Source organism: Campylobacter sp. CNRCH_2015_0814 (genome assembly GCF_025772765.1).
Taxonomy (GTDB): domain Bacteria; phylum Campylobacterota; class Campylobacteria; order Campylobacterales; family Campylobacteraceae; genus Campylobacter_D.
This window is the reverse complement of the sequence record NZ_JAKMSR010000011.1, coordinates 1-44,786: the sequence shown is the minus strand read 5'-3', so window position 1 is coordinate 44,786 and position 44,786 is coordinate 1. Positions and strand designations below refer to the sequence as shown.

Below are 44,786 nucleotides of genomic sequence, written 5' to 3'. Positions count from 1 at the left end.
TGAGCTAACGAGACAATCAAAAAACGAAATTATGCCAAAAGAATATTCTTTTGTCAAGATATAATATAAAATTTTGAGCATATTTTTTTATATACTCAAAATTTAGGCTAAGTCTAAAGATACTTTTCCGTTTTTGATTTCTGCAACTTTAACTTTAATTTCATTACCTACTTCTAACTTTTCTTTAATCTTAGAATTATGCAATAAACCATCCACGCCTTCTTTAAGTTCTACAAAAACTCCAAATTCTACAACCTTTTGAACTCGTCCTAGAAATTCTTCACCGATATCAAATTTAGGCATTTCCTTTTTGTCACGCTTTTTGTTAGAACCTTTAGAGTGAAGTAAATTTAATATATACTCTTTACTTTGAGAAATCAAATCATGATCAATTCCTGCTATTTTAACCTCACCTTTATCTCTATCTAAATCAATATTAACTTCAAATTTTTCAATAATTTCTTTAATGGTTTTACCACCTTGACCTATAATATCAGGAATTTTATTTGGATCTACATTAAAAATTTCAATCTTTGGCAAAATAGCTTCATTAACAACTATGTTTTGATTAGCCTCTTCCATTAATTGCAAAATATGCTCCCTAGCTTCTTTTGCTTGATATAAAGCCTCTTTTAAAACCTGTTGCTCTATACCACCAAGTTTTATATCCATCTGCAAAGCAGTGATTCCATCATAGCTTCCTGCTACTTTAAAATCCATATCTCCATCATGATCTTCAAGCCCCATGATATCGGTTAAAATAGCATATTTTTCATCTTCAAAAACAAGCCCCATCGCCACACCTGCTACTAGTTTTTCACTTTTTACCCCTGCAGCTCTTAAAGCCAATGCACCACCACAAACAGTAGCCATAGAACTAGAACCATTGCTTTCTAAAATTTCAGAAACCAAACGAATTGTATGAACATAATCTGTATCAACACTAGGATACAAAGCTCTTTTTGCTAAATTTCCATGGCCTAGCTCTCTTCTGCCAGGAGCTTTTATAGGGCTAGCTTCGCCCACCGAAAAACCTGGAAAATTATAATTAACCATAAATTTTTCACAAATTGGGTTTTTTTCTGTAAGCATATCTGACATTTGCGCATCATTATCATTTCCCAAGGTGGCCACAACTAAGGCTTGGGTTTGCCCTCTAGTAAAAAGACAAGATCCATGTGCACTTGGTAAAATATTTGTTTCTATGTCTATTTTTCTAACATCCTTTAAACCTCTACCATCTGCTCTTTTATTTTCATTAATAATTTGGTTTCTAATAAGTTCTCTTTTGCATGCATGTAAAGCTTTTTCAATATCTTCAAATTTCCATTCGTTTTCAATAGCTATAGATTCACTTTCAATCTCTTTTGCTATTTGTAAAATTTCACTTGCCCTTTCACTTTTTGCCATTTGATTAATAGCAATTTTGAGTTTTGTTATATAAGTATTTTTTATATAGTCAATAATTTGAATATTATCTGACTCTATTTTAAACTCAAGTTTAGAATTTTTTCTATAAGCAGCAAATGCTTTTTCATATTCATTGGAACCACGCAAGATTGCACTACTTGCAAAATCTAAAGCCTTTAAAGTATCATCTTCGCTAAGTTCATTCATACGGTGTTTATCATCTTGCTTGTTTGCCAAAGCTCTCATTTCTATCATTAAAAGCTCATCTTTAACGCCTGCTACATAAAGATCTAAAGTGCTATTTTTTAACTCACTATTGCTTGGATTTAAAACAAATTCATTATTTATACGACCTATTCTTACGCCACAAACAGGTGCTTTAATAGGGATATCACTTAAATACAAAGCAACGCTTGCAGCGTTTAAACTCATCACTTGTAAATCTACTTCAGGATCAGCAGAAAGAACCATTACAACAATTTGGGTTGGATATGCATATCCTTTTGGAAAAAGAGGTCTTAAACTTCTATCTATAATCCTAGCGCTTAATGTTTCATTGTCGCCTGGCTTAGTTTCTCTTTTTACATAACCTCCTGGAATTTTACCTGCTGCGTAAGCTTTTTCTATATATTGAACTGTAAGAGGCAAAAAATCTTCTTCTACCATTTTTTCTTCTCTTGCCACAGTTGCTAAAACTACTGCATTTTTTTCTTGCATTAAAACTGCACCTGCTGCTTGTTTTGCCACTTTATCGGTATCAAATATTTCAAGATGATTATTGATATTTATTTCATGTCGCATGATTTTCCTTTAAATTTTTATCATAGGCAAAACCAAATAAGCTTTTTAAATTTTAAAAACTAAAACTTAAAAAGCCTGTTTTTATTTTGCCTATAAATTTATATCTAAACAACTTATTGCTCAGATATAAATTTATTTTTTTAAAGGTAAATAATACCTACTTTCTTCTAAAATATCTAAAATTTCGTGAGCTTGCAAAATCGTTTTATTTTTAAAATAAAACTCAATATCTACAAAATGATCAATTTTTTGCACGCAATAAACCTCATCTGCAAAAACACTAATATAATCATATACATCACTTGGCATCAAAGCGGTGGCATAAATAATACTACTAACCTCTTCTTTTAACAAACTTTTTATACATGAAGAAGCAGTAATCCCACTCTCACACCCCTCATGCAACATTAAAATATTTTTTCCTTTTAAATCTTTTAAAAGATTACCTTTTCTATAACGATATACATTCTTTAAAATTTTTTCTTCATAAGTTCTATTTGCCTCACCATAAATATAATCTAAGCTTATATCAAAAGCCTTAACTAAGGCTTCATTGTAAACTAATTCTTTTGTTTCGCTAATCATAGCTATTTGACATTCATCATTATTAGGAGCTTTGATTTGCTCTGTAAATAAAAAATCATAGGGTATTTCTAATTTTTTTGCCAATGCATCAACAAAAACTATAGATTTTAAAGAAGGAGTAATAATGATATAATCTTTTAATTTATTTAATGGAAGTAAATCATATAATCTTTCAAGCGCATCTTTTTCATCTTCAAAAAACATTATATAGACCTTTCATTTTCTTCCAGAGAAAAATCATAAGATACACCACCCAAAGGATAAAAATTAAACATAAAATATACACCACTTTGATCTTTAGCGCTAATCCCACCACTAGTAAGTTTAGGTGAAATATCCTTACGATACATCAAAGAATAATTCCAACACTTTCTTTGATAAGTATAACCTATCTCCCATTTTTCAGGATCTTTATTCAAATCAAACCACAAACCCCCAAATATTTGATAGTTGGTATTTATATCATACTGAGCTTTAGTTCCTAAAAAATTATATTTTTCTTTTTCATATATTCTATAGGCATGATTTAAACTAACTTTCCACTCACCATAATCAAATAAGACCTCACTAAATACTTTATCAAAGCGATTATCTACCCCTGAATATTCTGCCTCATTTCTTAAACTTATATAATCATTATAAAAATATTCCACAACATTATCAAAACCACCAAAACTACCTTCTTTGGTAAAATACTTAGTCTTTAAACTATGATATAGCTTTTTTTTGCCTAAAGCACTATAAAAATACTGATACATCGAAAAATTAAACTGCTCAGGATCATCTTTTAATTCTATAAAATCTTCGGTAATTTTACCTGATTTGGCTCCAGGTATAAAATAATTAGCACCTAAATACAAGGTATGATAAAAATTTTCATAAGGTTTAGAAAGATCTGTATATAAAGAAAAATTATGTGAATTTCTAAACAAATGCTCTTGATTTTTAATATCTGTATTAGAATAATCTACAAAATTTGCATAAACTCTTTCTGTAAAGGCAAAATTTAAAAAATCATCCAAAAAACTTGTATGATAAATTAAAGGTAAATCAAAATCTAAAGTTTTAGCATAAATACCCGTATGTCTATAATATCTATGAAAAGAAGCATCTAAGCTATACTGTATATAGTTATCAAAAAAACCATTTAAATATCTATGATATTGAAAAGAAGGGTATTCTTGCATGGTATCTTTGTTGCTAATTTTAGAAGTGTCTATATAATACTTTGCATAAGCACCATAATAATTATCATCATCAGATAAGAAATAATTTATTTTTGAGGTAACCAAAGAAGCTTCAGTTTTTGCACTAGAGCTTAAGTTCATATAATCTACATCATTTAAATAAGTAGCATCAATCCATAAACCTTCTTGAAATTCATCGCTCAAAAGGCTCTTGAGTAAAGCTTCACTTGAATATTTAATCTCTAAACCATAATGTTCTTTGTTTTTTAAATTTTCTTCTTTTTTATAGCTTGATTTTTCTCCAAAAATACCACCACTAATTTCACCTTGAGAATAAGGACTATCAATAAATCTTAAAGTTGAGTATAATCCATAGCCTCTTTTTGTCCTAATTTGAGGTTCAAATTGAATATCTGCATTATCATCAATAACATAATAGATTGGTTGGTTATAATATAACCCCTCGCTTTGTTTTAAAACCACCTGAGGAATTAACAAACCACTTTTCCTTTTAGTGTCTACACTAAAGCCAAAATACGGCAAATACATCACAGGAGTATTTTTTACATACAATCTTGCATTATAAAGATGTAAAAAATTACTCTCTTTATTTAATTTTCCTTCATCAAAACGAATTTCCCAATCAGGATTTTCAACATTACAACTAGAAACAACCGACTTTTTAGTTACAACAAACTTATCATTTAAATCTGCTTGATGACATTGCAACCAAACCTCTAAATCGTTATTTGAAAAAAATAAATTTTTAAAAGCTGTTGTGTTATCTTTAAGATTAATTTTAGTATAAGTAGAATTGGTTCTTTCTTTTTGTCCTCGTAAGATATTCACATCACCAAACAATTCTAAATCTTTAGTTGTTTCATTAAATTTAGCCTCGCTTGCGGTTATTAAATATAAATCAGAAACTACAACCACATTGTTTTTTGCTTCTATGATATCATTTATTTTTACAACATCTAAAGCATAAATGTCTACCTTAGAAGCATACAAACTCCCTACACAAGCTAAAGAAAGCAATATTTTACGCAAGATCTATCACCACTGTTTTGGCTGCATAATCATGCCAAGTTTTCAAAACAATATTACTCAAAGCCCAAGCAAATCCTAAACCATACAACATATCACTAATTTGTCTTACACCTGCTCTTAGAGCGCTTTGAGTAAAATTTGGTTTATCTAGCAATTCTTGATCAATCACCATGATCTTCAAAAGCATTTTTCCTAAAGTTGCGCCATATAAATAAGTAAATAAACTATGGTATGCAAACTGTAAAATCAAAATCCCACCAGCAAAACGCATTAAAAGATTATGAATTTCTTCATAAGTTTGCATAGAATTAATTTTATCGAGCAAAATAATACTTACGATGCCCAAAATTACAAAACTATCGACAACATAAGCTAAAAATCTTTTTTTAAAACTTGCTATTTTTATTTCTTCTTTTTCTAGCTTATCAAATAATTCTTGATTGGTGCTCATTTAAGAACCTGAAAGGCAATATCTTTTCTGTATTGTTTTCCTTTAAAATGGACATTTTCACAAAGTATATAAGCGTTTTTTTGAGCTTCTTCAATGCTTTTGCCAGTTCCCACACAAACCAACACGCGACCACCGCTGGCATATAATTTATCATCTTCTAAACTCACACCAGCATAAGAAATATGAGAATTTTGTGGAATATCGCCTATCTCAATCAAAGCTTTTGGTGAGTCCTTGTAAGGATAATTTTTACTTGCACAAACCACACCCACAGCAAATTCATTTTTAATTTTTATATGAGTATTGGCAAGATTTTTATTCACACATGCTAAAAATAAATCCAAAGGATTTTCTATTAAAGGCATCAAAACCTCACATTCAGGATCACCAAAACGCACATTATACTCTAAAACATAAGGTTTATTATTTACAACCATCAAGCCTATAAACAACACTCCAACAAATTCAGCACCTTCTTCTTTCATGCCTTTAAGAGTTGGCGCCACTATATCTTTCTTCACTTGCTCTAACAAATTTTCACTTGCTAAAGTACTTGGAGCATAAGCCCCCATGCCACCCGTATTAGGCCCTTTATCATTATCTAATAATCTTTTATGATCTTGCGCTGCAGGCAACAATATAAAATCATTTCCATCGCAAACTGCAAATACGCTTAATTCAAAACCATCAAGATATTCTTCAATCACAACAATTTTTCCAGCTTCCCCAAAGCTTTCTCCACTTAGCATATTTTTAGTAGCTTCTAAAGCTTCTTCATGGCTTTGCGCAATAATCACCCCTTTACCTGCACATAAGCCATCTGCTTTTACAACAATAGGAGGTGTTAAAGACGTGATAAATTTCTTAGCTTTTTCATAATCGGTTGTGTTTAAAAATTTAGCTGTTTTGATTTTATATTTTTTTAAAAAACTCTTCATAAAAGATTTTGAAGCTTCCAACATAGCAGCAGCTTTAGTAGGCCCAAAAATAGCAATATTGTTTTCTTTAAAAAGATCTACTATACCCTCTGCTAAAAAATTCTCACTCCCAACTATGCAAAGATCAATCTCAGATGCTTTTGCATAAGCTGTTATAACTTTAGGATCTTTCATATTAAGATTTGTTCCTATTTTAGCAGTAGCACCATTTCCTGGAGCAAAATAAAATTCTAAATTATCATTTGTTTTTTGAAGAGCCAAAGCGATAGAATACTCCCTAGCACCGCTTCCTAGTATTAAAATTTTCATTATTTTCCTTAAAAATATTACAAAAACCCAAATGGCCGGAGTATAAGTGTCTGACCCTCAAAAAGTCAAAGTATGCCATTAGGTGATTTTTAAAGGCTGCAGCTTCTCGCTTTTTTCAAAACTCAAACGAAGTCACAGAACACGGTAAATCACACATCACAGCTTATAATTAATGTGTTGGATCCTCTTTAATACCATATCGAACCATTTAGGCAGTATAATTATAGCTAACAAAACTTAAAAATAGCGTTTAAAAGGTTTTTATAAAATCTTAAATTTTGTCTTAGAATCTTTCTTTAAAAAATATTTTCCTTCCAAAATAACATCAGCAACAGGCGCCCATATAGTCTTTTCATCGACATAAACTATATCAAATTCAGTATTTTTCATTAACCCTTGGTAATTTACTTTCTTAGGTGCATGCTTAACTACATAATAAGGATTCATTGCAAAAATTTGAATCTTCATATTAACATATAAATCAGGGTTAGAAGTTACAACTAGGAAATTCTTTTCACATTCTTTTTTTACTTTCTTTACATATGAAAATAACAATTGATCATTTGGGTTTAAAGCATGTTTGTTTAGTCTGTTTAAATAAAGCTCAGCAAAAGAAAGCGTACAAAAAGAAATTTCACTTGCTGTTTTAAAATAAGAGTTTTTAATGCTTGTTGATTTTAAAGATTTTTTCCAAATTTCTATATCTAGTTTTGTTGCACATATATTTAAACCCTGCTTAATCTTTTCAAAAAGCTTTTCTCTTGCCATATTAAAACTATTACTAAAAATTGTAAAATTTTTTTCATAAAAAGATTTTTTTATCAACTCTAGTCTTTCTACGCTTTTAGTAAAATAATCAGCTTCGTTTTTTAATTCTATTAGTTTTTGTTTTTTACCTTGTATCATTTCTTCTAGTTCATGGTGTTTTTTTCCACCTTCTGCTTCTAATCTTGCTTGTTTTGATTTTATATCTGTTATTAAAGTGCTCATTTGACGATCAAGCGCTAATTTTCTATTTTTTCTATTATCAATTGAAGCCAAAAGTGCTTGATAATGACACTGATGAGATAAAAAAACCTCTTCATATAAGCGTTCCATATTGATATGCTTTTGCTTGTCTTTCATATCTTTATATGACATTTCAAGGTGCACTATGATATTTTTCATTGCAGAAAAATCAGCTTGATTGATAGTATTATCCGAAAATAATAAAGTATCTAAAGCCTTATATAAAAAACGCTTCATAGCAAAAAAATCAATAATATATGGCACCTCATCTGTGTTAATGTCTTTTACTGCATTAATTGACAAGGTTTCATTATAAAAATATCTTTGAATGGCTTGTGGGATAGTTAAATTTAATGTGATTTTATCAAGATTATCATAATCTGTTTCTCTATAAAGTTCTTGAACATAAGCATCGCGTCTTGTCAGTCTTAAATCTTCTAATTCATCATCACTATCTGTTTTCCAGAAATCTCTTTCTTTGATAAAATCACCATCTGTAAATTCTTGAAATTTAGAAGGACGTAAATCGGTAATATGCTTTCCATCGGATCTAAATTCAACAAACATACCAACCGTTGGCATACTTCTTTTATCATGCCATGCGTGTTTATTAAATTCAAAAAATGTTTTTGCTAGATTGATTACTGTTCCTCTTCCAGTAGCATCCACATAAACCATTATTTTTCCGTGCATATCCAAATCCTTGATTTAAAGAAAAATTCAATTCTTATTTTAACTTTGTTTTCATAAATTTACAATTATATTTTAAAATTTCACAAAATAAACGTCTTTAGGTATTTTATTTATGTTTTTATATCAATATTTTAAAAACCCAAAACAAACAGGTGCGTTTTGCGCAAGCTCTAAAAAATTAAGTAAACTCATAACTTCTCATGTCCAACATGCAAAAAATATCGTTGAAATAGGGCCTGGTACAGGAAGTTTTACAAAGTATATCCTCAAACAAAAAAGCCATAATGCAAGTTTTTTTGCCGTAGAAATCAATCCTCAAATGGCAAAAAAATTAAAGCAAAAGATAAAAAATATAGATATAGAAGTCAACTCAGCAGAATTTTTACCAAATATGTTAGAAAAAAGAGCGATCAATAGTGTAGATTTAATTATCTCAGGAATTCCTTGGGCTTTATTAAATTCCAAAGAACAAGATTTATTGCTAAAATCCATTCATGATGCTTTAGAGGAAAATGGTTGTTTTGCAACATTTGCTTATATACTCCCAACACCAAAAGGGAGAGCTTTTAAGAAAAAACTTTTTGCCACTTTTAGCAAGGTAGAAATTTCACCTATCATTTGGCAAAATCTTCCCCCTGCTTTTGTTTATTTTTGCACTAAATGATCATTCCCATTCAATCGTTGCTGGTGGCTTGCTAGAAATATCATACACTACGCGATTGATTCCTTCTACTTCATTAATAATACGACGTGAAATATTTTCTAATAATTCATAAGGTAAATGAGAAAAAGTTGCAGTCATACCATCGCTTGCATTAACAACACGCACGCAAACTGCATTATCATAGGTTCTATTATCACCCATTACACCAACACTTTGCACGTTTAAAAGCACACAAAAAGCTTGCCATGTCTTATCATACCAGCCACTGCTTTTTAATTCTTCAATCAAAACAACATCTGCTTTTCTTAAAAGATCCAAACTAGGCTCATTTACCTCACCCATTATACGTATAGCAAGGCCTGGCCCTGGGAAAGGGTGACGATAAACTACATCTTTACTTAAGCCAAGCTCCATTCCCAAAGCTCTTACCTCATCTTTAAAAATTTCCTTTAATGGCTCGATGAGTTTTAAATTCATCTTTTCAGGTAAACCACCCACATTATGATGAGATTTTATAGTCTTACTAGCTCCTACAACCGAACTTTCAATAATATCAGTATACAAAGTCCCTTGTGCTAGATATTTTACATCTTTATGTTTTTTAGCTTCTTCTTCAAAAACTTCTATGAAAGTATTTCCTATGATTTTTCTCTTTTGTTCAGGATCTCTTACCCCTGCTAAACGACTTAAGAAAATCTCTCTAGCATCAATACTGATTAAATCAATGCCCAAGGTGTGTCTAAACATATACTCAACTTGTTCTTTTTCACCACTTCTTAAAAGACCATTATCAACAAAAACAACTACTACTTGATCTTTTATCGCACTTGCTAACAATGCAGCCACCACGCTACTATCAACTCCGCCACTTACTGCACAAAGTACTTTATCATTTCCTACTTCTTCTTTGATTTTTTGTGCTTGAGTTTTTGCAAAAGATCCCATATTCCATACACTATCACAATTACATGCATACTTAGCAAAATTTTTCAAGATGCTTTTTCCAAATTCACTATGTTGCACTTCAGGGTGAAATTGTAAAGCAAAAAATTTACGCTTCTCATCTCCAAATACACAAAATGGACTATTTTCGCTAGTCGCTAAAACCTCAAAACCTTGTGGCAAATTCTCAACCTTATCAGAATGGCTCATCCATACCGTTTGCTTTTTAGGTAAATTTTTAAACAAATCACTATCATTTTGAATATCTATAGTTGCTTTACCATATTCTTTATGGCCTGCTGGGGCAACATTTGCTCCAAAATGATGTGCCATAAGTTGCATACCATAGCATATTCCTAAAACTGGTATATTTAAATTAAAAACACCCTTATCACAAAAATAAGCATCATTTGCATATACACTAGCTGGCCCACCACTTAAAATAATACCCTTAGGCTCTTTAGCTTTGATCTCATCTAAACTTACGTTAAAAGGTAAAATTTCTGCATACACACCTTGCTCTCTTAATCTTCTAGCAATGAGTTGTGTATATTGTGAACCAAAGTCCAAAACTAAAATATCTGCTTTTTTCATCTAACTCCTTTATAAATTTAACAATTGAAATTGTACATACCAAACTATAATAGATATTATATAACCAACCAAAATCGTCCATGCATATTTTAAATGAGCGTTAAAAGTATAAATTCCCTTCATTTTGCCCATCACTCCTACTCCAGCAGCTGAACCAAAGCTGATCAAAGACCCCCCTATTCCTGCTGTAAGAGTTACTAAAAGCCATTGAGTATCATCCATGCTTGGATTTGCCTTTAATACCGCACTCATAACCGGAACATTATCTACAATAGCAGATAAAAATCCTACTCCTATATTAATACTAGTAGCTCCAAATTTTGCATAAAGATCAGAAGCATAAGCAAGCCAACCAACAAAATGCAAGGCGCCCACAGCAGATAAAATACCAAAGAAAAATAATAAAGTGTCCATCTCAATACGCGTCATATAATGAAAAATATTTAAATCTTTTTTACCTTGTTTTCTGTTGAAAAAATACATATACAAACTAAGCAATGAAAGGCCAAAAATCATACCCCACATTGCAGGTAAATCACAAATACTATGAATAAATACCGCCAAAGCTATAGTTAAAAAACCAAGCACAATAAAAACTTTACCACCTGGTTTAATCTCGACTTTTTCTAAATTATCCTTATGGAAATTTGGCTTAATATTAGGCACATAACGTGACAATAAATAAGCAGTAAGCAACCAGCCAATAAAAGAGGCAGGAAAAAGAGCAAAAAATTCAAAAAACGTGGCTTTTTTTGCTGTCCAAACCATTAAAGTAGTAATATCACCAAAAGGCGACCAAGCTCCACCAGCATTAGCTGCTACTACAATATTTATAGCACCTGGGATTAAAAATTCTTTATTATCTTTATCTATGGTTAAAAGCACAGTGGATAAAATCAAAGCTGTTGTAAGATTGTCCGCAATTGGGGAAATAAAAAAAGCTAAAATACCTGTTAGCCAAAATAACTTTCTATAAGTATAACCCTTGCTTACAAGTTTGTATTTTAAAGTTTCAAAAACCGATCTTTCTATCAAGGCTTCTATAAAAGTCATAGCAGCTATTAAGAAAAACACAATTTGCGCAATTTCTAAAATAAGATGATTTACACTTTCTTCAAGTATTTGTGTGTCTAAATCATTCATTACCATATATATACCAATGATAATAAAAGAAAAAGTTCCTATAAATAAAGCAGGCTTAGTTTTATTGATATGATATTTCTCTTCTGCTGCGATAAAATAATAACCTAATATAAAAATTATTAAAATACCTATACCTAAAGCACTAAAAGCTAAATTTAGCTCATGTGTTTGACTAGCTAACAAAAAACTAACACCAAAACAAAGTAAAAAAAGTATTTTATTCATATTTCACTCTCCAAAGATTGGAATTTTTTTATTTCCTTTACACTGCCATTATTATCTTTTATCTCATAAAATGGAGCATCCTTATAACCACATGCATTTAGAAATATTAATAAAAAAAATGTTAAAATAATTAAATGAAAATTAAAACGAGTCATTACATCATCAACGAGCTTGCTGATTTTAAACATTATAAACCTTTAAAAATATTTTTTCAATATAAAGAGTTTTTAAATTTATTTAATCACAATCACCAACAAATGATTACTAAACTCTTTATAAAAAATAATACTTTGATTATTTTAGTTAAGCACCACATTGCATATATGGAATTAAATCACGATAATACCAAAAAAATGATTAAAAGTCTCATAAAAAACTATACTTTAGCTAGGCCAATGAGTAATTTTGCAAAGGTAGAAAACATAAAAATACTCAGTGATCAAAACTTTATTTCTAAAAACAAAACTTTTAATGAGCATAAAAAAGCTCACTTAGAGCTTTCTAATGGAAATTTTAAAAATCATTTTGAAAATCCTATTTTACATAACAAATTTGAAGAACTGCGAAAGCTTATAAAAAATGCTTGAAAATGAACTCAAAACCTTACCAAATTTACCTGGTGTATATCAATACTTTGATATTCAAGGTAAACTTTTATATGTAGGTAAAGCCAAGAATTTAAAAAACCGCATTAGAAGTTATTTTAACTTCACTCCAAATCTTTGCCCAAATCCTAACAATAGCTTGAGAATTCAAAAAATGATTAGCCAAACACATCATTTAGAATTTATCACTACAAAAAGTGAGGCTGATGCTTTAATATTGGAAAATTCTTTCATAAAACAACTTCATCCAAAATATAATATATTATTAAGAGATGACAAAACCTACCCTTATATTTATATAGATTTAAATGAAGATTTTCCAAGATTTGAAATTACAAGAAAAATTATCAAAAAAAACAAAATAAAATATTTTGGTCCATTTTTTAAAGGAGCAAAAGAGCTTTTAAATGCTTTGTATTTATCATTTGAACTAAGACAAAAAAAATCTTGTAAGGAGCTTTGCCTTTTTTATCAAATCAAGCGTTGCAAAGGCCCATGTGAGCAAAAAATTTCTAAACAAGAATATGAAAAAATTATCCAAAAGGCAACTCAAGCTCTTTTAAACCCCTTATCTTTGACAAAAAATTTAGAAAATAAAATGTTTGAATATGCAAAAAATGAAAACTATGAAGAAGCAGCTACTATAAGAGATCAAATCAAAACAATAGAAGATTTAAGTGTAAAAATACAAATAGACCTTGCAAAATTAGAAGATTTTGATGTTTTTGCCATACACAATGAAGCAAATATACTCTCTATGGTGCGTTTTGTTATAAATAATGGCAGGATAATCAGCTCAAACCATAAAGTACTAACTCTAAATCATCAAGATGAATTTGACCTAAATGCAATATATAAACAATACATATTAGAAAATTATACCCAAGATAGTCCAGTAAATTCAACCCGAATCTATACGCATGAAGAATTTGAAGACATGAACCTTTTGCAAAATTTACTTAGTGAAAGGTTTTCTAAAAAATTTCATCTTAAAACTCCAAAACTTGGCGAAAAAAAAGCCTTATGTGAACTTGCACTAGAAAATGCAAAAATAAACATACAAAAGCACTTAAAAAGCGATAATTATTTATTTTTAAAAGAATTAAAAGATTTTTTTAACCTACAAAATTATCCTAATTATATAGAAATTTTTGATAATTCTCATATGCAAGGTGAAGCGAATGTCGGTGCTTTGGTGGCTTATAAAGATGGACAATTTGACAAAAGTTCTTATAGACACTACCATTTATCCTATAAAAATGATTATGATCAAATGCTTCAAACTCTTAGCAAAAGAGCTTTGTCATTTGATAAAAATCCCCCACCTGATTTATGGTTAATTGATGGAGGAGATGCTTTATTAAAGCTAGCCAATGATATCATAAAAAGCTCTGGGGCAAATGTAGATATTTTAGCAATTTCCAAAGAGAAAATAGATGCGAAAGCTTACAGGGCAAAAGGAAGTGCGAAAGATAAAATTTATACTCAAGAAGGCAAAATTCAACTTTCTACTGATGATAAAAAATTACAATTTTTGCAAAAATTACGTGATGAGGCACATCGCTTTGCAATTAGTTTTCATCAAAAAACAAAAAGAAAGCAAGATTTGCAAAGTTCTAGATTAATACAACTTGGAATTTCTCAAGGATATATTAAAAAATTTTTAGATTATTATGGTAGTTTTAATGAGATTAGCAAAGCTAGTTTTGACGAATTAAAATCACTTTCCAATGCAAAAATAGCTAAATTAATCAAGGAAAATTTATGATATTATTTATTAGTGTTTTGACTTTAATTTTATGTTTTTTAAATTATTATTTTTTATATCCTATGGATCAAAAATTATTCTTCATTTATACTTTTATAAGCATTTTGATTTTTATTATTGCCTGTATTTATATAATCTCAAAAAATCATAAAATCAAAAAAGACAAGACCTTGATTCAAGAGATAGAAAAATATTTTTCCTTACCAAAATCAAACTCTTTAGAAGAATTAAAAGAAAATTTAAAATTATCGTTTGATTTAATGGGTAAAAAACTGCATGAGCAAAAAAAGGAAAACCTACATCTAGAACAAAATTATCAATATCTTGCCCACGGCTTGAGCTATCTATATCTAGATAATTCTGCTTATATATTAAAACCTTTTATCAATGATTATAAACCTAACTTAGAACATAGACACTTTAAAAACATACATGCAGGTATTATCAATAATAACAAAAATGAGAATTTTCTATTGCAGTCTATTTTGCTTAAAATGGGTATTAGTAGTGAAATTTTATACAAACATAACCAAAAAGATGATAAAAATTATTCTTTTATCATTTCAAAGGAAAAAATAGATGATGTTTTAAATTTCACTTTTGAAGAAATTCATATTGAGGAGATTGTTGATTTTTTAAATACTCATTTTACACAAGAGTGTTACATTACAAGAGATTGTTATAATGTTTTAATTTTTAAATCTTCTTACTTTGAAAATGATCTTATTTTAAACATAACTAATCAATTTTGTTCACATAATCAAACTATAGATAATTTAAGTGACTTTAAAAAGGCATTACAATTTAGATTTAAATTAATTTTAGTAGACTATGAGGTTATAAAATTTGATCTAATGCATATTAGTCAAATTTTACAAGAGTACAAGATAAAAAATCCACAAATTGTAATTTTGCTTTTTTCTAAAAACAGAGTTAAAGATTGTAATTTTGCAAATTTAATCTTAAATGATATTAATAAAAGTGAATGGCTAGCATTGTTAAAACAATATATCAATCAAGTTTAGTTCTATGATTTATAGCTTTATGCAAAGATATAAAATCAACATTTTCTAAGCTAACACCACTTGGAATACCTTGAGCTATTTGAGAAAAACTCAAATTTAAATCTTTTAATTTTTCTTCTATAAAAAAAACAATGGCATCAGAATTTAAGCCTTGTGTGAAAGCAAAAAATATTTCTGTGGTTTTGCTATGCTCAATCATGCTTCTTAATTTTATAATATTTTCTTCACTTGTATCATCAAGTACAAAATAAAGCCCATCATAACTTCCACTATCTTCTAAAACCAAGACATCTTTAGAATCTTGAACTATACAAATAATGCTATGATTTCTTTCTATATTAGAACAAACTTCGCATAATTCATTTTCACTTAAAGCACCACATTGTGTGCATTTTTTTATCATTCTAATTGATTCTTCAATATGATAAGCAAGCTTAGAGCCTAATAAAGGATCTTTTATGCAAACATGATATGCAAGCCTTAAAGCAGACTTTTTCCCTATAGTAGGCAAAGCGGAAAAGGCAGATACTAGCTCGTTAAATTTTTCCAAACCTTTCAAATTATTTTAACCTTGAAAAAACAATTTTAAAAGTATGATAGCCATCTTCATAGCTGTAGGTTAAATTATAACCGTGAAGATTGCAAATATTATTAATAATATAAAGTCCTAGTCCCATTCCCTCTACTTGGGTATTTTGTTCTCTCACAAAAGGTTTTAAATAATAATCAAAAGTTTTTTTAAGCTGCATCCCTTTATTTCTAACAATTATATAATCCCCAGAGCATATAATCTCACACGCTTTATCATCTGAATACTTAATAGCATTATCAATTAAATTTTTAAGCATTAAAGAAAAGAGCTCTAGATCAGCAATTATCATAGTATCTTCTTTATAGGATATTTTTACTTTTTGATAAAAATCATCCCTCATTAAATAATCTTCAGCTTGCTCTAAAATCAAACTCAAATGATAGGTTTGCAAATTAAGTTGACAATTTCTTGATAAGACTTTTTCGATTTTCCCAAATTCATCAATCAACAATTCAAGTCTTTCAAAAATCGCTACTAGACGATCTTTTTGCTTTTGGTTATCTAACATTTCACAAACTATTCTACCTTTGCCAATAGGTGTTTTAAGCTCATGCATAATCATTCTTAAAAAAAACTGTCTTGATTTTACAAGCTCTTGAATTTTATTGATAGCATGATCAAATTCAAAAGATATTTCTGAAATTTCATCATTAATCTGAGAGTATTCAGATAAAGGTTCAATTTTACCTGCACTAATATTTTTAATTTTCTTTTTTAGAATTTTTAAAGGCATTAAAGATCTTAATACTGAAAAATATAAAAATATAATCAAAATCAAACTAAAAAAGAAACTTAATAAAAATAAATATTCTAAACGCGTAGAAGCATTTAATTCATAAAGATGTTTTGCATTCAATCTTTCTACATAGAAAAAAATTTGATTATGATAAATAATAGAAGAAAAACTTCCATACAAAGAATTAATCCTAAATACCTTTTCACCTTTTGCAATGATATGTTTTGCACTGCGATCATTTTCAACTAATTTAAAAGATTTAGAAAGAAGATACTCATGTATTGAAAAATCTTCTTTTCTTTCTAGGTTGTATATTATTTTTTCTACAATTTCTTTTTGCCTTCCTTGTTCGTTAGTTAAATAAGAATCAATCTGAACCTTTCCTAAAAGCACAAACAAGGCACAAACAAATAAAAAAGCTGTTGCAAAAAGAACGGTGATTTTAAGATTAATAGTTACTTTCATCCTATTAATTTATATCCTATTCCTCTAACTGAAAAAATATGTTTTGGCGCTTTTGAGCTATCACCAATTTTAGTTCTAAGTCTACCAATAATAACATCTAAGCTTTTAGAGTCTTTATCTTTTAAGCTTTTACAGTGATACACAAGTTGTTCTCTGCTAACCGAAAAACCATGTTGTCTTATCATATAGCTTAAAATTTCATACTCAGCAGGAGTTAAAACCAAAACCTCATCATTGTAACTTATCTCATGTCTTTTTTCATCAATTTTAAATGCCGAATTGATTATTTTCTCGGGAGTTTCATTGGTTCGTTTAGAACGACGAATCAAACTCATAATTCTTGCGTGCATTTCTTTTGGATCATATGGTTTTGGCAGGTAGTCATCTGCACCTATTTGAAGTCCTACAATTTTATCACTCAAATCACTTCTAGCTGAAGAAATAATAATAGGAATACTATATTTTTCTCTTATTTCACGACAAACTTCAAGACCATCAAGTCCAGGTAAAGTTAAATCAAGAATTAAACAATCATAGTTTTTTATACCAGCACTCATTCCCAAATATGGATCTTCATAATTAGTAACTTTTATATTAAACTGGGCCAAATATTCTGCCAAAAACTCTGCAAAATCTGGATCATCTTCGATCATTAAAACATTAATCATCTCTACCCCTTTAGTGAAAATATGTTACGAACTTAACATTATAACACATAATTTAACTATTCATTTATTTTTTTGCTAAAATTACAATATTAATTTTTCAAGAGAGGAAAAAAGTGGAACTTAATTATTATGAAATACTAGAAATTTCCCAAACTTCAGATAAAGAAACCATAAAAAAAGCATACAGAAAGATGGCTTTAAAATATCATCCTGATAGAAATCAAGGAGACAAAGAAGCAGAAGAGAAATTTAAGCTTGTAAATGAAGCTTATGAGGTGCTTAGCAATGATGAAAAAAGAAGTATATATGATAGATACGGAAAAGAAGGGCTTAAAGGTCAAGCCGGTGGTTTTGGTGGTTTTGGAGATGTTGATTTAGGGGATATATTTTCAAGCTTTTTTGGAGATGGATTTGGTTTTGGCAGCTCAACACGTAAAAAAGAAAAAGGAAATAAATATCCTCAAGATTTAAAAATAACGACAAAAATTAGCTTTAAAGAAGCTGTTTTTGGCTGTAAAAAAAAGATCGATTTTACCTATAAAAGTTTTTGTAAATCATGTAAAGGAAGTGGTTCAGAAAATGGAAAATTAGATACTTGTCCTCATTGCGGAGGAAAAGGGCAAGTTGGTGTTAGACAAGGCTTTATGACCTTTGTGCAAAGCTGTGATCATTGTAAAGGTAGTGGTCAGATTATAAAAGATAAATGTAAAACATGTCATGGTAATGGCTATGAAGAAATAAAAGATCATATAGAACTTGATATACCAGAAGGTATAGACAGCGGTATGAGTCTTAGAGTACAAAATAAAGCAAATGAGCTTCCAAATTCTTCTCAAAGAGGTGATTTATATATCAAAATCATCGTAGAAGATGATGATAAATTTATCAGACATGATGATGATATCTATACCATAGTACCTGTATTTTTTACCCAAGCTGCTCTTGGAAAAACTATTAAAGTATCCACTATAAGAGGAGAGGCTGATCTTAAACTTCCAGTCGGTGCAAAAGATAAACAAAAATTCGAATTAACCAACGAAGGTGTTAAAAATATTCACAATGGAAAATTAGGCTCACATATTGTACAAATTGAAATAAAATTTCCAAAAACGCTTACCGATGAACAAAAAAATCTACTATTGCAGCTTGAGAAAAGTTTTGGCTTAGCAGATGAAGAAGGCTTTATAGAACAAGAAAGTTTGTTTGATAAAATCAAATCTTGGTTTAGCCACTAAGGAAGTTTTAAAGCCATTTTCATGGCTTTAAAAATTTCTTCTGTTTTTTGACATTCTAAAAATAACTCAAGAGCAAAAACACCTTGCCATAAAAGCATTTGTGTACCATCTTTTATTTTTAAGCCATTTTCTCTTGCTAATTTTAAAAAAGGTGTATTTTTACCGTATATCACATCAAAAGCATATTTGGCATGTTGAAAAATACTTTTTAAAATCTCTTCTTGGCAAGGTAATTTCTCATCATTTAAACCTGCACTAGTTGTATTGATAATCAAATCAAATTTTTTACTTAAATCAAGTTGATTATATAAAAAACATGGATAGCTAGCTAAATTTTCAAATCTAGCACTAGAACGATTTGCTACTGTAACTTCAATATATATAGATTTTAAAGCATATGCTAAAGCTTTAGCCGTACCCCCAGCACCCAAAATCAAAGCATTTTTGATAAGAGAAAAATCTTCAATCGCTTTTAAAAATCCTAGATAATCTGTATTACAAGCATAAATTTTGTTATTTTTATTTAACAAAGTATTAGCAGAGCCTATATGTATAACACTTTCATCTTTAAAATCAGCTATTTTACAAGCTGCTTCTTTAAAAGGTATGGTGATATTAGCACCATCTAACTTTTGAATAATCTCTTTTAGTTTTGCTTTATCTTTTAGATGATATCTTGTATAAACTGCGTCTTCTTTGAGTGTTTGCAAGGCATTATTATGCATTCTTGGAGATTTAGAATGCATAATAGGGTCACCTATAACTGCAAAAGTTTTCATTTTACTCTAAATGTAAAAGCACCTTTTGCAATTTTAGAACGTACTTTTTCTAATTCGGTCTTTAATTCACTCTCTTTATAAGGTCCAACTAAAACTTTCGTTAGCTCTTTGCCATTTACTGTTGTTTTATAAATTTTATAATCATATCCATTTTCTTTAAGTATATTTAATTCTTTTGATTTAGGATCTAAACTATTTAAAGAAAAAACTTGAATATAAGCACCTGAAGGAAGTTGTGTTTGAACATTTGGTGTTTTGATACTTTCAAATAATTCATTTGTATTGCTTTGCTCTGGAGCTTTTGGTTTTTCAACTATATTATTTTTTGGTTTTTCAGAAGGTTTTTGAGTTGGTTTTTCTATAGATTTTTCCATAGGTTTAATCTCTTCTTGTTTTTCTTCCACCTTAGCTGGCTCTTCTTTTGGCTCTATTGTAGTAATTTGATCTAAAACACTATTACTTGGAAATTCTTGCTTTTCTTCTATGGTAGTATTTGTATCATTCAAAGAACTCTCTTCTTTTAATTTTCTAGCTAAAGCTTCAAATTCATCCTCTTCTTTAGCACTATCTGTAATAGGCAAAGAATTAAAATTATTTTCATAAGCAGCTTGCTCTTGTGGTTCTGATGGCATTTGTAATGTTTTTTCTTCACCTGGGTCATTAATTAGCTTCATTACTATCATAACAACTAAAAATACAATGATTAAAATAATCGATCTAAGTAAAATTTTTTTAAGTTTTTCGCTTTTATTGCTTTTTTGCAAAATTATATCATCAAATTCGTTTTTATTGTTTTCTTCCATTTTTCATCCTTTCAAAATTACATATGTTTAGACCAAGAAGCACCACGTTCTTTTTGATAAACTTCATAAGGCAAGGTTAATATATTAAATTCTCTAGGTATATCCATACTAGGAAAAACCTTCCACTCTACTGGCATCTTTTGAGAAAAAAGTAAAGATAGTTTTGAGCCCAAAGAACAAGCCTCGTTAAAAGTTGTATGTCCTTTATGAATATACAAATGTAAATGATTATTAGTTCTTGTTCTATAAGCAGTAAAATTAATAAAACCTTCTTCTCTTAAAACAAGCTGTGCTCTATGCCAAAAACGCTCCGCGTTAAAACCGTTATAATCAAATACAATATTTTCAACCTTATCAAAACTATTGATCAAAGAATGCGCCACAATTATCTTTTTTTCCATATGCTCTTGTATAACACTAGCGGTTAATGGGGCATTAACTTTTTCAAATTTATCAAAGAAAATTCTACCCTTGTATTCGTATTTATTTACTATAGTATCACGCTTTATATAATAATGGCTTGTAACCATTTTAATTAAAGCTAAATCCATTGTTGTAATCAAAATAAAGCCCTTTCATAAATAATAAAATTACTTGCTAAATCCTTCAGTTTAACCTTAATTTCCTCTTGTAATTTTGTATTTTGTATATCATCTAAAATATCAGCTATATAATTTGCAACAATAGAAATTTGCTCTTCTTTAAAACCTCTTGCTGTTAAAGCTGCTGTTCCAAGTCTTAAACCACTCGTTACAAAAGGACTTCTAGTTTCACCTGGAACAGTATTTTTATTAGCTGTAATACCTGCTCTTTCTAGCGCTAAATCTGCATCTTTACCACTAAATTCTTTATTTAAAAAGCTTAATAAAATCAAATGATTATCAGTACCACCGCTGACTAAATCATATTTTCTATCTATTAAAGCTTGTGCCAAAGTAGCAGTATTTTTGATGATTTGCTTAGCATAAATTTTCCACTCATCACTTAAATTATATTTAAATCCAACAGCCTTAGCAGCAATTACATGCATTAATGGACCACCTTGAATGCCTGGAAAAATTGCAGAATTTATTTTTTTAGCAATTTCTTCATCATTACACATGATAATCCCGCCCCTTGGACCTCTTAAAGTTTTATGTGTAGTAGAACTTACAACATGAGCATAAGGAAATGGACTAGGATGCTCACCCGCTACAACCAAACCTGCAATATGTGCAATATCAGCAAACAAGTACGCGCCAACCTCATCTGCTATTTCTCTAAATTTGGCAAAATCAATCACTCTAGGATAAGCACTAGCACCACAAACAATAAGTTTTGGTTTAATCTCTTTTGCTATCTCTCTAACTTTATCATAATTAATTCTTCCATCAAGCTCAACTCCATAAAAAAAGCTTTCATAAACCTTTCCAGAAGAACTTACTTTAGAACCATGAGTTAGGTGTCCTCCATGGCTTAAATCCATACCCAAAATTCTATCACCTGGATTTAACAATGCCATATATACACCTTGATTTGCTTGTGAGCCTGAATTAGGTTGCACATTGGCAAAATTACAATTAAAAAGTTTTTTACATCTTTCTATAGCAATCGTTTCAATCTCATCAACAAATTCACATCCACCATAATATCTTTTACCAGGATAGCCTTCTGCATATTTATTTGTTAAAATACTTCCCATTACCTCCATAACTTCTGGTATGGTAAAATTTTCACTTGCTATCATTTCAAGACCATCACATTGTCTTGCTAACTCTTTTTGGGTTAAATCAAAAATTTCTTTATCAAATTTTTCCAACATTTACTCTCCTTTTGTCTCATTTTTAAGTGGCCTCATGGCTGGGAAAAGCACTACATCACGAATTGATTTTTTATTAATTAAAAGCATAACCAATCTATCTATTCCTATACCTTGTCCTGCAGTTGGTGCCATAGCATAACCTAATGCATTAACAAAATCCTCATCCATTTCGCATGCTTCTTCATCACCTGCATTTTTTGCTTCAATTTGCTTTAAAAATCTCTCATATTGATCTAGAGGATCATTAAGCTCATTAAATCCATTAGCAATTTCTCTACCTGCGATAAACAACTCAAATCTTTCAGCAATATCTGCATCTTTATCACTTCTTCTAGATAAAGGACTTATAGAAATAGGAAAATCTATCACAAAAGTAGGATCAATCAATTTATCTTCAACATAATTATCAAAAAGTTCAGCTTGTAAATGACCTAATTCCAATTTTTCATTGGCTTCAAATCCATCTTTTTTTAGCTTTTCCAAGATTAATTCTTTATTATTAATAAGCTCATCATCCAAACCGCCATATTTTTTTAATGCGTCTTTATAAGTAATTCTTTCAAATGACTTAGAAAAATCAATTATTTTTTCATCAAATTCAAGTTTTTTATCTAATTTTAATTTATCTAAAAGCATAGCAAAAAGCTCTTCTGTTAAATCCATTAAATCATGATAATTATGATAAGCCCAATAAAACTCGATTGTAGTAAATTCAGGATTATGCGTTAAATCCATCCCTTCATTTCTAAAACATCTATTAATCTCATAAACCGCCTCAAAACCACCTACAATCAAACGTTTTAGATATAACTCTGGAGCAATTCTTAAAAATCTTTCCACACCCAAAGCATTGTGATAAGTTACAAAAGGCTTTGCATTTGCTCCCCCTGCAATAGGATGCATCATTGGTGTTTCAACTTCCAAAAATCCTTTGTTATCAAAAAAAGATCTAATATAAGAAACTATTTTAGAACGCAAAATAAAATCTTTTCTCACCTCACTATTCATAATCATATCAAGATATCTTTTTCTATATCTTTGCTCAATATCTGTCAGCCCATGATATTTTTCCGGTAAAGGCACTATAGCTTTTGTAGCTATTTGAATTTGTTCTACATGAAGACTGAATTCTCCTGTTTTTGTCATAAAAGGAAAACCTTTAACCAAAACAATATCCCCTACTTCAAGATATTTTTTTAAAATAGCAAAGTATTCTTCCCCTAAAATGTTTTGATTGAAATAAATTTGTAAATTATCTTGTTCATCTTCTATATTAGCAAATACTGATTTACCAGCTATCCTAAGAAGCTTTAATCTTCCTGCTAATACTCCATGAGCATTTTCATCACGCTGATTTTCTATATCTTTAATATAGATGAATTTAGCCTTATATTCACTTATACTCATTTCTTTTTTTAAAAAGTGTGGATAAGGGTTGATTCCTAGTTCTTTTAACTCTTGCGCTTTTTGAATTTTTTGTTGCTCTAAAATATTATCAAACATTAAATATACCTTTATTTTTTACTACATTGTGGACATAGGCCATAAAGTTGCATTAAATGTCCTGTTAATTTAAAATTATATTCTTTTGCGATTAACATTTGTTGCTGTTCGATAATAGGATTTTCAAATTCTACAATCTCACCACAACTTTTACAAATCAAATGATCATGGTGAGGTTTATTTGCAAGTTCAAATTTCTTCCCTGAAGCACCAAAAGATATAGAAGTAGCCATACCAGATTCTTCTAATAAATTTAAAGTTCTATAAACTGTTGCAATACCTACATTTAATTCGGGATTTTTTTGCTTTATTTCTACGTATAGACTTTCTGGAGTATAATGCATATCGCTATTATATAAAGTTTTTAAAAGCACTTCTCTTTGTTTAGTATATTTTAGACCATTATCTTTAAGTGTTTTTTTAAAACGCTCAAGCAAAACATCATATTCAATATTTTCAATTTGCATTATTTACCTCCGAATTTAGACTTAAATTAGAATCTATAATTTGTTCTTGTATTTTATCTAAACCATTTTGAGTAAAATCAGTATTCATTATAAAATCACCTGTTTGTCTAAGTAAATCTAATGTATAGCTATTTTTAGCATATTTTTCTAAGCTTGCATTTAAAAATTCTATATTATTAATACAAGCCACTAAAATTGCAAAAATCAAAAATATTTTAGCACTACCAAATAAAAATCCACCTATACGATCTATAAAACCAAGACCACTCATACTAAAAATCTTTGATAATATATTTCCCAAAGCCATACAAGCTACCCAAATTACAATTAACAAAACCAAAAATCCCGCAAAAATCGCAAGATTTTCGTTTTCAATTGCATAAAAATTATTATTAATAATTTCTGCTACTTCTTTAGCATATCTTGAAGCAAGTAAAACCCCGCCAACTATGCCTAATAAACCAAAAATTTCCTTAAATAAGCCACTTACCAAACCTTTTAAACCTAAAATCGCAGTTAAACCTAAAACAAATACATCAAACCAAGAAAAATTTTCCATCTATATTAAACTCCAAATATTTTATTCAATTATCTTAGGGACTATAAAAAATCCATCCTGAGAATTTGGAGCATGCTTGCTAAGCATATCTATCACATCAGATTTTCTACTTTCATCTAGTCTAAATGGAGTTGCAGCATTTGTAGTGCTAGTCATAGCTTCAACATCATCAAGTTTTAGCTCATCTAATTTTTCTACAAAATTAACAATCTGACTTAATTGTTCTTCTAATTCTTGTCTTTTATCATCGGCAATTTTTAAAGCACTTAGCTTTTCAAGTTTGGTTAATAATTTATCATCAATTTGCATAATTTACCTTAATCTTAATTTTTAACTCAAGAAAACTCTTTTTAGGTTAAAAATTATAACATAAAATCATTTATTTTTTCATTTTTATATGTTACAATTATAGACTTAAAACAATAAATAATGTTTATTCTTGCTAAAAAAGGGAAAATATGGCTTTAAAAGAAAACCTAAAAGCGGTTCAAGCAGAATTAAGCTCTCAAGAGCAAATGATGGAAAATTTTATCAAATCTGAGCGCTTTATAAAAAAATACAAATACTATTTCATTGTAATCATTGTACTTTTAATCGCATATCTTAGCGGAAGTTATTTTTACAATCTAAAACAAGAAAGTAATATTCAAGAAAGTAATATAATTTTTAACAACTTATTGAAAAATCCTTCAGACCAAAAATTACTTGAAGAATTAAAACAAAAAAGTGCAAATCTATACACCATATTCATGATGAGTCAAAACAATCAAGATCTTAATCAAACTTTAAGTCTTAACATAGATCCTTTGTTAAAACAAATAGTGCTTGCTCAAAATAATCAAAAATCAGACTTTTTGAAAGATTATAATACCTTATTGGTAGGTTTTGATTTTCTAAAACAAAACGATTTTAAAAATGCAGATATAGAATTTAATAAAATACCTATAAATTCTCCCTTATGGCAGATTATTACAAGCTTAAAACATTATCAAGGAATAAAATGAAACACTTTTATTTATTTATCATTACTTTAATATTTTTTAGTGCTTGTGGCACAAAAAGGGAGTATTACCAACCAACGCAAGCAGAACAGCTTCCTTATAGCTCTCAAAGCATTAATGGTAAAATTATAAATTTCAATAACAATATAGCACAATTAAGCAATAATTCCTTTATAGATACTATGGGAAATATTATTAATTTTAAACTAGATAAAAATTATCATATTGTAAATATGCAACAAGAAGAGGTTCTTATTGGCGATGATAATGGAAATTTTAAGATTTTAAATTTACAAGGTGATGAATTATTTTCTCATAAATTTAATGAAAGTGTAGTGAGTGCAAGTATAGATGGAGATGATATAGCTTTAATTTTAGCTAGCAATACCTTAGTATATGCAAATAAAAATCTTGGTATTAAAATGCTTCAAAATCTTGGCACAGCCTATGCTCAAGATAGTCGTTATGCTAATCCTTATTTTTTAAATACCATTATTATATATCCTATGCTTAATGGAAAATTAGCCATACTTAATAAAAGCACACTAAAAGTGAGTAAAGAAATTTTAGTAAGTAGTGAGGAATTTTTTAACAATATCATCTATCTTCATGTTAAAAATGATACTATGGTTGCTGCAACTGCACAAAAAATCATCGTTGTTACTCCAAATAGAACCTTATATTTAAACGAAAATATTAAAGAAGTAAACACTAATGATAATGAAATTTTTGTACTAACAAAAGATGGAAGAGTTATTAAAAATGATTATAATCTTAGAAAAATCGATGAAGTAAAATTTCAGTTTGCTCTGTTTTCTAAAAGCACCTTGTACAATAACTCTTTGTATATTTTTGAAAAAACAGGTTATTTGATCAAGCTAGATACAAATTTGAAAGATTATACAGTATATAAACTAAGTGAAGCCGTTGATAAAAAAAGTTTTATGGCTAATGGTAAATTTTTCTTTCAAAATAAATTTTTACAATTAAACTAAAATGAATCAAGAGCTTAGTGATATTCTTATAAAATATGGGATTGTTTTAAAAAATACTAAATCCTTAGATATCCATGCTTTTAGTAAAAAGAAAAAATTAATTTGTATTTATGGAGAGAATACAAATAAACAGTGTTGTTTGATTTTATTTTCTTTTGCAAAAAGTAAAATTTTAACAAAAGAATGTCTAGAATTTGAAAGTATTTTTCAAAATATAAACCAAACTCTAAACTTAAATTTCAAAAATTATTTTATTTTTCATCAAGCTTTGATTTGCTCAAAAGCAAAAGAATATCTAGCTACCAAAGGGATTAAAAATTATGCTTTTATGTGATATTGGTAATACAACCGCTAGTTTTCTAAATGAGCAAAAATTTTATTCTATGAGTATTGAGCAGTTTTTACAATACGAACCTACACAAAAAGTATTTTATATCAATGTAAATCCAAATTTAGAGCAAAGATTAGAGCAAAATCCTTTATTTATCAATCTTGCTCCATATTTTAATTTTGATACTATTTATGAGAATTTAGGGGTTGATAGAATAGCAGCATGTTACACTATAGAAGATGGTGTTGTAGTTGATGCGGGTTCTGCAATAACTGTAGATATTGTTTCCAATTCAATCCATCTTGGGGGATTTATACTCCCAGGTATTGAAAGCTACAAAAAGTCTTTTTCCAATATTTCATCACGTTTAAGATACGAGCTAAACACACAGATTAATTTTGATGCTTTCCCTCAAAGAACCGTTGATGCTTTAAGTTATGGAGTTTTTAAAAGCATATATTTACTTATAAAAGATAGCGCATATGATAAAAAATTATATTTTACAGGCGGAGATGGGCAATTTCTTGCAAATTTTTTCGACTATGCAATTTATGATAAATTTTTAATTTTTAGAGGTATGAAAAAAGCTGTTTGTGAAAATTTTATACTTTAAAATTTATTTCTATACCCAAGCGCTTGAAATTATAAAATTTATTTACTCAAAACAACTATATTTTGATATTATTAGCAAAATCAAACACACAAAAGGAATTGATAACAATGGATCAAAAACATTTTGATACCGTGGTAATTGGCGGTGGGATTTCTGGTGCTGCAGTATTTTACGAGCTGGCTAGATACACAAATATTCAAAATATTGCTTTGTTAGAAAAATACAATAGCGCTGCAACTTTAAATAGCCATAGCACAAGCAATTCACAAACTATCCACTGTGGTGATATAGAGACAAATTACACTTTAGAAAAAGCAAAAAAAGTTAAAACAACAGCAGATATGATTGTAAAATATGGTCTTTTGCAAAATGCACAAAATAAGTTTATGCACTCACACCAAAAACTCGCACTTGCAGTTGGAGACAAAGAATGCGAGTATATGAAAAATAGATATGAAGAATTTAAAGAATTATATCCTTATATTAAATTTTATACTAAAGATGAAATTAAGCAAATAGAACCTAATGTTGTATTAGGCGAAGATGGCATAAATGATAGAACCGATGAAGTAGTAGCTATGGGTGTAGAAGCAGGAACAGTTTATACTACAGTAGATTTTGGCTTGATGAGTCAAAATCTTATAGAGCAAGCTTGCAAACAAGGAAAAAATACTCATGTTGCCTACAATCAAGAAGTTGTGTTTATAGAAAAAAAAGATGATATTTTTTATATTAAAACAAAAGATTTTAAAGAATATAGTGCGAAATCTATTATAGTAAATGCAGGAGCGCATTCTTTATTTTTGGCACATAAAATGGGTATAGGATTAGATAAATCTTGCTTTCCGGTTGCAGGAAGTTTTTATATGTCTAAAAGAAAAATTTTAAATGGTAAAGTTTACATGGTGCAAAATCCAAAACTACCATTTGCTGCGCTACATGGTGATCCTGATTTATTAGCTAATATGAATACACGCTTTGGCCCTACTGCCTTAGTTATCCCTATGTTAGAAAGATACCATGGTTTTAAATCACTACCTGAATTTTTCAAAACACTTAACTTAGACATGAATGTAGTCAAAATTTGCCTTAATCTTTTTAAAGATTCTACTATTAGAAATTATATTCTTTATAATTATTTATTTGAAATTCCTTACATTAACAAAAGACTTTTTGTAAAAGATGCAAGAAAAATAGTTCCTAGTTTGAAAACAGATGATATATACTATGCTAAAAATTTTGGCGGAGTACGTCCTCAAGTACTTGATAAAAAGGCAGGAGAATTAATGCTTGGTGAAGCAAGTATCACTGAAATTCCAGGTATAATTTTCAATATGACACCAAGTCCAGGTGCTACAAGCTGTCTTGGCAATGGTTATAGAGATGCAAAACTTATTTGTCAATACTTGGGTGCTAATTTTAATGAGGATTTATTTACTAGCGAACTACTATAAAAAGGATAAAAAATGCTAAAAAAAACAAAAATAGTTGCAACGATTGGACCAGCAAGTGAAAACGAAGCTACAATAAGACAAATGATTATTAATGGGGTGAATGTTTTTCGTTTAAATTTTTCACATGGAACCCATGAGTATCATAGTCAAAATCTAACTACTATTAGAAAAGTAGCAACTGAACTTAATGCAAGAATTGGAATTTTACAAGATATTAGTGGACCAAAAATTAGAACCTTAAAAATTCCAGAAGCTTTTGAATTAAAAAATGGAGATAGACTAGACTTTTACAAGGATACTTTTGAAGGAGAAAAACTTTCTAATGAACATTATAAAGTCTGTATTAATCATCCTGAAATTCTTTCAATGCTAAAGGTAGGAGAATACATCTATCTTTGTGATGGCTCCATCAAAACTAAAGTAGTGCAAGTTGAAAAAGATTTTATCCAAACCCAAGTAGAAAATAGCGGGGTGCTTAGTTCAAACAAGGGAATTAATTTTCCTAATACAAAAATTAATATCGATGTTATCACCCAAAAAGATAAAGATGATCTTGCATGGGGTATTAAAAATGATGTTGACTTTTTAGCCATCTCTTTTGTACAAAATGCTCATGATATTGATGAAGTTAAGAAAATACTTGATGAAAATAATGCCAAAATTGCTATTTTTGCAAAAATAGAAAAATTTGATGCTGTTGAAAATATCGATGAAATCATAAATTGCAGTGATGGTATAATGGTAGCAAGAGGGGATTTGGGTATTGAAGTGCCTTATTATAGAGTGCCAAATATACAAAAACTCATCATTAAAAAAGCCAATGAAGCTAATAAACCTGTCATCACTGCTACTCAAATGCTTTTTTCACTTGCAAAATCCAAAACTGCCACAAGAGCTGAAATTTCAGATGTTGCTAATGCTGTGCTTGATGGTACTGATGCAGTTATGCTTAGCGAAGAAAGTGCGGTAGGGATTGATCCGGCAAATGCAGTTGATATTATGACTCAAACCATTATAGAAACAGAAAAAAACTATCCTTATGAAAAATTTGAAACCTTTAAATGTTTCAATGAAACCGATATTATTGCTAAATCAAGCACACAACTAGCAACCGATTTAAATGCAAATGCAATTTTTACCATCACAAGTAGTGGTGCTTCTGCGGTTAAAACAGCAAGATATCGTCCAAAAATGGATATCATAGCTATTACTCATTCTAAAAAAGCTTTAAATTTTTTAAGTATAGTTTGGGGAGTTCAACCTGCTATATTAATAGAAAAACATGAAAATTTAACAGAGCTTTTAAGCAATTCTGTAAAACTTGGAGTCGAAAAAGGCCTTATGAAAAAAGATGGAGTTTATACTCTTACTGCAGGTTTTCCAATAGGTGTTGCAGGAAGTACAAATTTAATTAGAATTTTACAAAAAGATCAAATTGAATATTATTTAAGTTTGGGAAAATAACCCAAACTTAATATTCTTCTTCTATCAAATCACATAAACAATGTATAATTAAAATATGCATTTCTTGAATTCTAGCTGTATCATCGCTTGGAATGACTATATTATGCTCACATAGTCCATTCATCACTCCACCACCCTTTCCACTGAGTCCTATACACTTAGCACCAATTTCTCTAGCTTTTTCAAAAGCTTTAATCACATTTGGACTTTTTCCACTAGTAGAAATTCCAATCAACACATCATTATCACTAGCTAAAGCTTCAACTTGTCTTGAAAAAACAAATTCAAAACCATAATCATTTCCTATAGCACTTAAAGCAGAAGTATCAGTGCTTAGAGCAATAGCAGCTAAAGCCTTTCTTTCTTTTTTATATCTTCCGCTAAGTTCAGCTGCAAAATGCTGGCTATCTGCAGCGCTTCCACCATTTCCACAAATTAAAATTTTCCCACCACTTTTCAAGCACACTTTTAACTCTTGAGCAACCATAGCAATTTGCTCTTTTAAACTCAAACTTTGTTCTAAAGTTTTTTGATGTTGAATAAATTCCTTTTCGATTTTATTTATCATTTGCAATCCTATTAATTATATTGGTAGTGCTAAATCCATCTTCAAAGTCGATCAATTCTACTTTTTTTACTAAATTTGAACCCACTACCTCTTTGTCTTTATAATCAGCTCCCTTAACTAGCACATCAGGTTTTAAAAACTCTATCAATTCATAAGGAGTATCCTCATCAAAAATCACTACATAATCTACAAAATACATGCTCGCAAGCATACATGCACGTTGAAACTCTAAATTTATAGGTCTTGAATTTCCTTTTAGTCTTTTTACGCTTTCATCTGAATTTAAACCTACAACTAAGATATCTCCTAATTTTTTAGCTTTTTCAAGATATTTTATATGACCATAATGCATAATATCAAAACACCCGTTGGTAAAAACTACTTTTTGATCTTGTAGCAATTTTACAAGCTCTTCTTTGCTTTTAATTTTATCTTCAAAAGAAGCTTTTTTGAGGTTTTTTATCTCTTCTAAACTTACACTCACACTTCCTACTTTTGCTACCACAACAGCTGCTGCATCATTTGCTAGCTCGCACGCTTTTACAATATCAACTTTTAAAGCCAAAGCATAAGCAAGCATAGCTATAACACTATCTCCAGCTCCTGTTACATCATAAACCTCCAAGGCTTTTGCAGGAATAATATGTAATTTTTCATCAAAAAGTGCTATTCCTTCTTCAGATAAAGTTATAATAGAATAAGCTAAATTTAAATCATCTTTTAATTTTTTCAAAGCTTTTTCTAAATTATCAATTTTTTCTACACCCAAAGCTTGAATAGCTTCTTTTTTATTTGGAGTTAGCAAGGTTGCATTTTGATATTTGCTAAAATCACTTCCTTTTGGATCAATCAAAATAGGTAAATTTAAAGTATTTGCATGCTCTATCAAAGCTTTTGTTACTTTTGAAGTTAAAATCCCTTTGGCATAATCACTCAAAACAATCGCATCATAATCTTTTGCGATTTTTTTATACTCTTTGATAATTTCATCTTCTAATTTAGTATCAAAATCATTCTCATCATCAAGCCTTAAAACTTGCTGAGAATGTGATAAAACTCTACTCTTAAGAGGGGTTTTTCTATCTTTTTCTACTAATAATTTTGCATTTAAATTTTCTTTTAAAAATCTTCCACTCTCATCATCACCCACAAGCCCTAGAGCAAAAACCTCAGCACCAAGACTTTTTAAATTTGCATATACATTACCAGCTCCACCTAGTCTTTTATCTTCTTTTTGTGATTTCATCACCATTACAGGAGCTTCTGGAGAAATTCTAGTACAATCACACCATATATAATGATCCACCATAAAATCCCCAACAACTAAAATTTTTGGCTTTTTAGAACTTAAAAAATCAAGCATTTACTTCCTTTTCATAAAGCCTTTTAATCTCATCTAAATAATCTTTTATTCCCTCTTCAAGACCAAATTTAGCTTTATATGAAAAACTCTCATCTAATTTTGCTTGAGTATGAAATTGATAAGCATTTTTATAAGGATTAGGAATATACTCACAAGGATAATTAGTGTTTAATTCTTTTTGTAAAATATCAACTATATCTTGAAAAGTTCTTGCCTTACCTGTAGCTACATTATAAATTCCGCTTTTTGCTTCTAAAGCTTGCAAATTTGCACTCACAACATCTTTAATATATACAAAATCACGATAAATTTGATCACTTCCTTCAAATAAACGCGGACTTTTGCCCGCTAAAATTTGATGTCCAAATTGCAAAATCATAGAAGCAGTGCTATTTTTAAAAAATTCTCCCTTGCCATATACATTAAAATATCTAAGCCCGACTATATGCATTTTATCAAAGTATTTTTTTGCTAATTTATCCATCATTAATTTTGAAAATGCGTAAGGATTTTTAGGGGCTTCACTTAAATTTACAGTTTGTGGGCTTGGAGCATCTCCATAAACTGAAGCTGAACTCGCATAGATTAATTTTGCATTAAACTCCAAAGCAAGTTCTATAAAATCTTTAAAAGTGTTTAAATTAGTCTTTAAAACTTTGTTTTGATCATAAACAGTTGTATCTGAAATTGCAGCCTTATGAAAGATCGCATCGGGTTTAAAATCTTTTACAACCTTTAAAGTTTTTTCATCGTTAATATCACCTACATAAAGCTCACCTTCAAAATCTAAAATATTTTTAAAATGGCCAAAGCTTTCTAAATTTCCATTTTCAAAAGTAGCGCTTGAACGCATTTTATCTACAATCAAAACTTCATGTTTATCTTGAAGTTCTAAAGCAAGTGCAGAGCCTATAAAACCTGCTCCACCCGTTATCACTATTTTCATTTTCTATCCTTTAAATAATGCAAAAGTTCTTTTAAATTTTTAAAGACCTTATAGTTTTTATCATCATTATAATTTTCATTAATCAAAAATAGATTTTTTACACCAGCATTAATTCCAGCTTGCATATCGCTTAAATTATCCCCTATAAAAAAAGATTGTGAAAAATCTATATCAAATTCTTGTTGTGCTTTTAAAAGCATGCCGGGTTTTGGCTTACGACATTCACAATTTTCTAAATGCGGGCAGTGATAAATTTTTTCTATTCTAATGTTTCTTTTTAAAAACTCATCCAGCATATATGAACTTAAAATTTCAAAATCTTTTTCACTATAATAAGCTCTTGCAATGCCTGATTGATTAGTAGCTACAAAAATTAAAAAATTTTGCTTTTGGAAAAATTCGCAAAGTTCAAAAATACCATCACAAAATTCAAAATCACTGATCTTATGAATGTATTTTTTATCTATATTAATAATCCCATCTCTATCTAAAAATAACGCCCTTGTTTTCATAAAAAAATTATAATGTATTTTTATTAAGATTTTTATAATTTATCAAGTAAAAAAGTTTTTTAAGCGACTTTAAATAAAAAAAGCTTATAATTCAAAACATTTTATTTTCAATTTATATAGGAGTGATACAATGAAAAAGCTACTTGTTTTATCAGCTTTAGCATGTCTTGGTGTTTCAGCTTTTGCTGCAGATGGTGCTACACTTTACAAAAAATGTGCAGTATGTCATGGTGCTAAAGCAGATAAAGTTTATCTTAACAAAGTTCCTGCTTTAAATTCTTTAACTGCAGCTGAAAGATTGCAATACATGAAAGACTATGCAGCAGGTAAAAGAAATGCTTATGGTCAAGGTGCTATCATGAAAATCAACCTTAAAGGTTTAACAGAAGCAGATTTCAAAGCAATTGAAGAATATATCGAAAGCTTAAAAAAATAATTTAACAGCCTTTATGGCTGTTTTTTGTTCTTTTCTAAAGCTTCTTTTTTTCTTTTTTCTAAAATCACCGCATCATTTAAAGCTTCTTCGCTATCATTTAAAGTAGTAAATTTATAATCATCATCAAATTGTTTATTCTTTATACCCCAAAGCAAAGCGCAAATCGCCAAAAACAAAGCAACCAAAGAAACGCCTATCATCATCATTAAAACACCGTTCATTTTTTAATCCTTAAAGCATTTAAAATCACTATTATACTACTAAAAGACATTGATAAAGCCGCGATTAAGGGATTAATCAAACCAAAAAAAGCTAAAGGCATGCTCAAGGCATTATAAAATAAAGAAAAAGCCAAATTTTGTTTAATAATTTGATAAGTTTTTTTAGCTATTTGTATGGCTTTTTGTAAGCTTTTTAGGTCATTTTTTAACAATATAATATCACTATTTTCCATAGCAAGTTCAGAACCTTCTTTTAAAGAAACCCCAACACCTGCATAAGAAAGCGCTAAAGCATCATTTACTCCATCTCCTACCATTAAAACCTTACCTGTTTGATTTAAATTAGCTATTATTTGCATTTTATCTTCTGGCATACACGAGGCTTTGAAATTATTTATTTTTAATTTTTCAGCCACCTTACTCACAGCAGATAAATTATCACCACTTAACATATAAATTTGCATTTTACATTCTTTCATAAATCCAATCAACTCTTCAGAGCTTTCTCTCATGCTATCTTCTAACTCAAAAACTGCTAATATGATTTTATTTTTAGCAAATATAAAATGCGTGGTTTGAAATTCTTGTACTTGCATATGATTTTCTTTGAAAAATTTCTCATTTCCTCCCAAAAATTCATCTTTACCCAAAAAGGCTTTATAACCTCTTGCTTGAAAATTTTGAACTTTTTCAAATTCTATTCTGCCATCGATTTTTTCATCTAAAAATTTCAAAATGCTTTTAGCCACTGGGTGGTTAGTTAGGTGTAAGAAATTTAATAACTCATTTTTATCTAACCTCTCATCCAAAAAGCTTTTTTTAACTTCTAAACTAGCCTTTGTTAAAACCCCTGTTTTATCAAACACAGCCACATTACACTTGCTCAAATCCTCCACAACACCTGCTTCTTTGAATAAAATTTTTTCTTTCAAACCAGCACTAATTGCTACTAAAGAACTCACCGGAGTAGCCAAAGCTAAAGCACATGGGCAAGCTATAATTAACACAGAAACCATGCGTATCATAGCCTCTTCAAAACCCAAATTTAACACAAAAAAAGTAAAAGCAAAGCAAAGTAAAGCACAAGTTAAAATAATAGGTGAAAAATACTTACTTACTTGCTGTACCATTTTTTCTATTTTGGCTTTTTTTGAACTGGAGTTTTCAAGTAAATTAATAATCCTAGCTAATTTAGAATCCTTATAAAGTACATTTGCCCTATATAAAGTATTCCCGCTTAAAACCAAAGAAGCAGAATAAATCATATCATCTTTTTGCACATCAAGCGGTAAACTCTCTCCACTTAAACTAGACATATCCAAGCTAATATTACCACTAACACACACTCCATCTATTAAAACTCTATCGCCTTCTTTTAATTCTATAATATCTCCTATTTGTACTTCTTCTACATCGATATTTTCTATTTTGTCATTTTTTAAAACCCTTACTTCACTGCTTAAAAACGATCGTAAATGATCAAGAGTATCAAGGGCTTTTTTCTTACTTAAAAGCTCTAAGTACTTTCCTATAAAAACAAAACAAACAATCATCGCCACAGAATCAAAATACACTTGCGAAGCTCTTGAAAACATTGCCCATATTGAATATATATAAGCTAAACTTGCCCCACTAATTACCAAAGTATCCATATTAACACTTTTAAATTTCAAAGCATAATAGGCATTTTTATAAAAGATTGAACCTGTATAAAAAAGCACGGGAGTACAAAGTAAAAACTCAGCAAAATGCAAAATATCCTTAGTATCAGCTTCCATGCCACTAAAAAACCCAGCATACTTAGCTACAGATATCCACATGATATTCATCACACAGGCTATGGCAACTATTAATTTTGCATAAAAATCTCTTTTAGTTTGAGTTGCTCTTTGTTCATTCTTTGTAGGCAAATACACACTAGCTTTATAACCAATACTTTCTATGCTTTGGATAATTTTTGCTAAATTTATACTTTTTTCATCAAAAACAATTCTTGCTTTATGAGTAATAGAATTAATATCAACTTCTATCACCCCTTCACTTTTAATGAGAATTTTTTCATTAAGCCAAACACAGGCAGCACAATGAATTTCTTCTATAAGTAAAAAAATCTCACTAAAACCTTCTTTGGTTTGTTGTATGTATTTTTCATAATCTTTAACATTATGTTCTATTATGGCAGGAGTTAGGGTTTTATTGCCAAGTTTTTCATAAAATTCTTCCAAGTTATTTTCTTGTAAAATCTCATAAACACTTTCACAGCCTTTACAACAAAAATAATTTCCATTTTTTTCTATCATTTGATCTTGTCTGAAACTTAATTGGCAGTGTTTACATTTCATCTTATACTTTCTTCAATAATTTTTTACAATATTTTATCATTTTTTAAAATCACTATTTTAAAAATTATTTACAAAGCTATATTATAATTTTAAAAAATTTGACAAAGAAGCATTTTTTTGAATAAAATCTCTTATTCATTATTAAATACTACATTTTCTACATTTTAGAGGATATATGGAAAATACAAAAGAAAAAAAACAACATCAAAGAACACACATTCCAGTGGAAGGTTATAAGATAGAAGATTTAAAGTTGCTTGATCTAGAAAGCTTAGTTAAAATTGCTAATGAAGCAGAAATAGAAAACCCAAGAGAATTTAGAAGACAAGATCTTATTTTTGAAATTCTAAAAGCACAAACCAAAAAAGGTGGCTTTATACTCTTTACAGGAATTTTAGAAATTTCACCTGAAGGCTATGGCTTTTTGCGTGGAATGGATTCAAATTTAAGCGACAGTGTAAATGATGCTTATGTATCAAACTCACAAATTCGCAAATTTGCTCTACGTGTTGGGGATATAGTTACCGGTCAAGTTAGAGAACCAAAAGACCAAGAAAAATACTATGCTTTATTAAAAATTGAAGCGATTAATTATCTTCCATTAAAAGAAGCTAGAGAAAGACCTTTATTTGACAATCTTACTCCAATTTTTCCAACTGAAAAAATCAAATTAGAATACGATCCTTTAAAACTAACAGGTAGAATGCTTGACTTATTTGCACCTATAGGAAAAGGCCAAAGAAGCTTAATTGTGGCACCTCCAAGAACTGGTAAAACTGAGCTAATGAAAGAATTAGCTACTGCTATTGCTAAAAATCACCCAGAGGCTCATTTGATTGTACTTTTAGTAGATGAGCGCCCTGAAGAAGTTACAGATATGCAAAGATGTGTTAAAGGTGAGGTTTTTAGCTCTACTTTTGACTTACCTGCTTATAATCATGTTAGAGTAGCTGAGCTTGTTATAGAAAAAGCAAAAAGAATGGTAGAAACAGGCAAAGATGTCATTATATTACTTGATTCTATTACAAGATTAGCAAGAGCTTATAATACTGCTACGCCAAGTAGTGGTAAGGTTTTAAGTGGCGGGGTTGATGCAAATGCCTTACATAAACCAAAACGCTTTTTTGGTGCAGCTAGAAATATAGAGCATGGTGGCTCATTAACCATTATAGCAACTGCTTTGATAGAAACAGGCTCAAGAATGGATGAAGTGATTTTTGAAGAATTTAAAGGAACAGGAAATAGCGAAATCGTTCTTGATAGAAATATTTCAGATAGAAGAATTTACCCTGCAATTAACATCATAAAATCAGGAACTAGAAAAGAAGAATTACTCCAAGGTGTTGAAAAGCTTCAAAAAATTTGGGCAATTAGATCAGCTATTTCACAAATGGATGATATAGAAGCATTAAAATTTTTATACTCTAAAATGCTAAAAACCAAAAGCAATGAAGAGTTATTATCTATCATGAATGAGTAGCAATGCTTCAGGCTCTTGCTGTTAAATACAGACCAAAAAATTTCAATGAGCTTGTAGGGCAAAATACTGTTTCTACAAGCTTAAAATATGCTCTTGAAAATAACCGTTTAGCGCACGCTTACTTATTCTCAGGGTTACGCGGAAGCGGAAAGACTTCAAGTGCAAGAATTTTTTCAAGAGCTCTAGTATGCGAAAATGGACCAAGTGCTAACCCTTGTGGAGAATGTTCCCAATGTTTATCTTCACTCACTGGCTCTAATATAGACATTATAGAAATGGATGCTGCAAGCCATAGAAGCTTAGAAGATATACAAGAGCTTATCGAGCAAGTCAAATACGCTCCATCTTTAGCTAGGTTTAAAATTTTTATTATCGATGAAGTACATATGCTCACCCCACAAGCAGCAAATGCCTTGCTTAAAACCTTAGAAGAGCCACCAAGCTATGTAAAATTTATACTAGCAACAACCGATCCTTTAAAACTTCCTGCCACAGTTCTTTCAAGAACACAGCATTTTAGATTTAAGCAAATTTCTACCCATGATATCTTAAATCATCTTGAGTGGATTTTGGAAAAAGAAAATATCAACTATGAAAAAGAAGCTTTAAAACTCATTGCAAGAAGCGGAAACGGATCTTTAAGAGATACTCTAACTTTATTAGATCAAGCCATAGTATATTGTCAAAATGATATACAAACACAAAAAATCACCGCTATGCTAGGCTTTTTAGATCCAGCTAAAATTGAAGAATTTTATCAAGCCATTTTAGCTAATGATAAGGATAAAGTTCTTGAGTTTTTAAAAGAATTTGAAGATTATGAAGCAAGTAATGTCATTGATGAGATGATATTTTTTCTAAAAGAAGCATTTTTTGCCAAAAATAATCTTTTTTCTATGTTAATTTATGAAAGATTTTTTAGAATTCTTTCACGCGCTAAGACTATGTTAAATTCTAGCGATGATGATAGCTTTGTGCTTTGTGTTATGGCTTTCATGCTTATAGAAGCAACTTATCTAAAAAGCATTGATGAGGCTATTAAAAATTCAAAACAAGATAGCATGCCAAATCCAAAACAACAAGAAATTCCTTCTATTCAACAAACCCCTAAAGAAGAAAAACTTAGTCCTTATGAAAATCTCTTAAAAGCAATATATAAAAGAGATTATGACTTAGCTGAAGTTTTCAAAAAAACCACACAGTTTGTTTCTTTTGAAGATGACATTTTAAGCATTAGCTCGCATGCTAAAGATGATGATAGAATGGTTTTAAACAATGGTTTTAAATTAATCAAAACATTACTTCATGAGCTTTTTGGAGAAAAAGCACAAATTAAAATCCAAAAAATAGAAACCATAGATACTCAAAAGCTGCAAGATATATTCAAAACTCCCATAAAACAAGAAGTAAAAAGCACTCCAAATCTAAATGAGCATTTTGAAAATTTTAAAAAAGACGCTAAAAAATACGACCCTAAAGACGAAACCAAAGAAGCTCTTAACAAGCTCTTTGGTTCCCCAACTATACAAAATTAAAAACTACCGTTGATTGAAATATAAATTCTTCTTCCTTCTTCTATGCGATTATAAGTGTTTACCCAAGTATCTTCATCTTTGTTTTTATAAGAATCCCAAGCATTTGTAAAACTTTTATCAAAAAGATTATAAATTGCTGCATTGATGTTCCAATTTTTATTGATATCATAACGCACACCCATAGAAGCTAAAAAGACATCTTGATAGTATTCTCTATTAATATTTGTATCACCCATATAACGATCTATTTGCCACTCACCTTTTACCCATGGAGTAAATTTATTAAAGATATTATAACTTGCTTTTAGCATAATATTGTGTTTTAAACTATCAATCTCTGGCTTTCCTATCACAGCCTTATCTTGTGCATCTTTTACTTCACTATCAAGATAAGTGTAAGCTAAATCCAAATTTAAATGTTCTATAGGGATAATCCCCGCTCCAAGCTCTATGCCTTTGTATTCAACCTTGCCATGATTAATCGCTTGATAACAACTATCAGCTTCGCATTTTCCAACACCCGAAATCATACTGCCATTGCTAAATTTTTGACTAGAAATTTTATCTTTGAAATTGGTTAAAAAGCCGGTTGCTGAAATATAAAATAAATCATTATTATAAACAGCGGCTAATTCATAATTAAGCGATGTTTCTTCTTTTAAATTTGGATTTCCATACATAGGGTACTTACCCTGTCCACTATAATTATAAGCACCTGCTATCAATCTATTAGCATATGGAGTTCTAAAGCCCGTTGAAACACCACCCTTTAAAGTAAGTTCGCTAGTAGGATTATAAACCAAATAAGCCCTTGGAGAAATGTTATTTCCAAAAATTTCATGATGATTATATCTTGCGCCAAAAGTAAATCTCAAATCATCTCTTATGCTATATTCATCTTCTGCAAAAAACGCTAATAAATATTGATCAAAATTTGTAGGATTAGCGATTTTATCTTGCATTTTTTCAAGTCTATATTCACCACCCACGCTTAAAATATGACTTTGGCCTAAAGGAATAACTGATCTTGTATCTACGATAATATCTTCAGCAACTATATCTCTATTTTGTCCTAAAAATGGTTGTGTTTTTTGACCAACTACCTCACGACCATTATTACTTACACGGTTATACTGCAAGGTAGAAGTAATCGAAAAATCTTCATACACACCCTCATGACTTAAATAAGTTACCAACTTATCTACTTGCATAGTGTCTGTATAACCACCTGTTAAAGAGCCATCATTTTTATCTGTTGGTTTTGTTAATGTGCCTAGTTGACCTTTTTTGTTATCATAATGATTTCTTGAAAAATCAATATCAAATATCAAAGTATTATAATCATCTACTAAATAGTTTAACCTAGTTCCTAAATTAAAATTGTTAGCTTTTGTAGGACTTTGAGCTTGATCACCTTGCACTCTTTGTCCGCTACCATTACTAAATTCAACATTCGACTGTTCTCTGTAAAACTCTCTAAAACGTAAGGTTAATCCTAGGCGATCATTCATCAATGGACCACTTGAATATATACTTGTACCATAAGTATTGCCCCATTCTTTATGTGCATTAAAAATACTATCTAAACTGACCGATGTTTCCCATTTATCACTTACTTTTTTTGTGATGATATTCACAACACCACCCAAAGCTTCAGAACCATATAAAGTACTCATTGGTCCTTTGATTACTTCTATTCTTTCTATGCTAGAAATTGGCGGTAAGAATGAATTTGAAATTTCATTAAAACCATTAGGCCCTACTTCTCCGCCTATCCCTTGTCGCCGTCCATCAATTAAAATTAAAGTATATCCAGTAATACCTCTCATGGTAATGTTATAAGATCCGGTTTTTCCTTTGCTAGCAAATAAATCCACACCAGGAATATCAGCAATAGCTTCGGCAACATCTCTATAAGGCTTACTTTCTAAATCTTTTTTGCTAATCACATTTATAGTAGCAGGGGCTTCTTTAATATCTTGAGAAAAACCAGAAGCGCTTACTATGGAGCTATCTAATAAAACTTCTTGCGATAAAGCATTGCAGACCAAAAAACTAGCAACACAAAACGATAAACAATGTTTTTTCATTATTTCCTTTCTTATAAATATATTTTCAAAACTGGAATATTATGATAATAATTATTAATTTAAAATAAATTTATTGTATCAATTATGATAATTGTTATTAATAAATAATTTAATTTTCAGTAATATAATCACAAAAAATTTTTAAGATGAGGGTGTAATGGAATTTTTAAAAACTTATATTGACTTAATTATATTTATTGTTTTGGGGTTAATGGCATTTATTGCTATATGGTGCACTATAGAACGCATCTTATTTTTTAGAAAAATTAAGCTAAATGATTATCAATGTCAAGAAAAATTTGATGATGCAATTAGTGAAAATCTCACCATGCTTTATATCATTTACACCAATGCTCCTTATGTAGGACTTTTGGGAACTGTAGTGGGGATTATGATTACATTTTATGACATGGGCGCAAGTGGAAATATTGATGTTAAATCTATTGTTATTGGCTTATCGCTAGCTTTAAAAGCTACAGCATTAGGAATTTTAGTTGCCATCCCTTCTTTAATGGCTTACAATGGATTACTTAGAAAAATATCAACCTTGAGTAATGCATATCGTATTTTTAAGGATAAAAATGCTTAAATTACCAAAAAATGAGGGTTTGAACATCATTCCTTTTATAGACATAATGCTTGTTTTACTAGCTATTATTTTAAGTATATCCACTTTTATCGCGCATGGTGAAATCAAAATCAATCTACCTCAAAGTGAAAATTCAAATTCCATAAACGAAAATAAAGACAAAGTGAGTATTTTAATCAATAAAGAAAATGAATTTTATATCGATGGAAAAACAGCTTCCTTAGAAGAAATAAAAGCAAAATTTGACACTATAGATTCTAAAACATTAGTAGAGTTAAAAAGTGATAAAGAAGCAAAATTTGAAAGTTTTATAAAAATTATTGATATTTTAAAAAACAAAAATCATGAAAATTTTCAAATTTTAACAGAGCAAAAAAGATGAAAGCATTCATAAGCAATCATAAAAATCAATCCTTTTTTATTACTTTATTTCTCTTTTTGCCTTTATTTTTTGTTTTTATTTATACTAAGAATTTTTTACATATACAACATAGCACTTCAAAAGAAGAAAAATTTAATATAGCCATAAAACAATTTTTACAAGATTCCCCTAAAGTAAAAACGAAACAGCCTAAACAAGAAAAAATAAAAAAGCTAGAACAAACAAAAGAAAAAGCTATTATGAAACCTAAAAAAACAAATACTTTAACCAATACCAAGGCAATAAATCAATTAAATGAAAAAATAAAACCTCAAAAAACTATAACACAAGAAAAAAAAACTCCAATAACTTCTCAAGAAAGCATATCTTTAGCTAATAACAATGAACTTTTAAAAGAAGTCAAACAAGCTATAGATGAAGCTTTAATCTATCCTAGACAAGCCAAAAAAATGCGAATGAGTGGCGAAATTTTAGTAGAATTCACATGGACTAAAGATAAAAATCTATTAAACTTAAAAATATTAAAACCATCAAAATATAAATTATTGAACGATAGTGCCTTAGAAACTATACGTATAGCGTCTAAGAATTTTCCACAATATGAAAAAACTTTTCATATAAGAATACCATTAATATATAAAATAAACTAAGCAAAATTGCTTAGTTTGTCTTGACTAGATTATGTCCTTTATAGATCCCATAAATTTTATAGTCTCCATTTTTAAGCATCAAAACTATAGGATATTCTTCTTCATAGCCTTGCTCCATTCCAGGACTTCCCTGAGGCATACCAGGAGCAGAAATACCTATAACATCTTCAGGTTTATTTTTCAAAAGCCAAGCAACTGCATCTTCAGGCACATGCCCTTCTATAACATAACCATCAATTACGCCAGTATGGCAACTTTGATACATAGGCTGAATATTCATTTTTTCTTTTATTTTTAAAAAATCATCGCTTTTGTGTATTTGCACTTTATAACCTTTATCTTTCATATAATTAGCCCAAAGATCACAGCATCCACAAGTAGGACTTTCATAAATATTTAATAATTTCTCATTAGCCAATAAAGTTGCAAAACCCAGTGATAAAGTTAAAAATAATTTTTTCATATATCCTCCAAAAAAACAAAAAGATAAAATACATTATAAAAATTAATATTTTTTATAAAACTAATAATTTTTATTTTAAAATCTATAAAAATACAAAAATACACTCTTATTTCACTCGCAAATACTTATTCTTTACCTACAACAAAAACTCAACCCGTATACTAAATAAAAACATTCAATGAACAATTTCAAACAAAATTTATAAACTCTATTAAAAACTTAAACCAAAATTTGTTATAAACACTTCAAATTTAAATCAACCAAATCACCATCCCCCCCCCCCAACCCACCAAATAACAATTCAATAACCAACCACACAAATCTAAGCCATAAGAAACAACCCAT

Annotated in this window: 44 protein-coding genes; 17 read left to right on the top strand and 27 right to left on the bottom strand. The window is 29.5% G+C overall.

Annotated elements, in window-relative coordinates; all coding sequences use genetic code 11:
- Window positions 1–102: 102 nt before the first annotated feature.
- The 6 genes from L8X24_RS06855 to L8X24_RS06830 form a co-directional block, all read right to left on the bottom strand.
- Window positions 103–2,211, bottom strand: coding sequence for a polyribonucleotide nucleotidyltransferase (locus tag L8X24_RS06855; RefSeq protein ID WP_263664188.1), 2,109 nt, complete (start codon window positions 2,209–2,211; stop codon window positions 103–105).
- A 132-nt stretch (window positions 2,212–2,343) separates the two neighbouring features.
- The gene (locus L8X24_RS06850; RefSeq protein ID WP_263664187.1) at window positions 2,344–3,000 is read right to left on the bottom strand and encodes a phosphoribosyltransferase; all 657 of its coding nucleotides are present in this window, start codon (window positions 2,998–3,000) and stop codon (window positions 2,344–2,346) included.
- Window positions 3,000–5,036: an LPS-assembly protein LptD gene (locus tag L8X24_RS06845; RefSeq protein ID WP_263664189.1), complete on the bottom strand. Its 2,037-nt coding sequence runs from the start codon at window positions 5,034–5,036 to the stop codon at window positions 3,000–3,002. The genes L8X24_RS06850 and L8X24_RS06845 overlap by 1 nt, the downstream gene beginning before the upstream one ends.
- Entirely contained in the window at window positions 5,026–5,484 is a 459-nt protein-coding gene (locus L8X24_RS06840; RefSeq protein ID WP_012661236.1) for an RDD family protein, read from the bottom strand. Before L8X24_RS06840 ends, L8X24_RS06845 begins: the two co-directional genes overlap by 11 nt.
- Entirely contained in the window at window positions 5,481–6,731 is a 1,251-nt protein-coding gene (gene purD / locus L8X24_RS06835) for a phosphoribosylamine--glycine ligase (RefSeq protein WP_263664186.1), read from the bottom strand. Before purD ends, L8X24_RS06840 begins: the two co-directional genes overlap by 4 nt.
- 261 nt (window positions 6,732–6,992) lie before the next feature.
- Window positions 6,993–8,432 (bottom strand): hypothetical protein, encoded by a 1,440-nt coding sequence (locus L8X24_RS06830; protein WP_263664185.1) that lies wholly within the window; start codon window positions 8,430–8,432, stop codon window positions 6,993–6,995.
- Between the two features lie 112 nt (window positions 8,433–8,544).
- On the opposite strand from L8X24_RS06830, the gene L8X24_RS06825 reads away from it, so the two are divergent.
- Complete coding sequence (locus tag L8X24_RS06825) at window positions 8,545–9,096, top strand: class I SAM-dependent methyltransferase (protein WP_263664184.1); 552 nt, start codon at window positions 8,545–8,547, stop codon at window positions 9,094–9,096.
- On the opposite strand, the gene guaA is transcribed toward L8X24_RS06825, so the two are convergent.
- Window positions 9,097–10,632 (bottom strand): glutamine-hydrolyzing GMP synthase, encoded by a 1,536-nt coding sequence (gene guaA, locus L8X24_RS06820; RefSeq protein WP_263664183.1) that lies wholly within the window; start codon window positions 10,630–10,632, stop codon window positions 9,097–9,099.
- A 9-nt stretch (window positions 10,633–10,641) separates the two neighbouring features.
- Window positions 10,642–12,000: a sodium:proton antiporter NhaD gene (gene nhaD / locus L8X24_RS06815; RefSeq protein WP_263664182.1), complete on the bottom strand. Its 1,359-nt coding sequence runs from the start codon at window positions 11,998–12,000 to the stop codon at window positions 10,642–10,644.
- Window positions 12,001–12,134: 134 nt separating this feature from the next.
- Between nhaD and L8X24_RS06810 the strand changes: the two genes are divergently transcribed.
- From L8X24_RS06810 to L8X24_RS06800, 3 genes are read left to right on the top strand one after another with little or no spacing between them, the layout of a single operon-like run.
- Window positions 12,135–12,587, top strand: coding sequence for a hypothetical protein (locus L8X24_RS06810; protein WP_263664181.1), 453 nt, complete (start codon window positions 12,135–12,137; stop codon window positions 12,585–12,587).
- Window positions 12,580–14,373, top strand: a complete 1,794-nt coding sequence (uvrC, locus tag L8X24_RS06805) for an excinuclease ABC subunit UvrC (protein WP_263664180.1) — start codon at window positions 12,580–12,582, stop codon at window positions 14,371–14,373. The genes L8X24_RS06810 and uvrC overlap by 8 nt, the downstream gene beginning before the upstream one ends.
- Complete coding sequence (locus tag L8X24_RS06800; protein ID WP_263664179.1) at window positions 14,370–15,398, top strand: hypothetical protein; 1,029 nt, start codon at window positions 14,370–14,372, stop codon at window positions 15,396–15,398. The genes uvrC and L8X24_RS06800 overlap by 4 nt, the downstream gene beginning before the upstream one ends.
- Here L8X24_RS06800 and recR read toward each other — a convergent pair.
- From recR to L8X24_RS06785, 3 genes are read right to left on the bottom strand one after another with little or no spacing between them, the layout of a single operon-like run.
- Window positions 15,385–15,957: a recombination mediator RecR gene (recR, locus tag L8X24_RS06795; protein ID WP_263664178.1), complete on the bottom strand. Its 573-nt coding sequence runs from the start codon at window positions 15,955–15,957 to the stop codon at window positions 15,385–15,387. The two genes, L8X24_RS06800 and recR, sit on opposite strands and share 14 nt — an antisense overlap.
- A 1-nt stretch (window position 15,958) precedes the next feature.
- Window positions 15,959–17,191: an ArsS family sensor histidine kinase gene (locus L8X24_RS06790; RefSeq protein ID WP_263664177.1), complete on the bottom strand. Its 1,233-nt coding sequence runs from the start codon at window positions 17,189–17,191 to the stop codon at window positions 15,959–15,961.
- The gene (locus L8X24_RS06785; RefSeq protein ID WP_012661225.1) at window positions 17,188–17,859 is read right to left on the bottom strand and encodes a response regulator transcription factor; all 672 of its coding nucleotides are present in this window, start codon (window positions 17,857–17,859) and stop codon (window positions 17,188–17,190) included. Before L8X24_RS06785 ends, L8X24_RS06790 begins: the two co-directional genes overlap by 4 nt.
- Before the next feature lie 113 nt (window positions 17,860–17,972).
- On the opposite strand from L8X24_RS06785, the gene dnaJ reads away from it, so the two are divergent.
- Entirely contained in the window at window positions 17,973–19,094 is a 1,122-nt protein-coding gene (gene dnaJ / locus L8X24_RS06780; RefSeq protein WP_263664176.1) for a molecular chaperone DnaJ, read from the top strand.
- Here the strand turns inward: dnaJ and L8X24_RS06775 are convergent.
- Genes L8X24_RS06775 through gatC form a run of 8 tightly spaced genes read right to left on the bottom strand, consistent with a single transcriptional unit; the run spans window position 19,091 to window position 25,315 of the window.
- Window positions 19,091–19,873 carry a shikimate dehydrogenase gene (locus L8X24_RS06775; protein ID WP_263664175.1) on the bottom strand — a complete coding sequence of 261 codons (783 nt, stop codon included), beginning with the start codon at window positions 19,871–19,873 and terminating at the stop codon, window positions 19,091–19,093. The two genes, dnaJ and L8X24_RS06775, sit on opposite strands and share 4 nt — an antisense overlap.
- The gene (locus L8X24_RS06770) at window positions 19,870–20,676 is read right to left on the bottom strand and encodes an SPOR domain-containing protein (protein ID WP_263664174.1); all 807 of its coding nucleotides are present in this window, start codon (window positions 20,674–20,676) and stop codon (window positions 19,870–19,872) included. Before L8X24_RS06770 ends, L8X24_RS06775 begins: the two co-directional genes overlap by 4 nt.
- A 17-nt stretch (window positions 20,677–20,693) precedes the next feature.
- A complete protein-coding gene (locus L8X24_RS06765) occupies window positions 20,694–21,239 on the bottom strand; it encodes a DUF1882 domain-containing protein (RefSeq protein WP_012661221.1) in 546 nt (181 codons plus the stop codon).
- Complete coding sequence (locus tag L8X24_RS06760) at window positions 21,236–22,477, bottom strand: serine hydroxymethyltransferase (RefSeq protein ID WP_263664173.1); 1,242 nt, start codon at window positions 22,475–22,477, stop codon at window positions 21,236–21,238. The genes L8X24_RS06765 and L8X24_RS06760 overlap by 4 nt, the downstream gene beginning before the upstream one ends.
- Window positions 22,478–23,980, bottom strand: a complete 1,503-nt coding sequence (gene lysS / locus L8X24_RS06755) for a lysine--tRNA ligase (RefSeq protein WP_263664172.1) — start codon at window positions 23,978–23,980, stop codon at window positions 22,478–22,480.
- Between the two features lie 11 nt (window positions 23,981–23,991).
- Complete coding sequence (locus L8X24_RS06750; RefSeq protein WP_039617809.1) at window positions 23,992–24,447, bottom strand: Fur family transcriptional regulator; 456 nt, start codon at window positions 24,445–24,447, stop codon at window positions 23,992–23,994.
- On the bottom strand, window positions 24,437–25,006 hold the full coding sequence (locus tag L8X24_RS06745) for a CvpA family protein (RefSeq protein WP_263664171.1): 570 nt from the start codon (window positions 25,004–25,006) through the stop codon (window positions 24,437–24,439). The genes L8X24_RS06750 and L8X24_RS06745 overlap by 11 nt, the downstream gene beginning before the upstream one ends.
- A gap of 21 nt (window positions 25,007–25,027) precedes the next feature.
- Entirely contained in the window at window positions 25,028–25,315 is a 288-nt protein-coding gene (gene gatC / locus L8X24_RS06740) for an Asp-tRNA(Asn)/Glu-tRNA(Gln) amidotransferase subunit GatC (RefSeq protein ID WP_263664170.1), read from the bottom strand.
- Window positions 25,316–25,464: 149 nt separating this feature from the next.
- On the opposite strand from gatC, the gene L8X24_RS06735 reads away from it, so the two are divergent.
- From L8X24_RS06735 to pyk, 6 genes are all read left to right on the top strand, one after another.
- Window positions 25,465–26,010, top strand: coding sequence for a hypothetical protein (locus tag L8X24_RS06735; protein WP_263664169.1), 546 nt, complete (start codon window positions 25,465–25,467; stop codon window positions 26,008–26,010).
- Window positions 26,007–27,002 carry a hypothetical protein gene (locus tag L8X24_RS06730; protein ID WP_263664168.1) on the top strand — a complete coding sequence of 332 codons (996 nt, stop codon included), beginning with the start codon at window positions 26,007–26,009 and terminating at the stop codon, window positions 27,000–27,002. The genes L8X24_RS06735 and L8X24_RS06730 overlap by 4 nt, the downstream gene beginning before the upstream one ends.
- A gap of 1 nt (window position 27,003) precedes the next feature.
- The gene (locus L8X24_RS06725; protein WP_263664167.1) at window positions 27,004–27,336 is read left to right on the top strand and encodes a hypothetical protein; all 333 of its coding nucleotides are present in this window, start codon (window positions 27,004–27,006) and stop codon (window positions 27,334–27,336) included.
- On the top strand, window positions 27,323–27,946 hold the full coding sequence (locus L8X24_RS06720) for a type III pantothenate kinase (RefSeq protein ID WP_263664166.1): 624 nt from the start codon (window positions 27,323–27,325) through the stop codon (window positions 27,944–27,946). Before L8X24_RS06725 ends, L8X24_RS06720 begins: the two co-directional genes overlap by 14 nt.
- Before the next feature lie 107 nt (window positions 27,947–28,053).
- The gene (locus L8X24_RS06715) at window positions 28,054–29,400 is read left to right on the top strand and encodes an FAD-dependent oxidoreductase (RefSeq protein ID WP_263664165.1); all 1,347 of its coding nucleotides are present in this window, start codon (window positions 28,054–28,056) and stop codon (window positions 29,398–29,400) included.
- Between the two features lie 12 nt (window positions 29,401–29,412).
- Window positions 29,413–30,864 (top strand): pyruvate kinase, encoded by a 1,452-nt coding sequence (gene pyk, locus L8X24_RS06710; protein ID WP_263664164.1) that lies wholly within the window; start codon window positions 29,413–29,415, stop codon window positions 30,862–30,864.
- Between the two features lie 7 nt (window positions 30,865–30,871).
- On the opposite strand, the gene gmhA is transcribed toward pyk, so the two are convergent.
- The 4 genes from gmhA to L8X24_RS06690 are packed head-to-tail and all read right to left on the bottom strand — an operon-like array spanning window position 30,872 to window position 34,253.
- A complete protein-coding gene (gene gmhA, locus L8X24_RS06705; protein ID WP_263664163.1) occupies window positions 30,872–31,432 on the bottom strand; it encodes a D-sedoheptulose 7-phosphate isomerase in 561 nt (186 codons plus the stop codon).
- Complete coding sequence (gene rfaE1, locus L8X24_RS06700) at window positions 31,422–32,795, bottom strand: D-glycero-beta-D-manno-heptose-7-phosphate kinase (RefSeq protein ID WP_263664162.1); 1,374 nt, start codon at window positions 32,793–32,795, stop codon at window positions 31,422–31,424. Before rfaE1 ends, gmhA begins: the two co-directional genes overlap by 11 nt.
- Window positions 32,788–33,741: an ADP-glyceromanno-heptose 6-epimerase gene (gene rfaD, locus L8X24_RS06695; RefSeq protein WP_263664161.1), complete on the bottom strand. Its 954-nt coding sequence runs from the start codon at window positions 33,739–33,741 to the stop codon at window positions 32,788–32,790. The genes rfaE1 and rfaD overlap by 8 nt, the downstream gene beginning before the upstream one ends.
- Complete coding sequence (locus tag L8X24_RS06690) at window positions 33,738–34,253, bottom strand: D-glycero-alpha-D-manno-heptose-1,7-bisphosphate 7-phosphatase (protein ID WP_263664159.1); 516 nt, start codon at window positions 34,251–34,253, stop codon at window positions 33,738–33,740. The genes rfaD and L8X24_RS06690 overlap by 4 nt, the downstream gene beginning before the upstream one ends.
- 130 nt (window positions 34,254–34,383) lie before the next feature.
- On the opposite strand from L8X24_RS06690, the gene L8X24_RS06685 reads away from it, so the two are divergent.
- Window positions 34,384–34,689, top strand: a complete 306-nt coding sequence (locus L8X24_RS06685; protein ID WP_039668143.1) for a cytochrome c553 — start codon at window positions 34,384–34,386, stop codon at window positions 34,687–34,689.
- A gap of 11 nt (window positions 34,690–34,700) precedes the next feature.
- On the opposite strand, the gene ccoS is transcribed toward L8X24_RS06685, so the two are convergent.
- Window positions 34,701–34,910: a cbb3-type cytochrome oxidase assembly protein CcoS gene (gene ccoS / locus L8X24_RS06680; RefSeq protein WP_039668142.1), complete on the bottom strand. Its 210-nt coding sequence runs from the start codon at window positions 34,908–34,910 to the stop codon at window positions 34,701–34,703.
- Complete coding sequence (locus L8X24_RS06675) at window positions 34,907–37,252, bottom strand: heavy metal translocating P-type ATPase (protein WP_263664155.1); 2,346 nt, start codon at window positions 37,250–37,252, stop codon at window positions 34,907–34,909. Before L8X24_RS06675 ends, ccoS begins: the two co-directional genes overlap by 4 nt.
- 175 nt (window positions 37,253–37,427) lie before the next feature.
- Here L8X24_RS06675 and rho point away from each other — a divergent pair, with 175 nt between their 5' ends.
- Both rho and L8X24_RS06665 read left to right on the top strand, forming a co-directional pair.
- On the top strand, window positions 37,428–38,732 hold the full coding sequence (gene rho / locus L8X24_RS06670) for a transcription termination factor Rho (protein WP_039617780.1): 1,305 nt from the start codon (window positions 37,428–37,430) through the stop codon (window positions 38,730–38,732).
- Window positions 38,733–38,734: 2 nt separating this feature from the next.
- The gene (locus L8X24_RS06665) at window positions 38,735–40,267 is read left to right on the top strand and encodes a DNA polymerase III subunit gamma/tau (RefSeq protein ID WP_263664153.1); all 1,533 of its coding nucleotides are present in this window, start codon (window positions 38,735–38,737) and stop codon (window positions 40,265–40,267) included.
- Here the strand turns inward: L8X24_RS06665 and L8X24_RS06660 are convergent.
- Window positions 40,264–42,357 carry a TonB-dependent receptor domain-containing protein gene (locus L8X24_RS06660; RefSeq protein ID WP_263664152.1) on the bottom strand — a complete coding sequence of 698 codons (2,094 nt, stop codon included), beginning with the start codon at window positions 42,355–42,357 and terminating at the stop codon, window positions 40,264–40,266. The genes L8X24_RS06665 and L8X24_RS06660 overlap by 4 nt on opposite strands.
- 157 nt (window positions 42,358–42,514) lie before the next feature.
- On the opposite strand from L8X24_RS06660, the gene exbB reads away from it, so the two are divergent.
- Genes exbB through L8X24_RS06645 form a run of 3 tightly spaced genes read left to right on the top strand, consistent with a single transcriptional unit; the run spans window position 42,515 to window position 43,978 of the window.
- Window positions 42,515–42,946: a TonB-system energizer ExbB gene (exbB, locus tag L8X24_RS06655; RefSeq protein WP_263664151.1), complete on the top strand. Its 432-nt coding sequence runs from the start codon at window positions 42,515–42,517 to the stop codon at window positions 42,944–42,946.
- Window positions 42,939–43,328, top strand: coding sequence for a TonB system transport protein ExbD (exbD, locus tag L8X24_RS06650; protein WP_263664149.1), 390 nt, complete (start codon window positions 42,939–42,941; stop codon window positions 43,326–43,328). Before exbB ends, exbD begins: the two co-directional genes overlap by 8 nt.
- Entirely contained in the window at window positions 43,325–43,978 is a 654-nt protein-coding gene (locus L8X24_RS06645) for an energy transducer TonB (protein ID WP_263664148.1), read from the top strand. Before exbD ends, L8X24_RS06645 begins: the two co-directional genes overlap by 4 nt.
- Window positions 43,979–43,988: 10 nt before the next feature.
- Here the strand turns inward: L8X24_RS06645 and L8X24_RS06640 are convergent, their stop codons facing one another.
- Window positions 43,989–44,441 (bottom strand): DUF411 domain-containing protein, encoded by a 453-nt coding sequence (locus tag L8X24_RS06640; RefSeq protein WP_263664147.1) that lies wholly within the window; start codon window positions 44,439–44,441, stop codon window positions 43,989–43,991.
- Window positions 44,442–44,786: the final 345 nt, after the last annotated feature.

What these genes read in the sequence shown, in the direction of transcription:
- L8X24_RS06855 (WP_263664188.1), bottom strand. Translation starts at nt 2,211, where the DNA reads ATGCGACATGAAATAAATATCAATAATCATCTTGAAATATTTGATACC.
- L8X24_RS06850 (WP_263664187.1), bottom strand. Translation starts at nt 3,000, where the DNA reads ATGTTTTTTGAAGATGAAAAAGATGCGCTTGAAAGATTATATGATTTA.
- L8X24_RS06840 (WP_012661236.1), bottom strand. Translation starts at nt 5,484, where the DNA reads ATGAGCACCAATCAAGAATTATTTGATAAGCTAGAAAAAGAAGAAATA.
- purD (WP_263664186.1), bottom strand. Translation starts at nt 6,731, where the DNA reads ATGAAAATTTTAATACTAGGAAGCGGTGCTAGGGAGTATTCTATCGCT.
- L8X24_RS06830 (WP_263664185.1), bottom strand. Translation starts at nt 8,432, where the DNA reads ATGCACGGAAAAATAATGGTTTATGTGGATGCTACTGGAAGAGGAACA.
- L8X24_RS06825 (WP_263664184.1), top strand. Translation starts at nt 8,545, where the DNA reads ATGTTTTTATATCAATATTTTAAAAACCCAAAACAAACAGGTGCGTTT.
- guaA (WP_263664183.1), bottom strand. Translation starts at nt 10,632, where the DNA reads ATGAAAAAAGCAGATATTTTAGTTTTGGACTTTGGTTCACAATATACA.
- nhaD (WP_263664182.1), bottom strand. Translation starts at nt 12,000, where the DNA reads ATGAATAAAATACTTTTTTTACTTTGTTTTGGTGTTAGTTTTTTGTTA.
- L8X24_RS06810 (WP_263664181.1), top strand. Translation starts at nt 12,135, where the DNA reads ATGAAAATTAAAACGAGTCATTACATCATCAACGAGCTTGCTGATTTT.
- uvrC (WP_263664180.1), top strand. Translation starts at nt 12,580, where the DNA reads ATGCTTGAAAATGAACTCAAAACCTTACCAAATTTACCTGGTGTATAT.
- L8X24_RS06800 (WP_263664179.1), top strand. Translation starts at nt 14,370, where the DNA reads ATGATATTATTTATTAGTGTTTTGACTTTAATTTTATGTTTTTTAAAT.
- L8X24_RS06790 (WP_263664177.1), bottom strand. Translation starts at nt 17,191, where the DNA reads ATGAAAGTAACTATTAATCTTAAAATCACCGTTCTTTTTGCAACAGCT.
- L8X24_RS06785 (WP_012661225.1), bottom strand. Translation starts at nt 17,859, where the DNA reads ATGATTAATGTTTTAATGATCGAAGATGATCCAGATTTTGCAGAGTTT.
- L8X24_RS06775 (WP_263664175.1), bottom strand. Translation starts at nt 19,873, where the DNA reads ATGAAAACTTTTGCAGTTATAGGTGACCCTATTATGCATTCTAAATCT.
- L8X24_RS06770 (WP_263664174.1), bottom strand. Translation starts at nt 20,676, where the DNA reads ATGGAAGAAAACAATAAAAACGAATTTGATGATATAATTTTGCAAAAA.
- L8X24_RS06760 (WP_263664173.1), bottom strand. Translation starts at nt 22,477, where the DNA reads ATGTTGGAAAAATTTGATAAAGAAATTTTTGATTTAACCCAAAAAGAG.
- lysS (WP_263664172.1), bottom strand. Translation starts at nt 23,980, where the DNA reads ATGTTTGATAATATTTTAGAGCAACAAAAAATTCAAAAAGCGCAAGAG.
- L8X24_RS06750 (WP_039617809.1), bottom strand. Translation starts at nt 24,447, where the DNA reads ATGCAAATTGAAAATATTGAATATGATGTTTTGCTTGAGCGTTTTAAA.
- L8X24_RS06745 (WP_263664171.1), bottom strand. Translation starts at nt 25,006, where the DNA reads ATGGAAAATTTTTCTTGGTTTGATGTATTTGTTTTAGGTTTAACTGCG.
- gatC (WP_263664170.1), bottom strand. Translation starts at nt 25,315, where the DNA reads ATGCAAATTGATGATAAATTATTAACCAAACTTGAAAAGCTAAGTGCT.
- L8X24_RS06735 (WP_263664169.1), top strand. Translation starts at nt 25,465, where the DNA reads ATGGCTTTAAAAGAAAACCTAAAAGCGGTTCAAGCAGAATTAAGCTCT.
- L8X24_RS06730 (WP_263664168.1), top strand. Translation starts at nt 26,007, where the DNA reads ATGAAACACTTTTATTTATTTATCATTACTTTAATATTTTTTAGTGCT.
- L8X24_RS06725 (WP_263664167.1), top strand. Translation starts at nt 27,004, where the DNA reads ATGAATCAAGAGCTTAGTGATATTCTTATAAAATATGGGATTGTTTTA.
- L8X24_RS06720 (WP_263664166.1), top strand. Translation starts at nt 27,323, where the DNA reads ATGCTTTTATGTGATATTGGTAATACAACCGCTAGTTTTCTAAATGAG.
- L8X24_RS06715 (WP_263664165.1), top strand. Translation starts at nt 28,054, where the DNA reads ATGGATCAAAAACATTTTGATACCGTGGTAATTGGCGGTGGGATTTCT.
- pyk (WP_263664164.1), top strand. Translation starts at nt 29,413, where the DNA reads ATGCTAAAAAAAACAAAAATAGTTGCAACGATTGGACCAGCAAGTGAA.
- gmhA (WP_263664163.1), bottom strand. Translation starts at nt 31,432, where the DNA reads ATGATAAATAAAATCGAAAAGGAATTTATTCAACATCAAAAAACTTTA.
- rfaE1 (WP_263664162.1), bottom strand. Translation starts at nt 32,795, where the DNA reads ATGCTTGATTTTTTAAGTTCTAAAAAGCCAAAAATTTTAGTTGTTGGG.
- rfaD (WP_263664161.1), bottom strand. Translation starts at nt 33,741, where the DNA reads ATGAAAATAGTGATAACGGGTGGAGCAGGTTTTATAGGCTCTGCACTT.
- L8X24_RS06690 (WP_263664159.1), bottom strand. Translation starts at nt 34,253, where the DNA reads ATGAAAACAAGGGCGTTATTTTTAGATAGAGATGGGATTATTAATATA.
- L8X24_RS06685 (WP_039668143.1), top strand. Translation starts at nt 34,384, where the DNA reads ATGAAAAAGCTACTTGTTTTATCAGCTTTAGCATGTCTTGGTGTTTCA.
- ccoS (WP_039668142.1), bottom strand. Translation starts at nt 34,910, where the DNA reads ATGAACGGTGTTTTAATGATGATGATAGGCGTTTCTTTGGTTGCTTTG.
- L8X24_RS06675 (WP_263664155.1), bottom strand. Translation starts at nt 37,252, where the DNA reads ATGAAATGTAAACACTGCCAATTAAGTTTCAGACAAGATCAAATGATA.
- rho (WP_039617780.1), top strand. Translation starts at nt 37,428, where the DNA reads ATGGAAAATACAAAAGAAAAAAAACAACATCAAAGAACACACATTCCA.
- L8X24_RS06665 (WP_263664153.1), top strand. Translation starts at nt 38,735, where the DNA reads ATGCTTCAGGCTCTTGCTGTTAAATACAGACCAAAAAATTTCAATGAG.
- L8X24_RS06660 (WP_263664152.1), bottom strand. Translation starts at nt 42,357, where the DNA reads ATGAAAAAACATTGTTTATCGTTTTGTGTTGCTAGTTTTTTGGTCTGC.
- exbB (WP_263664151.1), top strand. Translation starts at nt 42,515, where the DNA reads ATGGAATTTTTAAAAACTTATATTGACTTAATTATATTTATTGTTTTG.
- exbD (WP_263664149.1), top strand. Translation starts at nt 42,939, where the DNA reads ATGCTTAAATTACCAAAAAATGAGGGTTTGAACATCATTCCTTTTATA.
- L8X24_RS06645 (WP_263664148.1), top strand. Translation starts at nt 43,325, where the DNA reads ATGAAAGCATTCATAAGCAATCATAAAAATCAATCCTTTTTTATTACT.
- L8X24_RS06640 (WP_263664147.1), bottom strand. Translation starts at nt 44,441, where the DNA reads ATGAAAAAATTATTTTTAACTTTATCACTGGGTTTTGCAACTTTATTG.